The sequence below is a fragment of the Mycobacterium sp. NGS61 genome (genome assembly GCF_059812325.1).
The window spans coordinates 57,672-115,342 of sequence record NZ_JCALCL010000014.1; the positions used below are offsets into that span (position 1 = coordinate 57,672).

At 66.9% G+C, this 57,671-nt stretch carries 51 protein-coding genes (1 of these 51 only partly in view); 28 read left to right on the forward strand and 23 right to left on the reverse strand.

What is annotated here, in order from left to right:
* Positions 1–83 precede the first annotated feature (83 nt).
* Both AC5Y3Z_RS22735 and AC5Y3Z_RS22740 read left to right on the forward strand, forming a co-directional pair.
* Positions 84–803: a response regulator transcription factor gene (locus AC5Y3Z_RS22735; protein WP_463828412.1), complete on the forward strand. Its 720-nt coding sequence runs from the start codon at positions 84–86 to the stop codon at positions 801–803.
* Between the two features lie 2 nt (positions 804–805).
* The gene (locus AC5Y3Z_RS22740; protein ID WP_463828413.1) at positions 806–2,254 is read left to right on the forward strand and encodes a sensor histidine kinase; all 1,449 of its coding nucleotides are present in this window, start codon (positions 806–808) and stop codon (positions 2,252–2,254) included.
* 89 nt (positions 2,255–2,343) lie between these two features.
* Here AC5Y3Z_RS22740 and AC5Y3Z_RS22745 read toward each other — a convergent pair whose 3' ends face one another.
* Entirely contained in the window at positions 2,344–2,748 is a 405-nt protein-coding gene (locus AC5Y3Z_RS22745; protein WP_463828414.1) for an HIT family protein, read from the reverse strand.
* Between the two features lie 141 nt (positions 2,749–2,889).
* Between AC5Y3Z_RS22745 and AC5Y3Z_RS22750 the strand changes: the two genes are divergently transcribed.
* The gene (locus AC5Y3Z_RS22750) at positions 2,890–4,359 is read left to right on the forward strand and encodes a hypothetical protein (protein ID WP_463828415.1); all 1,470 of its coding nucleotides are present in this window, start codon (positions 2,890–2,892) and stop codon (positions 4,357–4,359) included.
* A 7-nt stretch (positions 4,360–4,366) separates the two neighbouring features.
* Here the strand turns inward: AC5Y3Z_RS22750 and AC5Y3Z_RS22755 are convergent, their stop codons facing one another.
* From AC5Y3Z_RS22755 to AC5Y3Z_RS22790, 8 genes are all read right to left on the reverse strand, one after another.
* Complete coding sequence (locus AC5Y3Z_RS22755) at positions 4,367–4,783, reverse strand: ketosteroid isomerase family protein (protein WP_463828416.1); 417 nt, start codon at positions 4,781–4,783, stop codon at positions 4,367–4,369.
* A gap of 7 nt (positions 4,784–4,790) precedes the next feature.
* Entirely contained in the window at positions 4,791–5,918 is a 1,128-nt protein-coding gene (locus AC5Y3Z_RS22760) for an NDMA-dependent alcohol dehydrogenase (protein WP_463828417.1), read from the reverse strand.
* Between the two features lie 161 nt (positions 5,919–6,079).
* Positions 6,080–6,625 carry a Cif family virulence factor gene (locus AC5Y3Z_RS22765; RefSeq protein ID WP_463828418.1) on the reverse strand — a complete coding sequence of 182 codons (546 nt, stop codon included), beginning with the start codon at positions 6,623–6,625 and terminating at the stop codon, positions 6,080–6,082.
* Positions 6,625–6,834, reverse strand: coding sequence for a ferredoxin Fdx (gene fdx / locus AC5Y3Z_RS22770; protein ID WP_463828419.1), 210 nt, complete (start codon positions 6,832–6,834; stop codon positions 6,625–6,627). Before fdx ends, AC5Y3Z_RS22765 begins: the two co-directional genes overlap by 1 nt.
* 5 nt (positions 6,835–6,839) lie before the next feature.
* Entirely contained in the window at positions 6,840–8,195 is a 1,356-nt protein-coding gene (gene cyp51 / locus AC5Y3Z_RS22775) for a lanosterol 14-alpha demethylase (protein WP_463828420.1), read from the reverse strand.
* A complete protein-coding gene (locus AC5Y3Z_RS22780) occupies positions 8,192–9,016 on the reverse strand; it encodes an SDR family oxidoreductase (protein WP_463828421.1) in 825 nt (274 codons plus the stop codon). The genes cyp51 and AC5Y3Z_RS22780 overlap by 4 nt, the downstream gene beginning before the upstream one ends.
* Positions 9,016–10,233 carry a cytochrome P450 gene (locus AC5Y3Z_RS22785; RefSeq protein ID WP_463828422.1) on the reverse strand — a complete coding sequence of 406 codons (1,218 nt, stop codon included), beginning with the start codon at positions 10,231–10,233 and terminating at the stop codon, positions 9,016–9,018. The genes AC5Y3Z_RS22780 and AC5Y3Z_RS22785 overlap by 1 nt, the downstream gene beginning before the upstream one ends.
* Positions 10,230–10,880, reverse strand: a complete 651-nt coding sequence (locus AC5Y3Z_RS22790) for a TetR/AcrR family transcriptional regulator (protein ID WP_463828423.1) — start codon at positions 10,878–10,880, stop codon at positions 10,230–10,232. Before AC5Y3Z_RS22790 ends, AC5Y3Z_RS22785 begins: the two co-directional genes overlap by 4 nt.
* 191 nt (positions 10,881–11,071) lie before the next feature.
* Here AC5Y3Z_RS22790 and AC5Y3Z_RS22795 point away from each other — a divergent pair, with 191 nt between their 5' ends.
* The 5 genes from AC5Y3Z_RS22795 (at position 11,072) to purD (ending at position 15,962) form a co-directional block, all read left to right on the forward strand.
* A complete protein-coding gene (locus AC5Y3Z_RS22795; protein ID WP_463828424.1) occupies positions 11,072–12,541 on the forward strand; it encodes an aldehyde dehydrogenase in 1,470 nt (489 codons plus the stop codon).
* Between the two features lie 12 nt (positions 12,542–12,553).
* Positions 12,554–13,306 (forward strand): SDR family oxidoreductase, encoded by a 753-nt coding sequence (locus tag AC5Y3Z_RS22800; RefSeq protein WP_463828425.1) that lies wholly within the window; start codon positions 12,554–12,556, stop codon positions 13,304–13,306.
* The gene (locus tag AC5Y3Z_RS22805; protein WP_463828426.1) at positions 13,303–14,169 is read left to right on the forward strand and encodes an NAD(P)-dependent oxidoreductase; all 867 of its coding nucleotides are present in this window, start codon (positions 13,303–13,305) and stop codon (positions 14,167–14,169) included. The genes AC5Y3Z_RS22800 and AC5Y3Z_RS22805 overlap by 4 nt, the downstream gene beginning before the upstream one ends.
* Positions 14,169–14,606 carry a carboxymuconolactone decarboxylase family protein gene (locus tag AC5Y3Z_RS22810; RefSeq protein ID WP_463828427.1) on the forward strand — a complete coding sequence of 146 codons (438 nt, stop codon included), beginning with the start codon at positions 14,169–14,171 and terminating at the stop codon, positions 14,604–14,606. The genes AC5Y3Z_RS22805 and AC5Y3Z_RS22810 overlap by 1 nt, the downstream gene beginning before the upstream one ends.
* 87 nt (positions 14,607–14,693) lie before the next feature.
* Entirely contained in the window at positions 14,694–15,962 is a 1,269-nt protein-coding gene (gene purD, locus AC5Y3Z_RS22815) for a phosphoribosylamine--glycine ligase (RefSeq protein ID WP_463828428.1), read from the forward strand.
* Positions 15,963–15,968: 6 nt separating this feature from the next.
* Here purD and AC5Y3Z_RS22820 read toward each other — a convergent pair whose 3' ends face one another.
* The 3 genes from AC5Y3Z_RS22820 to AC5Y3Z_RS22830 form a co-directional block, all read right to left on the reverse strand.
* Positions 15,969–17,573, reverse strand: coding sequence for a serine/threonine-protein kinase (locus AC5Y3Z_RS22820; protein ID WP_463828429.1), 1,605 nt, complete (start codon positions 17,571–17,573; stop codon positions 15,969–15,971).
* Between the two features lie 174 nt (positions 17,574–17,747).
* Positions 17,748–19,331 carry a gamma-glutamyltransferase family protein gene (locus AC5Y3Z_RS22825; RefSeq protein ID WP_463828505.1) on the reverse strand — a complete coding sequence of 528 codons (1,584 nt, stop codon included), beginning with the start codon at positions 19,329–19,331 and terminating at the stop codon, positions 17,748–17,750.
* 304 nt (positions 19,332–19,635) lie between these two features.
* Positions 19,636–20,547, reverse strand: a complete 912-nt coding sequence (locus AC5Y3Z_RS22830) for an alpha/beta hydrolase-fold protein (protein WP_463828430.1) — start codon at positions 20,545–20,547, stop codon at positions 19,636–19,638.
* A gap of 55 nt (positions 20,548–20,602) precedes the next feature.
* Here AC5Y3Z_RS22830 and AC5Y3Z_RS22835 point away from each other — a divergent pair, with 55 nt between their 5' ends.
* The gene (locus AC5Y3Z_RS22835; protein WP_463828431.1) at positions 20,603–21,268 is read left to right on the forward strand and encodes a TetR/AcrR family transcriptional regulator; all 666 of its coding nucleotides are present in this window, start codon (positions 20,603–20,605) and stop codon (positions 21,266–21,268) included.
* Here AC5Y3Z_RS22835 and AC5Y3Z_RS22840 read toward each other — a convergent pair.
* Positions 21,222–21,977, reverse strand: coding sequence for a DUF429 domain-containing protein (locus AC5Y3Z_RS22840; RefSeq protein WP_463828432.1), 756 nt, complete (start codon positions 21,975–21,977; stop codon positions 21,222–21,224). The two genes, AC5Y3Z_RS22835 and AC5Y3Z_RS22840, sit on opposite strands and share 47 nt — an antisense overlap.
* A gap of 180 nt (positions 21,978–22,157) precedes the next feature.
* Here AC5Y3Z_RS22840 and purB point away from each other — a divergent pair, with 180 nt between their 5' ends.
* From purB to AC5Y3Z_RS22870, 6 genes are all read left to right on the forward strand, one after another.
* Positions 22,158–23,576 (forward strand): adenylosuccinate lyase, encoded by a 1,419-nt coding sequence (gene purB, locus AC5Y3Z_RS22845; RefSeq protein WP_463828433.1) that lies wholly within the window; start codon positions 22,158–22,160, stop codon positions 23,574–23,576.
* A complete protein-coding gene (locus AC5Y3Z_RS22850) occupies positions 23,573–24,823 on the forward strand; it encodes a cytochrome P450 (RefSeq protein WP_463828434.1) in 1,251 nt (416 codons plus the stop codon). Before purB ends, AC5Y3Z_RS22850 begins: the two co-directional genes overlap by 4 nt.
* Before the next feature lie 195 nt (positions 24,824–25,018).
* Positions 25,019–27,268, forward strand: a complete 2,250-nt coding sequence (locus AC5Y3Z_RS22855) for a serine/threonine-protein kinase (RefSeq protein WP_463828435.1) — start codon at positions 25,019–25,021, stop codon at positions 27,266–27,268.
* 119 nt (positions 27,269–27,387) lie between these two features.
* Complete coding sequence (locus AC5Y3Z_RS22860; protein WP_463828436.1) at positions 27,388–29,157, forward strand: fatty acyl-AMP ligase; 1,770 nt, start codon at positions 27,388–27,390, stop codon at positions 29,155–29,157.
* 12 nt (positions 29,158–29,169) lie between these two features.
* On the forward strand, positions 29,170–29,445 hold the full coding sequence (locus AC5Y3Z_RS22865; protein WP_463828437.1) for an acyl carrier protein: 276 nt from the start codon (positions 29,170–29,172) through the stop codon (positions 29,443–29,445).
* Positions 29,445–33,611 (forward strand): aminotransferase class I/II-fold pyridoxal phosphate-dependent enzyme, encoded by a 4,167-nt coding sequence (locus AC5Y3Z_RS22870; protein ID WP_463828438.1) that lies wholly within the window; start codon positions 29,445–29,447, stop codon positions 33,609–33,611. The genes AC5Y3Z_RS22865 and AC5Y3Z_RS22870 overlap by 1 nt, the downstream gene beginning before the upstream one ends.
* Positions 33,612–33,615: 4 nt before the next feature.
* Here AC5Y3Z_RS22870 and AC5Y3Z_RS22875 read toward each other — a convergent pair whose 3' ends face one another.
* Complete coding sequence (locus AC5Y3Z_RS22875) at positions 33,616–34,233, reverse strand: hypothetical protein (RefSeq protein WP_463828439.1); 618 nt, start codon at positions 34,231–34,233, stop codon at positions 33,616–33,618.
* Positions 34,234–34,328: 95 nt separating this feature from the next.
* Here AC5Y3Z_RS22875 and AC5Y3Z_RS22880 point away from each other — a divergent pair, with 95 nt between their 5' ends.
* Both AC5Y3Z_RS22880 and AC5Y3Z_RS22885 read left to right on the forward strand, forming a co-directional pair.
* Complete coding sequence (locus tag AC5Y3Z_RS22880; RefSeq protein WP_463828440.1) at positions 34,329–35,222, forward strand: phosphoribosylaminoimidazolesuccinocarboxamide synthase; 894 nt, start codon at positions 34,329–34,331, stop codon at positions 35,220–35,222.
* The gene (locus AC5Y3Z_RS22885) at positions 35,219–37,342 is read left to right on the forward strand and encodes a S9 family peptidase (protein WP_463828441.1); all 2,124 of its coding nucleotides are present in this window, start codon (positions 35,219–35,221) and stop codon (positions 37,340–37,342) included. Before AC5Y3Z_RS22880 ends, AC5Y3Z_RS22885 begins: the two co-directional genes overlap by 4 nt.
* On the opposite strand, the gene AC5Y3Z_RS22890 is transcribed toward AC5Y3Z_RS22885, so the two are convergent.
* Positions 37,311–38,909 carry a DHA2 family efflux MFS transporter permease subunit gene (locus tag AC5Y3Z_RS22890; protein ID WP_463828442.1) on the reverse strand — a complete coding sequence of 533 codons (1,599 nt, stop codon included), beginning with the start codon at positions 38,907–38,909 and terminating at the stop codon, positions 37,311–37,313. The two genes, AC5Y3Z_RS22885 and AC5Y3Z_RS22890, sit on opposite strands and share 32 nt — an antisense overlap.
* A gap of 94 nt (positions 38,910–39,003) precedes the next feature.
* Here AC5Y3Z_RS22890 and AC5Y3Z_RS22895 point away from each other — a divergent pair, with 94 nt between their 5' ends.
* Positions 39,004–39,708: a DUF2334 domain-containing protein gene (locus AC5Y3Z_RS22895; RefSeq protein WP_463828443.1), complete on the forward strand. Its 705-nt coding sequence runs from the start codon at positions 39,004–39,006 to the stop codon at positions 39,706–39,708.
* A gap of 23 nt (positions 39,709–39,731) precedes the next feature.
* Positions 39,732–41,426, forward strand: a complete 1,695-nt coding sequence (locus AC5Y3Z_RS22900; protein ID WP_463828444.1) for an FAD-binding dehydrogenase — start codon at positions 39,732–39,734, stop codon at positions 41,424–41,426.
* A gap of 18 nt (positions 41,427–41,444) precedes the next feature.
* Here AC5Y3Z_RS22900 and AC5Y3Z_RS22905 read toward each other — a convergent pair whose 3' ends face one another.
* A complete protein-coding gene (locus AC5Y3Z_RS22905) occupies positions 41,445–42,083 on the reverse strand; it encodes an MBL fold metallo-hydrolase (protein WP_463828445.1) in 639 nt (212 codons plus the stop codon).
* Between AC5Y3Z_RS22905 and AC5Y3Z_RS22910 the strand changes: the two genes are divergently transcribed.
* The 4 genes from AC5Y3Z_RS22910 (at position 42,060) to purQ (ending at position 44,561) form a co-directional block, all read left to right on the forward strand.
* Entirely contained in the window at positions 42,060–42,788 is a 729-nt protein-coding gene (locus AC5Y3Z_RS22910) for an ATPase (protein ID WP_463828446.1), read from the forward strand. The genes AC5Y3Z_RS22905 and AC5Y3Z_RS22910 overlap by 24 nt on opposite strands.
* Positions 42,789–42,835: 47 nt before the next feature.
* Positions 42,836–43,588, forward strand: coding sequence for an LLM class flavin-dependent oxidoreductase (locus tag AC5Y3Z_RS22915; protein WP_473140093.1), 753 nt, complete (start codon positions 42,836–42,838; stop codon positions 43,586–43,588).
* A gap of 62 nt (positions 43,589–43,650) precedes the next feature.
* Entirely contained in the window at positions 43,651–43,890 is a 240-nt protein-coding gene (purS, locus tag AC5Y3Z_RS22920; protein WP_463828448.1) for a phosphoribosylformylglycinamidine synthase subunit PurS, read from the forward strand.
* On the forward strand, positions 43,887–44,561 hold the full coding sequence (purQ, locus tag AC5Y3Z_RS22925; protein ID WP_463828449.1) for a phosphoribosylformylglycinamidine synthase subunit PurQ: 675 nt from the start codon (positions 43,887–43,889) through the stop codon (positions 44,559–44,561). The genes purS and purQ overlap by 4 nt, the downstream gene beginning before the upstream one ends.
* 2 nt (positions 44,562–44,563) lie before the next feature.
* Here purQ and AC5Y3Z_RS22930 read toward each other — a convergent pair whose 3' ends face one another.
* Positions 44,564–45,955: a WS/DGAT/MGAT family O-acyltransferase gene (locus tag AC5Y3Z_RS22930; protein WP_463828450.1), complete on the reverse strand. Its 1,392-nt coding sequence runs from the start codon at positions 45,953–45,955 to the stop codon at positions 44,564–44,566.
* Positions 45,956–45,969: 14 nt separating this feature from the next.
* Positions 45,970–46,785 carry a lysophospholipid acyltransferase family protein gene (locus tag AC5Y3Z_RS22935; RefSeq protein ID WP_463828451.1) on the reverse strand — a complete coding sequence of 272 codons (816 nt, stop codon included), beginning with the start codon at positions 46,783–46,785 and terminating at the stop codon, positions 45,970–45,972.
* Between the two features lie 156 nt (positions 46,786–46,941).
* Between AC5Y3Z_RS22935 and AC5Y3Z_RS22940 the strand changes: the two genes are divergently transcribed.
* Positions 46,942–48,033, forward strand: coding sequence for an NAD-dependent epimerase/dehydratase family protein (locus tag AC5Y3Z_RS22940; RefSeq protein WP_463828452.1), 1,092 nt, complete (start codon positions 46,942–46,944; stop codon positions 48,031–48,033).
* A 7-nt stretch (positions 48,034–48,040) separates the two neighbouring features.
* On the opposite strand, the gene AC5Y3Z_RS22945 is transcribed toward AC5Y3Z_RS22940, so the two are convergent.
* The 4 genes from AC5Y3Z_RS22945 to AC5Y3Z_RS22960 form a co-directional block, all read right to left on the reverse strand.
* A complete protein-coding gene (locus AC5Y3Z_RS22945; RefSeq protein ID WP_463828453.1) occupies positions 48,041–48,499 on the reverse strand; it encodes a YbjN domain-containing protein in 459 nt (152 codons plus the stop codon).
* A gap of 95 nt (positions 48,500–48,594) precedes the next feature.
* Positions 48,595–50,052, reverse strand: coding sequence for a dihydrolipoyl dehydrogenase family protein (locus AC5Y3Z_RS22950; protein ID WP_463828454.1), 1,458 nt, complete (start codon positions 50,050–50,052; stop codon positions 48,595–48,597).
* 80 nt (positions 50,053–50,132) lie between these two features.
* The gene (locus AC5Y3Z_RS22955) at positions 50,133–50,936 is read right to left on the reverse strand and encodes a family 1 encapsulin nanocompartment shell protein (protein WP_463828455.1); all 804 of its coding nucleotides are present in this window, start codon (positions 50,934–50,936) and stop codon (positions 50,133–50,135) included.
* Complete coding sequence (locus AC5Y3Z_RS22960) at positions 50,933–51,949, reverse strand: Dyp-type peroxidase (RefSeq protein ID WP_463828456.1); 1,017 nt, start codon at positions 51,947–51,949, stop codon at positions 50,933–50,935. The genes AC5Y3Z_RS22955 and AC5Y3Z_RS22960 overlap by 4 nt, the downstream gene beginning before the upstream one ends.
* Before the next feature lie 61 nt (positions 51,950–52,010).
* On the opposite strand from AC5Y3Z_RS22960, the gene AC5Y3Z_RS22965 reads away from it, so the two are divergent.
* Together AC5Y3Z_RS22965 and purL are read left to right on the forward strand one after the other, a co-directional pair.
* Entirely contained in the window at positions 52,011–53,273 is a 1,263-nt protein-coding gene (locus AC5Y3Z_RS22965) for a M18 family aminopeptidase (RefSeq protein ID WP_463828506.1), read from the forward strand.
* Positions 53,274–53,350: 77 nt separating this feature from the next.
* Positions 53,351–55,615, forward strand: a complete 2,265-nt coding sequence (gene purL / locus AC5Y3Z_RS22970) for a phosphoribosylformylglycinamidine synthase subunit PurL (RefSeq protein ID WP_463828507.1) — start codon at positions 53,351–53,353, stop codon at positions 55,613–55,615.
* 3 nt (positions 55,616–55,618) lie between these two features.
* On the opposite strand, the gene AC5Y3Z_RS22975 is transcribed toward purL, so the two are convergent.
* A complete protein-coding gene (locus AC5Y3Z_RS22975) occupies positions 55,619–56,830 on the reverse strand; it encodes an MCE family protein (protein ID WP_463828457.1) in 1,212 nt (403 codons plus the stop codon).
* 19 nt (positions 56,831–56,849) lie between these two features.
* Here AC5Y3Z_RS22975 and AC5Y3Z_RS22980 point away from each other — a divergent pair, with 19 nt between their 5' ends.
* Together AC5Y3Z_RS22980 and purF are read left to right on the forward strand one after the other, a co-directional pair.
* Positions 56,850–57,248, forward strand: a complete 399-nt coding sequence (locus AC5Y3Z_RS22980; RefSeq protein ID WP_463828458.1) for a sterol carrier family protein — start codon at positions 56,850–56,852, stop codon at positions 57,246–57,248.
* A gap of 119 nt (positions 57,249–57,367) precedes the next feature.
* Positions 57,368–57,671, forward strand: partial view of an amidophosphoribosyltransferase gene (gene purF / locus AC5Y3Z_RS22985; RefSeq protein ID WP_463828459.1) — the 5' end (the start) only. The gene runs 1,232 nt beyond the window's last position; only the first 304 of its 1,536 coding nucleotides appear in the window; it begins with the start codon at positions 57,368–57,370; its stop codon lies beyond the right edge, outside the window.

Sequence of the window (57,671 nt, forward strand, 5' to 3'; positions counted from 1 at the left end):
GCAGAGTACGTACAACGACCTCACAGGAATCTTACAATGATCAACCAGCAAGTGCACAGGATCCAGTTCGGGGGCCGTTGGTCATGACGCGAAGTACGAATGGCCCCACCCCGCCGGAGGCGCGCATCCTTGTCGTCGACGACGAAGCCAACATCGTTGAACTGCTCTCGGTAAGCCTGAAATTCCAGGGTTTCGAGGTGCACACCGCATCCAACGGTGCGCAAGCGCTGGACCGGGCGCGCGAAGCCCGCCCGGATGCGGTGATCCTGGACGTGATGATGCCGGGCATGGACGGCTTCGGAGTGCTGCGCAGATTGCGCGCCGACGGCATCGAGGCTCCGGCACTGTTCCTCACCGCCCGAGATTCGTTGCAGGACAAGATCGCCGGGCTGACCCTGGGCGGCGACGACTACGTGACCAAGCCGTTCAGCCTCGAAGAGGTGGTCGCCCGGTTGCGGGTCATCTTGCGCCGCGCCGGCAAGGGCCGCGACGAACCCCGCAATGCCCGGTTGTCCTTCGCCGACATCGAACTCGACGAAGAGACGCACGAAGTGTGGAAGGCCGGTGAGCCGGTGTCGTTGTCTCCCACCGAATTCACCTTGCTGCGGTATTTCGTCATCAATGCAGGCACCGTGCTGAGCAAGCCGAAGATCTTGGATCACGTGTGGCGCTACGACTTTGGCGGTGACGTCAACGTCGTCGAGTCCTATGTGTCCTACCTGCGCCGCAAGATCGACACTGGCGAGAAGCGGCTGTTGCACACCCTGCGGGGGGTCGGCTACGTGCTGCGGGAGCCGCGCTGAGCGTGGCCGGTACCGAGACCGCCAGACGATATCGACGCGCAGTGCCGCTGCGGGTCGGTCTGGTCGCGGCCACCTTGGTGCTCGTGCTCTGCGGTCTGCTGGTGTCGGGTGTGGCGGTGACCTCGATCCTGCGCCACAGCCTGATCAGCCGGATCGACGCGACGCTGATGGATGCGACGCGGACCTGGGCACAGGCACCGTGGAAGCACACCGCGCCGATCGGCGAGGGGCCCGACCCCGCCCGGCCGCCGTCGAAGTTCTACGTGCGGGCGGTGAGCCCCGAGGGCAAGACCATGACAGCGATCAACGACCGCAATGCCGAACCGGCGCTGCCGGCCGACAACGACGTCGGCCCCAATCCGACGACACTGCCATCGGTCAGCGACTCCGGCATCGAGTGGCGGGCGGTCTCGGTGCGCGGACCGCAAGGTGGCCTGACCACGGTGGCCGCGGATCTGTCCGACGTCGACCACACGCTGCGCTCGCTGGTCCTGCTGCAGGCCGGCATCGGGGCCGCGGTGCTGGTGGTGGTCGGCATCGCCGGGTCCGCGGTGGTGCAACGCAGTCTGCGCCCGTTGGGTGAAGTCGAGCAGACCGCCGCGGCGATCGCCGCCGGTCAGTTGGATCGGCGCGTCACCGAACGTGACTCCCGCACCGAGGTGGGCCGACTTTCATTGGCGCTCAACGGAATGCTGGCTCAGATTCAGCAGGCGCTGGCCGCCTCGGAAGCCTCGGCCGAGACGGCTCGCGGTTCCGAGGAGCGGATGCGGCGGTTCATCACCGACGCCAGCCACGAATTGCGGACCCCGTTGACCACGATCCGCGGCTTCGCCGAGTTGTACCGGCAGGGCGCCGCGAGCGACGTCTCGATGCTGCTGTCCCGGATCGAAAGCGAAGCCGGCAGGATGGGCCTGCTGGTCGACGACCTGTTGTTGCTGGCCCGGATGGACGTACAACGTCCGCTGGAGGCCAACCGGGTGGATCTGCTGGCACTGGCCAGCGATGCCGTGCACGACGGGCGTGCGATGGACTCCACGCGCAACATCGCGATGGCGGTGCTCGACGGCCCGGGCACCCCCGAAGTGGTCGGTGACGAACCTCGGTTGCGTCAGGTGCTGAGCAACCTCGTCGCCAACGCCATCCAGCACACGCCCGGCAGCGCCGACATCACCGTGCGGGTCGGCACCGAGGGCGACGACGCCGTCCTGGAGGTTGCCGACAACGGTCCCGGCATGAGCCGCCAGGATGCCGAGCGGGTCTTCGAACGGTTCTATCGCACCGATTCCTCGCGCGCCCGCGCCACCGGCGGCAGCGGGCTCGGGCTGTCGATCGTCGACTCCGTGGTCAAGGCACACGGCGGCAGCGTCACCGTGACCACCGCCCCTGGCCAGGGCTGCTGTTTCCGGGTCTTGCTGCCGCGGGTGAGCGACGTGCCCGCGCCCGTCGGTTAGCGCACGCCGGTTCCGAGAGTCCAATGGCCCTGCGCTGAGGGTGACGACATCTCGTACGACTGCGCCCTGGACGCAGCGTCAGCGCGGACTCAGCCCAGCTTTTCCAGTGCCGCCTTGATCTTGGCCTGCGCCTCGTCCAGGGATTCCTCGGACGGATTGCGGTCGACGTTGGCGAACCCGAAGTCGCTCAGGTTGCGGGCGGGGAACACGTGCACGTGCAGGTGCGGCACCTCCAGCCCGGCAATGATCAACCCGGCGCGTTCCGCCGAAAACGCCTTGGTCACCGCCCTGCCGATCAGCTGGCTCACCGACATCACGTGGCCGAACGCCGCACTGTCCACGCCCTGCCACTGGTCGATTTCCGCGCGCGGCACCACCAGGGTGTGCCCTTGCGTCATCGGCTCGATCGTCAGGAACGCGACGACGTCGTCGTCCTCGTAGACGAAGCGGCCGGGGAGTTCTCGATTGATGATCTTGGTGAAGATCGATGCCATCGCCCAAGCATAGGTGCGAGCCCGCGGGTGGCTGCACCCATTGACGTTCCTGCGCCGAGCCCGCGGGATGCGCCTAACTCCTGACGCCGAATCGTTAACGCACCGTTGCGGTGTCGTTCCCGGCGATCGCCACACTGCGATGTGACCCGATCCCTGGAGGGCACCTTGGCGCGAAGTCCCAAGACGCTGCTGACGATTCCGCTGGCAGTGCTCACCGCTTGCGCTGTGTCCCTGGTCCCCCTGATCACCCCAGCCCGGGCCGCCGACCCGTTTGGTCCGCTGGGGCCGCCCAACCCCTTCATGGCGCCCAACGGCATCGCGTCCATGCACAACGACGCCGGCTCCGCGGATGCGGGACCGCTGCCCGGGCCCGGTGCCCGGCCGGTTCCGATCTTCGCCTTCCCGCTGCTGGCGGCCTGTCCGACGATCACGCAGGGCACCGACGGCCTGGTGCTGGCGTTGTGCACCACCATCACCGCCCAGTCCCCGGTGCTGCATCTGCTCAACCCTGACGGCGTGCTGCCCCAGATCATCCCACTGGCCAGCATGGATATCGCCAAAGGCGGCCTGTTGGGCGGCGTCTATGCCTACGTGGACAACAACAACCAGATGGTGCTGGTCGACGGGACCAACCATCTGCTGCGTATCGCGCACAGCAAAGACGAGCGGGGTCGCTGGCACTTGTCGGTCACCGAGTCCACCGACCTGTCCACCGCGATAGCGCCGGGCGACAGCTCCGTCGGCGTGGTGCCCGACTATCAGGGCAATGTCTGGTTTGCCACCGCCAACGGGGTGGTCGGTGTGGCGAAAGCGGGCGGTGGCGTCGCCAGCATGCAGTTGCCCGCGGGAGAGCAAGTGGCGAACAGCATTTCGGCATCACCGCAGAACCGCGTCGCGGTGGCCACCACCCATGCGCTCTACGAGATCATCCTCGGTGGCGGCGGTACCCCGCAGCAATTGTGGCGGCAGGCCTATGACCGCGGCTCGGCCCGCAAGCCTGGTCAGCTGAGCTGGGGAACAGGTTCCACCCCAACGTATTTCGGGCCCACCGGCGCCGAGTACCTGACCATCGTCGACAACGCCGAACCCCAGGTGCACGCACTGGTCTACCAAGCCGGCAGCGGTGCCCCGATCTGCCAGCAGACGGTGCTGACGCTGGGCGGTCCGGGTAGCGAGAATTCGCCTATCGGCGTGGGCAATTCGATGTTCATCGCCAGCACGTACGGCTATCCCTACCCGCAGGTGCCGGCCAACGCCGGCCCGGCAGTTCCGGCGACGGCGCCGTTCGTCGGCGGCATGACCCGGGTGGACATCGACAGCCCCGGCCCGGGCTGTCACACGGTGTGGGAGAGCAAGGTCCGCAGTGCCGCGTTGCCACACCTGTCTACCGGGGACGGCCTGATCTACACCATCACCCGCGTCGGCCTCGACCAGACCACACCGGCTGACCTGTTCGCGTACTCGGTCATCGACCCCAATACGGGCAATCTCATCTACCAGCAACTGAAGTCGGCCACCATTCTCAGCGACCCGATTCAGACGTCGTCAATGGTGTTGATGGGCAACAAGATCATGCAGGGCAACATCACCGGACTCGGCCGTATCGGCTGAGCCCGCGTCACTCCTGACCGAACGTCATCATCTCCAGGTTCCAGTACCCGCGCATGCTGTCGATCAGCCCCTCGGCGTTGACGCGATAGGTGAACACCCCGCGCACCGAACTGGTCAGGCCGCCCTCGAACTTACTGTCCAACACCAGGATGTGGGCGATCTCGTTGGGCGAACTCGACGGAAACGTCTCTTCGCAGGTGATGGTCAGGTTGTTGGCGGCGATGTTGGTGTCGTAGAACGTCGCGACACCCGCTTTGCCTTTCACCCCGGTGCCGTCGGGGTTCGTGACGGACTTGCCGATCGGGTCCTCGACGACGACGTCCTCGGCCATCAGCGCCAGCCAGCCCTCCCGATCGTGGGCCTGCACGCAACGCCACGACGACTGCGAGGCGGTCAGGGCCGGGGATTGGGCAGTCTGGGTCATCGCACGGTCACCGATCTGCGTCGGTGTACCGGATGACACCGCGAATGTTCTTGCCGTCCAACATGTCCTGGTAACCGTCGTTGATCTGCTCCAGGCGGTACTGAGTGGTGACCATGTCGTCCAGGTTCAGCTTGCCGGCCTTGTACATCGACAGCAGCTGCGGGATGTCGTACTGCGGGTTGCCACCGCCGAAGATGGTGCCCTGCAGGTTCTTCTGCATCAGGGTCAGCATTGCCAGGTTCAGGGTCACGTTGGTGTCCAGCAGGCTGCCGATCGCGGTCGCGACACAGGTGCCGCCCTTGGCGGTGATGTTGAGGTAGTTGTCGATGTCGGCGCCGTGCAGTTCGCCGACGGTGACGATCACCTTGTGTGCCATCAAGCCGTAGGTGACTTCGGCGATGCCCATCAACGCGGCGTTGATGTCGGGGTAGACGTGGGTGGCGCCGAACTTCAGTGCCTGGTCGCGCTTCCACTCCACCGGGTCGATGGCGAAGATGTAGCGGGCTCCGGCGGCCACCGCACCTTGCAGTGCGGCCATGCCGACCCCGCCGACGCCGACGATCGCGGCGTCCTGACCCGGCCGGATGTCGGCGGTGCGGACGGCCGAACCGTAGCCGGTGGTGACGCCGCAACCGACCAGCGCGGCCACCTCGAAGGGCACCGACGGGTCGATCTTCACCACCGAGCTGCGGTGCACCACCATGTACGGCGAGAAGGTGCCCAGCAGCGTCATCGGGAAGACGTTCTGGCCACGGGCCTGGATCCGGAAGGTGCCGTCGGACACCGCGGCGCCGCCCAGCAGCCCGGCGCCCAGGTCACACAGGTTGCGCAGGCCGGCCTGACAGGTCGGACACTGCCCACAGGACGGGATGAACGACAGCACCACGTGGTCGCCGGGGGCGAGGTCCTCGACGCCGGGGCCGACCTCGGTGACGATGCCCGCACCCTCGTGCCCGCCGAGCACCGGGAAGCCCGCCATGGGGATGCCGCCGGTCACCAGGTGGTGGTCGGAGTGGCACATCCCGGCCGCTTCCATCTGGATCTTGACCTCGTCCTTGACGGGGTCGCCGATCTCGATCTCCTCGATGGACCACGGCTGGTTGAATTCCCAGATCAGTGCGCCTTTTGTCTTCACGATGGACCTGACCCCATTTCGCCTTTGAATTGAGTGTGCCTGGCTCCAGGCCCGGCACTAGTGGGTGACGAGTGCCACACGGGCACCCCTGACGGTCAGCATAGCGCGTGCAACAAAACAAATGCTTGGTTGGGTGCCCGCGGCCACCCCTGGCAGGGCTTTCACCAGATCGGGGAGGGCGCCTTGCCCAGCGGGTAGTAACCCGGCAGCTTCTCCCCGGCCAGGCTGCGCTCGATCCGCTTCTGCATGCCAGGTGACAATTTGCCGGCCTTCATCAAATCCAGGTACAACGCCTGCACGTGGCCGAAGTCGAAGAAGTCGCGCTGCCATTCGATCTTGGCGTCGGCGTCGAGCCGGAACCAGCTGCCGCCGATGCCGTAGATCTCCGACGTGGTGCCGTCCGAATCGGTCGCGATCTGCTTCCAGAAACCGACGATCTCGCCCTGCTTGTCGTCGATCAGCACCTTCTGGTATGGGTACTGCCAGTTCTCCAGGCCCTCCATCTCCAGGCCCAGTGCGATGTCGCGGATCTCGTTGACGCCGACGCACATCACGTCTTCTTTGGGTCCGATGTTCCAGCCGTAGGTGGCGTCGTCGGCGTAGAAGTCGGCCAACGGTTTCCAGTCGCCTGCACGCTCGGCCACCCGGTTGGCCTCCAGCCAGCGCTCGACCCAGTCTTCCAGTACCTCGCGGGGATGTGCGGCCATCAGTCTTCCTTCTCTGTGATGAATAGTGCTTGGGTAGGGCACATTTCGACCGCGCGTTCGACTTCGTCGCGGGCGTCTTCCGGGGGTTCGTTGTCCAGGATCTCGACCTTGCCGCGTTTGGGCACCCGGAAGTAGTCCGGCGCCTCGAGTTCGCACATGGCGTGGCCCTGGCACAAGTCCAGATCGACGTCGATCCTGAATGAGCCCATCGGGGTCAGCCCCGGGCGCGCTTGCGGTAGCGGACCCTGGCCGGCCGGGCCAGCTGCACGACCATCTTGGAATGGTCGTTGTGGTAGCTGTCGGCGGGCTGGGCCATCTCGAACTCGTACTCGCGCAACAGAACCGAGAAGATCGCCTTGATCTGCATCTGCGCGAACGCGGCGCCGACGCAGCGATGCCGGCCCGCACCGAAGGGAATCCAGGTCCACCGGTTGGCCATGTCGGCCTGTTCGGGTTTGTTGTAGCGGTCCGGCTTGAAGGCGTCGGGATCGGGAAAGTCCTGCGGGATCCGGTTGGAGATCGCCGGGGACGCGGCGACGAAATCGCCGTCGTGGATCGGAAATCCCTGCACCTCGAACTCGCCCTTGGCGACCCGCATCAAAATGATCAACGGGGGATGCAGGCGCAGGGTCTCCTTGACCACGTTGTCCAGCTTCGGAATCTGGCGCAGCGCATGGAAACTCACTTCCTGGCCGTCGGCGTAGAGTTCCTCGAGCTCGGCCAGCACCTCGGCGTAGACGTCGGCGTGGCGGATCAACTCGATCAGCGTCCAGGCGGAGGTGCCGGAGCTGGTGTGGTGCCCGGCGAACATCAGCGAGATGAACATCCCGGTGACCTCGTCGGCGGAGAACCGCGGATTGCCCTCCTCGTCCTTGATCGACACCAGCACGTCGAGCATGTCGCGGTCGCTCTTGTCCTTGGGCGGGTTGGCCAACCGCTGGTTCATGATCTCCTGCACCAGCGCCACCAGGTCTTTGCGGGCCTGGTCGCGACGTTGGAAGCTCTCGATCGGCAGGTAAGGATCGACGTAGCACAGCGGGTCGGTGCCGCGTTCCAGATCGTGGTAGTACTCGGCGAACCGGTGATCGAGCTGCTCGCGGAACTTCAGGCCGATCAGACACGCCGTCGAGGTGTAGATGGTCAACTCCGCGAAGAAGTCCAGCAGTTCTATTTCACCTTCGTCGCCCCAGTCGGCGATCATCTTCTTGACTTCGCCTTCGATGGTGGCGGCGTGACCCTTCATCTGCTCGCCCCGCAGCGCGGAGTTGTGCAGCATCTCCTTACGCCGCTCGGGGCTGGCGTCGAACACCACCCCCTTGCCGAAGATCGGCGTCATGAACGGGTAGGCCTCGGCCTGGTCCAATTCCTCGTCGGCAGAACGGAAGAAGAACTCGTTGGCCTCCGCGCCGGACAGGAAGATGACGTGCTTGTCGACGAGTTGGAACCAGCCGACGTCACCGCACTCCTCGCGGATGCGCTTCATCAGCCCGATCGGGTCGGTGCGGAATTCTTCCAGGTGGCCGTGTTCCTCTTCACCGCCGGAGACCCGGGGAACCACTGCTGTCGTCATTTCGGCATCCCTTCTTCGCCGAGCGCGAGCTTCTGGCGTTCTGTGGTGGCGGCCAGCGGGGCCTCGGGCTGGAGCTCCATGTTCGCGACGAAGCCACCGCGCGGCGTCTCGGCGACGAAGGTGATCGCCCGCGCCAGATCGGCTGCCCGCAGGAAGTAGTCGTGCCGGGCCTGACCCCATTTGGCCCAGTCCTCCAGGGCGGGGCCGATCTTCTCGGCGGGCAGGCTCCAGCCCATCGACGTCTTCGTCGGGCCGGGGTGCACGATCGAGGCCCGCACCCCGGTGCCCTCGAGTTCCATCTGGAAATTGGTGACCATCGCGACCAACGCGGCCTTCGCCGCCCCGTAGGCGCCCATGTGCGGCCGTTGCCGTAGGGCCACATCAGAGCCGACGAAGATCAGGTCGCCGCGCTGGCGGTCGAGCATGCCGGGCAGCACCGCGGCGGCCAGCCGGTTGGCGCCGACGAGATGAATCTGTAGCTGCGACTCGAACTCGTCGGTAGTGATCTCGGCCAGCTTGCCGAAGTACGTGTCACCCGCACCGGCGACCAGTACCTCGATGTCGCCGAGGGCATCGACCGACTGTGCGACAAAGGTTTTCACCGAATTCGGGTCGGTGACATCCAGGTGGAAGCCGACCGCCTCACCACCCGCGGCGTTGATCTTGCCGACGATGTCGTTCAGTTTGTCTACCCTGCGCGCTCCCAGGGCGACCGGAAAGCCGTGCGCCGCAAGTTCGATCGCGGTAGCTTCTCCGATGCCGGAGGAGGCGCCGGCGACGATCGCAGGTCGACGGGTGGGTAGCGGATCGAAGCGGGGCATCAGGCGACCTCCACGGACATCGGCAGCTGCGCGAAGCCGCGGACATTGCTGGAGTGCACGCGGACGGAGTTGGCTTCGTCGACTTCGTATCCGCGGATTCGCTTGAACAGTTCGGTGAGCGCAACGCGGGCTTCCATCCGGGCCAGATGCGCGCCCAGGCAGAAGTGCGCGCCACTGCCGAAACTCAGTAGCTTGGAGCCGATCTCGCGTCCGATCAGGTAATCGTCGGGGTTGTCGAAGACCCGCTCGTCGCGGTGCCCCGAGCCGGGCAGCAGCAGCAGCACGTCGTTCTCCGGAATGGTCGTGTCGTAGAGGGTGAGCGGGCCGGATACGACGCGGGCCAGGATCTGGCTGGAGGTGTCATAGCGCAGGGTTTCCTCGACCCACAGCGGTATCCGGGACAGGTCGGCGTACACCGGGGTCAGCTGGTCGGGATTGCGGTGACCCCAGAACGCGGCGTTGGCAAGCAGTTTGGTGGTGGTCTCGTTGCCGGCGATCACCATCAGGAACATGAAACCGAGGACTTCCTCGTCGGTGAGCCGGTCGCCGTCGATCTCGGCTTGCAGCAGCGCCGAGGTGAGGTCGTCGGTGAGCTTCTTGCGACGCTCGGCGATCATCTCCTGGTAGTAGACGATGAGGTTGATCGAGGCCTCGATCGCCGATGCCGGAACGTCGTTCACGCCGTCCTCGCGGTGCATCACACCGTCGGCCATGGCGCGGATGCGGTCGCGGTCGGGCTCGGGCACACCCATCAGCTCCGAGATCACGTCCATCGGCAGTTTGCCGGCGAATTCGGCGACGTAGTCGACGGTGCCGCGATCGGCCTTGTCCAGCATCACGTCGAGATGCTGCCCGGCCAGCTCGGTGACCCGTGGTTCGAGTTCGCGAATCCGGCGCGGCGTGAAGCCTTTCGAGACCAGCGTGCGCAACCGCAGGTGCGCGGGATCGTCCATCGCGAGGAACGACATCGTCTTGGACGCATGTGGGCCGCGGGAAATCGGGTCGAGTGCCACGCCGTCGCGATTGGACAGGGTGGTGCTGTTGCGGAATCCCTGATGCACGTCGCTGTGCCGCGATAAGGCCCAGAAGCCGAGTTCCTCATTGTGGTAGAGCGGCGCCTCGTCACGCAGTCGCCGGTAGTAGGGGTACGGATCTTCGTGGAAGTCGTAGTCGTAGGGATCCAGGATCAGTTCGGGGTCGTTGACACCAACAGTCATGCCTTACCGCTTTCGGGAGTACCTGGGCTGGTTGATCGTTCGGCGCCGGTGAGGATCAGGTTCACCACGCCGCCCAACCGGTCGGCGATCTCGTGATAGGTGAACTCCCCGCTGCCGGCCTGCACCAGAGCGCCGAAGAATGCCATCTGCAGCGCGGCCACGGTGTCGGCCTCGGCGCCCGGCCCGATCGCCGAGGCGATCCGCCGGTGGATCTCCGCACCGATTCGGTCGCGGGCGGCGCGCACCGCGCCATCCGCATTTCCGCCGAGTAGGGCCGCCGTGCACGCAGCCCCGACTTCGGGCTCGTCGGCGACCACCAACGCTAGATGGCGCAGTGCCTTATCGACGCGGGTGCGCATGGGTTCGTTGACATCGGTGAAGTAGGGGACCTGGCGCACCAGATCGAGATAGACCTCGGCGATCAGGTGGTTCTTCGACGAGAAGTAGGTGTAGGCCGTGGCCGGGGCCACCTTGGCCCGGGCCGCCACCATGCGCACGGTCAGGTCGGCGTAGGAGTTCTCCCGCATGGTCGCCATCCCGGCGGCCAGCACCTTGCGGAACGTCTCTTCCTGGCGCCGGTTCCGCGGCATTCTCCCGGCCGTTTGCTGGGCCGGGCCGGGTGCCGACACCAGTGCATCGCTGGACACATGTCCAAACTAGTGGATGGGCGTGGCCGGAAGCAAGCCCCGACAATAAACCGGCACGTCAGCGCCGGTTGTCCGGGGCTATCCGGCTGACCTGCGGGATCGGCTCTTGCACCGGTAGGGAGTCGGGAGTTATGGTTCCTGGCAGAGTTATCGGACAGCTGTCCATTCAACTGAGTTTCGGGAGACTATCGATGGCCCTGTTGGCCGACGGCGCAAGCGCACTATTCATCGACGGCAAGGCGTGTGACGGCGGCGCAGGCACTTTTCCGACCGTCAACCCGGCCACCGAGGAGGTGTTGGGCGTCGCGGCCGATGCCGATGCGCAGGACATGGGCCGCGCGATCGAAGCCGCGCGCCGGGCGTTCGATGACACCGACTGGTCGCGCAACACCGAACTGCGCGTGCGCTGCATCCGGCAGCTGCGCGAAGCGATGCAGCAGCACGTCGAAGAACTGCGGGAGTTGACGATTTCCGAGGTCGGCGCACCGCGCATGCTCACCTCCATGGCGCAACTCGAGGGACCGGTCAACGACCTGGCGTTCGCCGCAGACACCGCCGAATCCTATGAGTGGAACCAGGATCTCGGCCAGGCCGCCCCGATGGGCATTCCCACCCGGCGCACGATCGCTCGTGAGGCGGTCGGCGTCGTCGGCGCCATCACGCCCTGGAACTTCCCGCACCAGATCAACCTCGCCAAGCTGGGTCCCGCCCTGGCCGCGGGCAACACCGTCATCCTCAAGCCCGCACCCGATACGCCGTGGTGCGCGGCCGTGCTGGGCGAACTCATCGCCGAGCACACCGATTTTCCGCCCGGCGTGGTCAACATCGTCACCTCCAGCGACCACAGCGTCGGGGCCATGCTCGCCAAAGACTCACGGGTGGACATGATTTCGTTCACCGGGTCCACCGCCACCGGCCGCAGTGTGATGAGCGACGGCGCGGCGACCATCAAGAAGGTGTTCCTGGAGCTGGGTGGTAAATCCGCGTTCGTGGTACTCGACGATGCCGACCTGGGCACAGCCGCCGGGGTGGCGGGTTTCTCGGTGTGCATGCACGCCGGGCAGGGTTGTGCCATCACCACCCGGTTGGTGGTGCCCCGGGCCCGGTATGACGAGGCGGTCGCCATCGCCGCCGCCACCATGAGCGGTATCCGGGCCGGCGACCCGGCGAACCCGAAAACGATTTGCGGACCGTTGATTTCGGCGCGCCAGCGGGACCGGGTGCAGGGTTACCTCGACTCCGCGGTCGCCGAAGGGGGTACGTTCGCCTGCGGGGGCGGCCGTCCGGAGGGACGGGATGTCGGATTCTTCATCGCACCGACCGTCATCGCCGGCCTGGACAACAATGCCCGCGTCTCACGGGAGGAGATCTTCGGGCCGGTGCTCACCGTGATCGCGCACGACGGGGACGACGACGCCGTCCGCATCGCCAACGATTCCCCATATGGCCTGTCCGGCACCGTGTATGGAGCCGACCCGGACCGAGCCGCGGGCGTGGCGTCGCGGATCAGGGCCGGCACCATCAACGTCAACGGCGGCGTCTGGTACTCCGCCGATGCGCCGTTCGGCGGGTACAAGCAGTCCGGGAACGGCCGCGAGATGGGCCTGGCCGGATTCGAGGAATACCTCGAAACCAAACTCATTGCAACAGCCGCGAATTGACAGGAGACCCGGGTGGGACAGTTCGAGAACAAGGTTGCGATCGTCACCGGGTCCGGTGGCGGCATCGGGCAGGCATACGCCGAGGCGCTGGCTCGGGAGGGCGCGGCCGTGGTGGTGGCCGATATCAACGCCGAGGCCGCCGCGGGGGTGGCCAAGCAGATCACCGCCGACGGCGGCACGGCCATCAGCATTCCGGTCGACGTGTCGGATCCCGCTTCCGCCAAGGCGATGGCCGACCGCACACTGGCCGAGTTGGGTGGCATCGACTATCTGGTCAACAATGCGGCGATCTTCGGCGGCATGAAGCTCGACTTCCTGCTCACGGTCGACCCCGAGTACTACAAGAGGTTCATGAGCGTGAACCTCGATGGCGCGCTGTGGTGCACGCGCGCGGTGTACAAGAAGATGGCGAAGCGCGGCGGTGGGGCGATCGTGAACCAGTCGTCCACCGCGGCGTACCTGTATGCGAACTTCTACGGTCTGGCCAAGGTCGGTATCAACGGTCTGACGCAACAACTTTCGCGGGAACTGGGCGGACAGAACATCCGGATCAACGCGATCGCACCCGGCCCCATCGACACCGAGGCGAACCGCACCACCACGCCCAAGGAGATCGTCGACGACATCGTCAAGGGACTTCCGTTGTCGCGCATGGGTACGCCGGACGACCTGGTCGGCATGTGTCTGTTCCTGCTCAGCGACCAGGCTTCCTGGATCACCGGCCAGATCTTCAATGTCGACGGCGGACAGATCTTCCGGCCATGAGCGAGCACGTGAAACTCGGCTACATCGGGCTGGGCAATCAGGGTGCGCCGATGGCCCAGCGGTATCTCGAATGGCCCGGCGGACTCACGGTTTTCGACGTACGCGACGAGGCGATGGTCCCGTTCGTCGAAGGCGGCGCCACCGCGGCCACCAGTGTCGCCGAAGTTGCCGACGCCGACATCATCAGCGTCACCGTGCTCAACGACGAGCAGGTCCGTGACGTCATCACCGGCGACGGCGGATTGGCTTCGCGGGCAAAGCCCGGCACCATCATCGCGATTCATTCCACCATCGGTCACACCACGGCCGCCGAACTGGCACGCGAGCTCGAACCGCGGGGAATTCACATCGTCGACGCCCCGGTCAGCGGGGGCGCGGCAGCGGCAGCCAAGGGCGAGCTGGCCGTCATGGTGGGTGCTGAGGACGAGACGTTCCAGCGCGTCAAGGAACCGTTCTCCCGGTGGGCTTCGGTGGTGGTGCACGCCGGGAAGCCGGGTGCGGGTACGGCCATGAAGTTGGCACGCAACATGCTGACCTTCGTCGGCTACGCCGCGGTCGGCGAGGCGCAGCGGCTGGCCGACGAGGCCGGCATCGACCTGATGGCGCTCGGCAACGTGGTGCGGCACAGCGACGCCCTCACCGGCGGCGCCGGCGCCATCATGTATCGCAGCGATGCCAAAGACCTTGCGCCCGACCATTTCCTCTACCAGCCGTTCCAGCACACCGTGGGGTTGGGCGAGAAGGACCTGGGTTTGGTGCTGGAACTGGGCAACGCTCTCTCGGTCGACATGCCTATCGCACGGTTGGCGCGCGAGTTGCTGGCGGCCAACTTGGGGGTTCCGCACATAGAGAAAGAGTCGTGATGGACGAACAGCGCCGTAAGGGCCTGGAGAAGATGAACGAGGTCTACGGCTGGGAGATGCCCGACATCGAGGGCGACCCCTATTTCGACCTGACCGTCGACCACCTGTTCGGCTCGATCTGGACCAGGCCGGGTCTGTCGATGCGCGACAAGCGCATCATGACGCTCACGGCGGTCACCGCGGTGGGCAGCCGCGACCTGGCCGAGATCCAGATCAACGCCGCGCTGCTCAACGAGGAACTCACCGAGACCGAACTCAAAGAGATGGCAGTCTTTCTCACCCACTACCTGGGCTTTCCGCTGGGTTCGGCGCTCAATGGGGCAGTCGACACGGTGGTGCGGCGACGCAAGAAGGCAGCGGCCAAGGGCGCCGGGGAGGACAAGAAGGCCAACGTCGAGGGAGCGCTGAAGATGCACTCCGGCGGCGAGCGCGACTGACCCCGCCGAGCAGACACACAATCGCACCGGACACGGCCACTTTGTGCGATTCTCCGTCTGCTCGCGGGCAGGCTAGTGTGACGTGTCGTGCGCATCCTGGTGATCGGTTCCGGTGCCCGTGAACACGCCCTACTGCTGGCGCTCAGCAGAGACCCGCAAGTCACCGGCTTGTTCGTCGCGCCCGGCAACGCCGGCACCGCCCGGCTGGCCGAGCAGCACGACGTCGACATCACCTCCGGTGACGACGTCATCGCGCTGGCCCGCAAGGTGGCGGCCGACCTGGTGGTCATCGGTCCCGAGGTGCCGCTGGTGCTCGGCGTGGCCGATGCTGTACGCGCCGCCGGCATCACCTGCTTCGGGCCCAGCAAGGGCGCAGCCCTGATCGAGGGCTCCAAAGCGTTTGCCAAGGACGTGATGGCAGCGGCCGGAGTGCGCACCGCCGCCAGCGAAATCGTCGACAACCCGGCACATTTGGACGCAGCGCTGGACCGGTTCGGCCCTCCGGCGGGCGACCCCGCCTGGGTGGTCAAGGACGATTCCCTGGCAGCCGGCAAGGGGGTGGTGGTGACGCCGGACCGCACCGCCGCCCGCGCGCACGCCGCCGGTCTGCTGGAGGCCGGGCACCCGGTGTTGCTCGAGTCCTTCCTGGACGGTCCCGAGGTGTCGTTGTTCTGCGTGGTCGACGGCGCGACCGTGGTGCCGCTGTTGCCGGCGCAGGATTTCAAGCGGGTCGGTGACGGGGACACCGGCCCCAATACCGGCGGCATGGGCGCTTATTCGCCGCTGGCCTGGCTGCCCGACGGCATCTACCGCGAGATCGTCCATCAGATCGTCGAACCCGTTGCGGCCGAAATGGTTCGGCGTGGCAGCCCGTTCACCGGGCTGCTCTATGCCGGCCTGGCGATCACCTCCAACGGCCCGGCGGTCGTCGAATTCAACTGCCGCTTCGGCGATCCGGAGACCCAGGCGGTGCTGGCATTGCTGGAATCCCCGCTCGGACAGCTGCTGTACGCCGCGGGCAGTGGCAAGCTGGCCGATTTCGGCGAGTTGCGGTGGCGCGACGGTGCGGCCGTGACGGTGGTGCTGGCCGCCGAGAACTATCCGGGGCGCCCGCGGGTCGGTGACGTCGTCGTCGGCTCGGAAGCCGACGGTGTGCTGCACGCCGGAACCGCGCGACGCGCCGACGGGACGATCGTCTCCTCCGGCGGCCGGGTGCTCTCGGTGGTGGGGACCGGCGCCGATCTCGCCGAAGCCCGTACCCACGCGTACCGGATCCTCGGCTCAGTCAAGTTGCCCGGCAGTCATTTTCGGACCGACATCGGCCAGCGAGCGGCCGAGGGAAAGATCAACGTCTGAGCCGTCCTAGCGCTGGTACTGCGGGCAGTACACGGTGATCGCGGCGTTGACGCCGGCAGCGGCTTGCGAAGGGGTGATTCCCTCGTTGCTGTTCACTGTCGCGTTGGCGGCCTCACCGGGGCTGACGCCGTTCTGCAGCACCGTGCACAGGTTGCGGCCACTGGCGACCGCGACTGACGGGTCGGTGACGGTGACGCCCGGGATCCCCGATACGAGATCGAGGTAGGTCTGGTCGGGGCCGGGGGGCGGTTGCTGCGGGGCGGGTGCCGCAACTGGTTGCGGGGCCGGCGCCGGTGCTTTGGACGCAGGCGCAGGTGCGGGCGAAGCCGGCGGCCGTGGCGCGGCCGCGGGTACCTGCGCAACCGGCGGTCGCGGCGGCGCGGCGGGTGTGCTCGGCGCTGCGGCGGGGGCGGGCGACGGCGGTGCCGCAGGCGACGGGAGTGCCGCAGGCGCAGCCCCATTCGGTACCGGAGCCGCTGATGGTGGTGCAGCCGGAGCTGCTTGCGGCAGTCCCTGCACCGGTGCGGCCGGTGGCGCATCCTTCGCCGCGGTGGTGGGAGCGGTGCCCGGGTAGCCGCTGGCACCCACGGCGGTCAGCCCGATCACCGCGAATGCCGCCGCCACCGCCGCCCATCGGCGTCGCGACTGGTCGGTCGGTGCGGCGGCAGACGACGCCGCAGTGCTCTTGGCCGGCCGGATCGCCAGCGGTCGGGGCATGGTCGACGCCGCGGTGCCCGGGTGCCTTCTGGTGCGCGCGGCCCGCGCGAACGCCTCGGCGAACTCCGAGCACCGGGCGAATCGATCGGCCGGGTCCTTCGCGAGAGCCACCGCGAGCACCGGGTCGAACACCCTGAGCATCGGGTGGGTCTCCGCCAGTTTCGGAGGTGGCGAGCTCAGGTGGCGGCTGATCACCACGGCGGGATTGGTGTGCGGGAACAGCGGCGACCCGGTCAGCAAATGGTAGACGGTGGCCGCCAGAGCGTACTGGTCGGCGCGTCCGTCGATGGGTTCGTCCGTCAACTGCTCGGGTGCGGCATAGGGGAAGGTGCCGATGGTCATGTTGGTCGCGGTCAGGCCGCTGGTATCGCCGACGGTACGGGCAATTCCGAAGTCGCTCAACAGGGTTCGCTGATCGCCGCTGTCGGGTTTGGCCAACAGGATGTTGGCCGGGCTGACATCACGGTGCATCACGTCGTGGTGTTCATGGGCGTAGTCGAGGGCGCGGGCGATGGCTTCCAGGATCGGCAACACCTGATCTGCCGGCATGCCGACCGGGTAGTGGTCCCGTACCAGGGTCGCGGCGTCGGTGCCGTCGACGAAATCCATGGCGAGCCACAGTTGGCCCTCGCATTCGCCGCGGTCGTTGACGCGCACGATGTTCGGATGCCACAGGCCGGCCGCCAGGTCGGCTTCCCTGATGAACCGCTGTCGGTAGTCGTCGTCCGCGGAAACAGCACTACCCAAGATCTTGAGCGCCTCGAGTCGCGGCAACCGAGGATGCTGGGCGAGGTAAACCTCTCCCATTCCACCGGCGCCCAGGAACCGGACAATCGTATAGCCAGCAAACTCGGTGCCGTCGGCCAATCCGCTGCCGGGGACCATGTCAGCCATCCCAACCATGGAACAGTCTCCTGCGATAGACATGGGCCAGCCTCGTTGCTGGCCTGCGAGTAGTGTATGGCCTTCATTTTAGATTTACTACCGAGCCACTCCCAGTTCACCTTTTGTTCACCTATGAATTCAACCAGAGGCCAGCTGCCGCCGCAGTATGCGGCAAAGGTACCGTCAGAACGCCGCGGCCTGCCCGTCCCGCCGCGGATCGCTGACCGCGAGATAACCGTCGTCCAGCCGCCAGATCGCCTGACAACTGCCGAACGAGTTGTAGTCGTCCACCGCGAGCAGGTCGTGTCCGCGCCGGCGCAGCTCGTCGAGCGTCGAGGACGCGAACCCCCGCTCGCAGCTGACCTGTAGTCCCTGCACCCAACGGAACCGGGGGCCGTCACAGGCCGCCTGCGGGTTCTGTCCATAGTCGGCGATACGGACCAACACCTGCACGTGACCCTGCGGTTGCATCGGTCCGCCCATCACCCCGAAACTCAGCACCGGTGCGCCGTCCTTGGTGACGAAGCCCGGGATGATCGTGTGGTAGGGACGCTTGCGGGGGCCGACACAGTTCGGATGTCCTTGCATTGCAACGAAATCGAACCCGCGGTTCTGCAACGCTATCCCGGTGCCCGGTACCACCACTCCGGAGCCGAAGCCCATGTAGTTGGACTGGATCATCGAGACCATCATTCCGGATGCGTCCGCGGCAGTCAGATACACCGTGCCGCCGCGGGGCGTCCCGGCGCCGGCCGGCTGGGCGCGGTTCGGATCGATCAAGGCCGCGCGCGCCTGCAGGTAGTTGCGGTCCAGGAGTTGGTCCGGGCGCACCCCCATGTGGTCGACGTCGGCGATGTACGCCAGCGCATCCGCGAACGCGAGTTTGAGCGCTTCGATCTGCAGGTGCACGCTATCCGCGGAATCGACTGGCAGGCTGGACATGTCGAAGTGCTCGAGGATGCCCAGTGCGATGAGCGCGACGATGCCCTGGCCGTTAGGGGGTATCTCGTGGACGGTGTAGCCGCGGTAGTGGCCGCTGATGGTGCCGACCCAGTCGGCTTGGTGCGCGGCCAGGTCGCCGGCCAGCATCGCTCCGCCATGGGCCCTGGAGTGCGCCTCCAATTGCTCCGCCAGTTCGCCGCGGTAGAAAGCCTCGCCGTGGGTCGCGGCGATATGCTCCAGCGTGGCCGCGTGATCGGGGAAGCTGAACAATTCCCCGGGCCGTGGTGCGCGTCCGTCGGGCATGAAGGCGTCGGCGAAGCCGGGTTGCAGTGCGAACAGTGGCACCTGGGCAGCCCACTGCGCCGCGACAGTTGGCGAGACCGGAAAACCGTTGCGGCCGTATCCGATAGCTGGTGCGAAGAGCCGCTCGAAGGGCAGCTTGCCGAACCTGGCGTGCAGTTCGGCCCAGGCGGACACTGCCCCGGGTACCGTCACCGCGTTCCAGCCCAGCGCTGGAACTGGTTGTCCGGCAAAGTATTCCGGTGTCCAGGCGGCTGGGGAGCGACCCGACGCGTTGAGTCCGTGCAGTTCTTTGCCGTCCCACACGATGGCGAACGCGTCGGATCCGATGCCGTTGGACACCGGTTCGACGATCGTGAGCGTGACGGCGGCGGCGATCGCCGCGTCGACGGCATTGCCGCCGTCGGCAAGCATTCGCAGCCCGGCCTGAGCGGCCAGCGGTTGCGACGTGCACACCGCGTTGGCGGCCAGGATCGGCATGCGTGGCCAGGCATACGGGAAATCCCACCCGAACGGCGCGTTCACGATCGCGAGCGTAGCGCCGCCGAGCGTAGCGCCGCCGAGCGTAGCGCCGCCGAGCGTCACGCTGGCGTGGCATTCACCGCCGAGTGTCACGCTGGCGTGACGGCTGGGCGATCGGCGAGGGTGGCGGCGCCGAGTGTCACGCTGGCGTGGCATTCACCGCCGAGTGTCACGCTGGCGTGACGGCTGGGCGATCGGCGAGGGTGGCGGCGCCGAGTGTCACGCTGGCGTGGCATTCACCGCCGAGTGCCACGCTGGCGTGACAGACAAAAGAGTCAGTCAGGTAGCCCGCGGCGTACCCAACCCATTACGCCGTCAGCAGCGGCGCCATCCACGTCAATTCGGCCGGCAACTGCGAGCTCCAGAATCCGCCGTTGTGCCCGCCCGGCGAGAAACCGCCTGCCGGCGGGTTGGGCAACTGGGCGATGAACTGCTTGGTCGCCGCATAGAACTGGTCGCTGTCGCCGCAGTCGATCCGGATCGGGATCGACGCCAGCGCCGGCATGCCCCACACCGAATTGGCCGCGTAATCCTCGGGTCCGTCGAACGCGCCCGGCGCGGCCGCCCCCGGCGAGGTCCATAAGGCCGGGCTCACCGCACAAATCGCCGCGGTGCGCCCCGCTCCCAATCGCCCGCCGAGCAACAGCGCGCCGTAGCCGCCCATGGACCACCCCAGGAATCCCACCCGCGAGGTGTCCAGTCCCTGCGCGTCCAGAATCGGCATCAGCTCGTTGAGGACCATCGCCCCGGCATCCTCGCCGGAGGCCCGCTTGTGCCAGTAGCCACCGCCGCCGTCGACCGCGACCACCGCAAACGGCGGCAGGCCGGCGTTGACCGCCTGCGCCACGCCCTGCTCGACGCCTCCGGCCATCACCGTGGCGGCGTCGTTGCCCTTGCCGTGCAAAGCGATGATCGGCCGCAGCGGCTTGGTCTGGCCCGGCGGCCGGGCGATCGCCCAATTCGTGGACACCCCACCGCGCGCGGCCGACACGAACGACCCGGTCGTCATCGTCGGAGCCACCTGTCCGGACGGCGCCGGATCCAGCGGCCGTGCCGGGGCCAATGGAACGTTTGTCCCAGTCTGGGCCATCGGTGCAGCCGCGGACTCACGGGCCTGAAACAGCATGTCGAACGCATATGCGCCGACTGCGCCGCCTACCGCGCTGACGCCGAGGCCCAACACGGTCCGACGGCTGATGTCAGGCATGCGGGCCATCATGCCATGTCCGTTTCGCGAAAATGGCAATGCAGTACCACTTTGACTGGCAGCATGGGTGGACGTGACAGCAGCAGTTACTCCAAAAGGAGAACGTCGGCGGTACGCGCTGGTGAGCGCTGCCGCCGAGCTGCTCGGCGAGGGCGGGTTCGAAGCGGTACGTCACCGGGCTGTCGCCCGGCGGGCGGGCCTGCCGTTGGCGTCCACCACTTACTACTTCTCCTCGCTGGATGATTTGATCGCCCGCGCGGTCGAACACATCGGGATGATCGAGGTGGCGCAACTGCGCGCCAGGGTCAACGCCCTGTCGCGGCGCCGCCGGGGGCCCGAGACCACCGCCGAAGTGCTGGTTGACCTGTTGGTGGGTGATGTGTCCGGCCCGGGACTCGCGGAGCAGCTGATTTCCCGGTACGAGCGTCATATCGCCTGCACCCGCCTGCCCGCGCTGCGGGAAAGCATGCGCCGCAGCCTGCGGCAGCGCGCTGAGGCGGTCGCCGAAGCAATCGAGCGGTCCGGCCGGTCGGTGCAGATCGAGCTGGTGTGCACGTTGATCTGTGCGGTCGACGGGTCGGTGGTCTCCGCGCTGGTCGAGGGTCGCGACCCGCGAGCGGCGGCATCGGCGACGGTGATCGACCTGATCGACGTGCTCGCACCGGTCGACCAGCCGCCGGTGCGGATCAGCCTCGCGGCCCCGGAGCCAAATCCGCCGGTAGCGACGGCGTAACGATGTGCCCGGTGGCCGCGTCCCCGTAGATGGTGATGTCGGCCGGGCGCCGGCTGGCATACAACGCCACATAGGCACAGACGACGGCGTCCACCGGATCCTCGGCCCGCCGTAGTTCGCTTTTGCGTTCGGCCGCAATGACTCCGCGTCGCAATGAGGTCCACTCGACGTTGCCGGTGACGTGCAGCGGCACCGGCGCGGTCGCCAGCGACTCGACGGCGTCCATCAGCCGCAGCAGTTCGGACTTCAGACCCTCGACGTCGCGCCCGGGCTTTGCCTTGTACTTCAGCGTCCGCGTCAGCCGAAACAACGCCACTGTCGCCGCGTGCGGGTAGACCTCGATCGCACGCCGGGCAGCTGTTGAGTACGGATCCAGGTCCAGCTGCAGCGCCCCGGCCAGGCGCGCCGCGCGCGGACCGTTGGAGAACTCCGGCTTTCCGGTGTTAGCCGGATGCGCACCCGCCTCGAACCTGCGGAAATCCCGGTTGAGTGCGGTCTCGGCGGGGCGCTGGCCCGTCGGGTTGGTCACCACCAGGGGCGCGTCGAAACCGACCAGGCAGTCGGCCTGAACACAGCGCCCCAGCGCCGCCAGCACCTGCGCGTCGTCGCGGACAGCACCGACGCTCAGCAGGACACCATCGTCATCCAGCACCGCCACACCGGTCGGGTTGCGGCCCGCCCAGGCCAGGTCCACGCCGGCGAAGAACATGGTTAGAGGTAACTAGCACGCGTTGGCGCTGCGTTCAGGGTGGCGCTTACTCGAACTTTTGCGCCACCAGCGCAGAGTCAGCCACGAGGCCGAGCGGCCGGCGCCATCAGCGCAGGGTCAACCCCGCACGCGCCACCAGCGCAGCGTCAACCGGGCAAGCGAACCGTAAGCTGTGTGCCTGTGAGCATTCCGAATGTGCTGGCCAGCCGCTATGCCAGCGCCGATATGGTGGCGATCTGGTCGCCGGAAGCCAAGGTGGTCGCGGAGCGGCGCCTGTGGTTGGCCGTGCTGCAGGCCCAGGCCGAGCTGGGGGTGGAGGTTCCCGCCGAAGCGATCGCCGATTACCAGCGGGTGCTCGAGGTCGTAGATCTCGTCTCCATCGCGGAGCGCGAACGGGTGCTGCGCCACGACGTCAAGGCCCGCATCGAGGAATTCAACGCGCTGGCCGGTCATCAGCAGGTGCACAAGGGGATGACCAGCCGCGACCTGACCGAGAACGTGGAGCAGATGCAGATCCGGCAATCGCTGGAACTGGTGTTCGCCCACGGGGTGGCGGTGGCGGCCCGGCTCGCGGAGAAGGCGGTGTCCTACCGCGACCTGGTCATGGCAGGGCGCAGCCACAACGTCGCCGCCCAGGCCACCACGCTGGGCAAGCGGTTCGCCTCGGCCGCGCAGGAGACGCTGATCGCGCTGACCAGACTGCGGGAGCTGATCGACCGCTACCCGTTGCGGGGCATCAAAGGGCCGATGGGCACCGCGCAGGACATGCTCGACCTGCTCGACGGCGACGCGGCCAAGCTCGCCGAACTGGAACGGTCCGTCGCCGCATTTCTCGGCTTCTCGACCGTGCTGACCAGCGTCGGGCAGGTCTATCCGCGTTCGCTGGACCACGACGTGGTCTCCGCGCTGGTGCAACTGGGTGCCGGACCGTCGTCGTTCGCGCACACCATCCGGTTGATGGCCGGCCACGAGCTGGTCACCGAAGGCTTCGCCGAGGGCCAGGTCGGCTCCTCGGCAATGCCGCACAAGATGAACACCCGCAGTTGCGAGCGGGTCAACGGACTGCAGGTGGTGCTGCGCGGTTATGCGTCCATGGCCGCCGAGCTGGCCGGCGCACAGTGGAACGAAGGGGACGTGTTCTGCTCGGTGGTGCGCCGAGTCACCCTGCCGGACAGCTTTTTTGCTGTCGACGGCCAGATCGAGACGTTCCTGACGGTGTTGGACGAGTTCGGTGCCTACCCCGCGGTGATCCAGCGTGAGCTGGACCGGTATCTGCCGTTCCTGGCCACCACGAAAGTGTTGATCGCGGCGGTACGCGCCGGGATGGGCCGCGAGTCGGCCCACCACGTGATCCGCGAACATGCGGTGGCCACAGCGCTGGCCATGCGCGAACGCGGCGCCGAACCCGACCTGCTCGACCGCTTGGCGGCGGACCCCCGACTACCGCTGGACCGGCCCGCGCTCGACGCGGCGCTGGCCGACCGGAACGCATTCACCGGTGCCGCCGCTGACCAGGTCGACGAGGTCGCCGGACTGGTGGACCAACTGGTCGGGCGTTATCCGGAGGCGGCCAAGTACACGCCGGGGGCAATTCTGTGACTGCTACTCGTGCCGACGCGCTGTCCGCGATCGATTTCACCGATCTGGACAACTTCGCCCACGGGTTCCCGCACGAATTGTTCGTCGTACACCGCCGCGAGGCGCCGGTGTACTGGCACGAGCCGACCGATAACACCCCGGACGGCGAAGGCTTCTGGTCGGTGGCCACCTACCCGGAAACCCTTGAGGTGCTGCGAGATCCAGCCACCTACTCGTCAGTGACGGGTGGTGACCGGCCATTCGGCGGCACGTTGTTGCAAGACCTGGCCATCGCCGGCCAGGTGCTCAACATGATGGACGATCCGCGGCATGGGCAAATCCGCCGGCTCGTCAGTTCCGGACTGACGCCGCGGATGATCAGGCGCGTCGAGGACGACCTGCGCGCCCGGACCCGGCGACTGCTCGACGCGGTAGTGCCGGGTGAGCCGCTCGACTTCGTCGTCGAAATCGCCGCCGAACTGCCGATGCAGATGATCTGCATATTGCTGGGAGTGCCGGAGTCCGAACGTCATTGGCTGTTCGAGGCGATCGAGCCGCAGTTCGACTTCGGTGCGTCGCGCAAGGCGTCGCTGGCGCAGCTCTCGCTCGAGGAAGCCGGGACGCGGATGTTCACCTACGGACAGGAGTTGATCGCCGCCAAACGCGCTGAGCCCACCGACGACATGTTGTCGGTGGTCGCCAACGCGACGGCAGCCGACGCCGATACCCCGGTCATGACCGATCTGGAGTTGTACCTGTTCTTCAGCCTGTTGTTCAGTGCCGGCGCTGAGACAACCCGCAACGCGATCGCGGGCGGGCTGTTGGCGCTGGCCGAGCATCCTGACCAATTCCATTCGCTGCGTTCAGATTTCGACCAGTTGCCGACGGCGATCGAAGAGATGGTCAGGTGGACCTCGCCGTCGCCGTCCAAGCGGCGCACCGCCACGCACGACGTCACCCTGGGCGGGCAGGTCGTCTCGGCGGGACAGAAGGTGCAGATCTGGGAAGGCTCGGCCAATCGCGACGACAACGTCTTCGACGCCGCCGACGTGTTCGATATCGGCCGAAAGCCTAATCCGCACTTGGGTTTCGGGCAGGGCGTGCACTACTGCCTGGGGGCGAATCTGGCCCGTTTGGAATTGCGGGTGCTGTACGAGGAACTGTTGTCGCGGTTCGCCGCCGTGCGGATCGTCGAACCCGTGGAATGGACCCGCAGCAACCGGCACACCGGCATCCGGCACCTGGTCGTGGAACTGCACGGGGCCTGATCCGGCTCGCGGTATCGAGTCCGGCACCGGAGCATGACCGGGACCGGCAACCAGATTTTCAGCCCGTGACCCGGCTAATAACGCCTTTGCCGGTTTAGGATGCCACTGCGGCGTGGGCACGGTGGTGGTGCGTGCGCCGTCGAGAAGTCGCCGGGGCTGGTGGCCGGCGAGCGGTGCCCGGTAGCAGGAGCAGCGATGGACGAGACACGGTTAGAAGCCGGTACGCAATTCGGCCCGTATCTGCTCAAGCGGGTGATCGGCAGCGGCGGTATGGGGACTGTGTACGAAGCACAGGACACCACCATGGACCGAGTTGTTGCGCTGAAACTCATTTCGGGTCCCTACGCCCAGGATTCGGCTTACCGGCAGCGGCTACAGCGGGAGGCCCGCATCGCCGGACGGCTGCAGGACCCGCATGTGGTGCCGATCCACTCGACCGGCGAGATCGACGGGCAACTCTATGTCGACATGCGGCTGATCAACGGCACCGACCTGGACACCCTGTTGCAGCGTTCCGGTCCGTTGCCGCCGCACAAAGCGGTGTCAATCGTGCGCCAGATCGCCTCGGCACTGGATGCCGCCCACGCCGCCGGAGTGCTGCACCGCGACGTGAAACCGGGAAACATTCTGATCACCGCCGACGATTTCGCGTATCTGGTGGACTTCGGTATCGCCAACGCGGCCACCGAAACCAAGCTGACCCAGATGGGTGACGTGCTGGGCACGTGGACATACATGGCGCCGGAAAGGTTCCGCGGCGACGGGAGCGCAGTCACCCCGCGATCCGATACCTACGCGCTGGCGTGCGTTCTGGTCGAGGCGCTCACCGGGAACCCGCCGTTCTCCGGCGATACCGCGACGCTGGTCGGGGCGCACTTGACCGAACCGCCACCCCGGGTGAGTTCCCGCATGGGACTGCCCCCGGCGCTGGACGAGGTGATTTCGCGCGCCCTGGCCAAGAACCCCGACGACCGATACGCCACCAGCGGCGAGTTCGCCCGCGCGGCGGAGGAGGCTCTCGCCAGCCTGGGCAGCGCGACGGCGACCTTCACCATTCCGGGTAGTTCCGCACCCACGGTGCAGACCACACCCGGACAGCAAACATCATCCACGCAACCGCCGGTTCAGCAACCCTGGGCACAGCCGACTCCCCAGTATTATCCGCCCGGCCCCGCCGGGCCCGGCGGCCCATCGACCTTCGGGCCACAGGCGCTGTCGGGCAAGCGTAATCGATGGCTGCCGATCGCAGCTGCCGTCGTGCTCGTCGTCGCGATCGTGGCGGGCCTGGCTATCTGGCAGCTGACCAAAGGTGATTCCACTGCGGATTCCACCGATATCAGCAAACTCGATGTGGGGCGCTACGGCACGAAGCCGCGGTCCCTGCCCGGTCCGGCCACTGCAGATGAAGGCCGCTTTTTGGAGGCCTACCGCCTTGCCGAGGGTGTCACCGACCCTTATGCCGTCGACCCCCTGCTGGACCATGTCTACGGACAGGCGGTCCCAGACCCGGAACTGGCTGCCACCGCAATTTCGGGTACCGGAACGCCACTGACGCAACCGGTTCTGCAGAAGTACGGGATGATCTCCGGATATTTCATCGAAGGGATCTCCAAGCGCTTCCAAGAGTTCGTCCGCGACCGCACCGGGGATCTGGCGGTGATCATGTTGACGAGCTTCCCCAACGACGACGCCGCCGCCCGGGCCGCCGTGGAGATGGACTCAGTGGACTTCGCCGTCAACCCCGAAAACCAGGCCACTCCCATACCTGGCTATCCGCAGGCCAAGGCTCATTATCGGCCCGGGTCCCCGTCGGTCGGCGCCACCATGGCCTCGGGCAGGCTGGTGATGTCCATTGCGGTTCGCAGCGACAACAACCCCGACCTGTCTTATCTGACCAATCGCGTGCAGCGGATCTTGGACCTGCAGTTGCCGCTGGTGGGCAGACTCATTCCGGGTGCCGGTGTCGACCTCACTTCGATGCCGATCGATCCCGATCGGATGCTCAGCCGACTTTTCTTCGCCGGAGACCAGCCCAGAGTGTCACTCAATTTCGGCAGTATGGGCCCGCATGCTGCCGGTTTCTGTGCAGACAGCCAAGCCCGCAAAGACGGTTTGTACGCTGAAGCCGGAATCGACCGGTGCGCGTTCAGCTCTGACAGCGTCTTGCTGCGGACCAAGGATGAAGAGGCCGCCAAGACGTTGCTGCCCAAGCTGGTCGAGGCCGAGCGGGGGGAGTACATGGACCACGAGGTGCCGCCGCCCAACGACATTCCCGGCGCCCGCTGTTACGAACAGAAACAGGAAATCGTGGCCGACAACGCCAACAGTCGGTTCGAGTGTGCGGTGAATTTCGGACGTTACATCGGGTGGGTGCACAGCAACGAGGACAAGGACGCGCGCCAGCGTGCGGCGGCGCAGTACGCCATCCTCGTCAACAGCGCCTGAGCCTGCGGGCATACGCCTGCGTGCCGAAACCGCAGGACGCCAAGAAATTGTTGAGAATGCTTTGAGGCCCGCCCACCAGATTGCTGTTCAACAGTGCAGCGAATCTGGGGAGTGCGGAGATGGTGGGTCCGGAAGCAACCGGGATAGCACAGGCCGTTCGGCCGCCGTTGCCGGCAACCGCGCACCTTGATCTGGTCTGCTGCCTGCGGTCGCAATTCGAAACCTACGGCGCTAGCCGGCATTTCGTCTTTCTGCGCGAGTCCGGACGAAGGATGATCGAAGAACGCGTCACCTTCGCTGACCTCGACCGCGGTGCCCGTGCGGTGGCGGTCTGGCTGAAGTCCCGCCCGGAGACCAGCCGGCCGGTACTGCTGTTGTTCGAGCCAGGCATCGAGTTTTGGATGACGTTCCTGGGCTGCGTCTACGCCGGTGTCGTGGCGGTCCCCGCGCCGTTGCCGCACGACGAACGCAGCTTGCAACGCGTCGCAGCTATCCTCCGCGACTCCGACAGCAGTCTGGTGCTGACTTCCGCCGAGCTGCGGGCCGTGATCGCCACGGGCATCGGCGCCCTCGGTCTCGATCGCCCGATCACCTGCAGCGCCGACGACGACCGACCACCCGTGAATGCCGATGCGTGGACGATGCCTGAAATCACGCCCGACACAGTCGTCCTGCTCCAGTACACGTCCGGGTCGACCGGTGACCCCAAGGGCGTCGCCGTCACCCATGACAATGTGTTGCACAACGAGGCGGTTATCGCGCACGCGCTGGACGTGACTGACCAAGCCGTAGTGGTCGGTTGGGTCCCGCACTTCCACGACATGGGTCTGTTCAGTGTGCTGCTTTCCTTCGTCACCGGCGCAAACGCTGTCACCATGTCGCCGCTGGCATTCCTCAAACAACCGCTGCGAATGCTGTGGGCCATCAGTGACTACCGCGGAACACATTCCGCTGCGCCCAATTTCGCCTATGACCTGATCGCGCGCCGGGTGACGCCGGAGCAACTCGCCGGGCTGGACCTCGCGTCGTGGCGAGTCGCGTTGAACGGTGCCGAGCCCATCCGGTGGCACACCATTGAACGGATCACCGGATTGCTTGCCCGGAACGGCTTTTCGCCATCGGCACTACGTCCGGCCTACGGAATGGCCGAAGTGACCCTACTGGCCACCGTCAGTCGCGGCGCACCGCGCCATCTCGACGCCGACACCGATGCCCTCGAACGCAATCGCTATGAAGCCGGCACGGACCACAGTGTGCGTCTGGTCAGTTCCGGTGAGCCGGGGCCGGGAATCGAGGTGCTCGTCGTCGACCCCGACACCCGCACGGTACTGCCCGATGGTCGGGTCGGCGAAATATGGTTGCGCAGTCGAAGTGTCGCCGCCGGCTACCACGGCAAGCCGGTCGAGACCGCAGACAGGTTTGCGGCATTGACCGACTACGGCACCGGCCCGTACCTGCGGACCGGCGACCTCGGATTCCTGCATGACGCGCAGCTCTACGTGACCGGCCGCCGCAAAGATCTGCTGATCGTCAACGGACGCAACCTCTACCCCCAGGACATCGAGGACTACGTCCAGACACTGCACCCGGCGTTGACGGGTGCACGGGGGGTCGCGTTCTCGGTCGACGTGGACGGCGGCGAACGACCGGTGGTGATTCACACCGTCAAGAGCAGCTTGCTCGGCGAGGTCACCTACGCCGAGCTGGCCGCCACAGTGAAGCGGTCCGTGGCAGGGGCTTTCGAGGTTCCCGCGCCCGTCGTGGTGTTCGTCGAACGCGGCGGCATCCACCTCACCACCAGTGGGAAGGTGCAACGAGCTTCGATGCGTACGGCGTTCCTACGTTCCCACCTGTCCCACGTACTGCACCACAGCCACAACGCCATCTGATGAGGAGCTTCGATGACTGCCCAACACCGTAACACTCTGCGCTGGTTGACTATTCGACTGGCTGCCGCCCTCGAAGTCGCACCGGCACTGGACCCCTTCGTACCCCTGGCGGACATGGGTGTCGACTCGGTGCGCGCGGTGAGCCTGGCCGGCGAGATCGAGACGCACTTCGACATCGATGTCGAGCCGACGCTGATCTTCGACTATCCCACCTTGTCGCACATCGCCGAATTCATCGGCACGGCCGTTGCAGAGCGAGTCGGCCGCGTCGACGAAGCAGTCGCATGATGACCGACATCGCCGTTGTCGGCCTCGACTGCCGTTTTCCCAGAGCAACTGACCCGGCCGCACTGTGGCAGCTGCTGCTCGAAGGCGGCGACGGGGTGGACGAGATCACCGCGTCCGAGCGCTGGGATGGCGCCGCACTGCAGAACTCCGGAATCCTCAACCACCGCAATGCCGGACTGATCGCCGAGGCCGACGCCTTCGACAACGACTTCTTCGGCATCACGCCGCGGGACGCCGCGGCAATGGACCCGCAGCAACGCCTGCTGCTGCACACCGCTTGGCGGGCAATCGAAAACGCCACGCTGGACCCGCGCGGACAGGCTGGTTCCCACACCGGCGTGTTCGTCGGTGTGATGGCGGCCGAATGGGCACATCTGCAGATGCGCGACTACACCCGGATCACCGCTCAAACCGGTTCCGGCAACGGCCACTTCATGACCGCCAATCGGCTGTCCTACCAGTTGGACCTCAAAGGTCCCAGTCTCGCGGTGGACACCGCGTGCTCATCCTCACTTGTCGCGGTGCACCTGGCGGCTCAGGCGCTGCGGCACCACGAATGTGACCAGGCCTTGGCCGCGGGGGTCAACCTCACCCTCACCCCGGCCATCAACGCGTTCTATACGCAGGCCGGGCTGGCCGCCCCGGACGGTCGCTGCAAACCGTTCAGCGCGGCGGCCGACGGGATCGGGCGCGGTGAGGGCGTAGCCGTCATCGTATTGCGCCGACTGGCCGACGCGGTGGCCGAAAACTTGCCCGTCTATGCCGTGATCAAAGGCAGCGCGGTCAACAGCGACGGCCGCAGCAACGGCGTCACCGCGCCGAATCGGTGGGCGCAGCAACAGGTTGTCGAAGCGGCCTGTCGTGCCGCCGGCATCGTCCCCGCCCAGATCAGCTTCCTCGAGGCGCACGGCACCGGGACGTTGCTTGGCGACATGATCGAGGTGAAGGCGCTGGCCCACGCCCATCGGCGGGGACGCGAAGAGCCCTGTGTGATCGGGTCCATCAAGGGCAACCTCGGTCACACCGAAGGCGCCGCCGGGATCGCCGGCCTGATCAAGGTGGTGCTCAGCCTGCATCACCGGATGGTGCCGCCCACGCGCTTCGCCGACGACGAGAACGCTGCGCTACGGCTGGGCGACGGTGGACTGCGATTGCTGTCCGAGCCCATGGCACTGCCGGCGGACGTGGTCTACGCCGGGGTGTCCAGTTTCGGTATCGGCGGCACGAACAGCCACGTGGTGCTCGCCAGCGCCGCTTCCGCGGCGCCCGTCCCGGCCACTACCGGTGGCGGGATCGTGACGCTGTCCGCTGACTCACCGGAAGGACTGCACCGCAACGCAGTTCGGCTTGCCGAGGACCTGGAGAACAGCACCGCACCGCTCGCGCAGTTGTGCTGGTCGACGAACAAGATCAAGGCGACCGGCAAGGTGCGCCTGGCATTGGCCGCCCGCGACCGCGCCGCAACCGTCGCGGCACTGCGCGCAGGAGACTTCGACACCGGTGCCGCCGGCGGGATTTCGGCGGGCTGGCTGTTCAGCGGACAGGGCACGCAGTATCCGGGCATGCACCGGGCGCTGTACGAGGACAGTGCCACATTCCGCGACGCGTTCGACCGGGTCGAAAGCACGATGCTGCCGTATCTCGGCGCACGCATCGGCCGGCTGATGGATGACGACCGCGTGCATCGCACCGAATTCGCACAGCCGGCGATCTTCGCCGCGCAGTATGCGCAGACGCAGGCGCTCGCCGCGGTCGGTGCCGAACCGGCTTGGCTGCTCGGCCATAGCATCGGCGAGTACGCCGCCGCGGTTGTCGCCGAGGTGTTCAGTCTCGAGGATGCCTGCCGACTGGTCGTGGCACGCGGACGTTTGATGCAGCGGCTGCCCGCCGGCGGCGGCATGTTGGCGATACACGCATCGGTCAACGAACTTCCGTTCCGCACAATGGATGTCGCGGCCGTGAACGGCGACGGCGAAATAGTGCTGTCCGGTGCGTTGGACGCCATCGAGCGCACGGCGGCATGGTGTGCCGAGGCAGGTATCCGCGCACGAAGGCTGGACGTGTCGCACGCCTTCCATTCGGAGTTGATGGAGCCGATGGTCGCGGAGTTCGCGGCCGTAGCCACGCAGTGCCGCTACCAGCTGCCGTTGATTCCGATGTTTTCCACTCTGCGCGGTGGCATTCCCGATCGCGACGAACCGATGGACGCGCAGTATTGGACGGCGCACGTCCGGGCCACCGTCCGGTTCGGTGCCGCGGTCACCGAAGCGCTACAGACGCACCCGACCCACCTGGTGGAGTTCGGTTCCCGGCCTACGTTGGCGCCGATGATCATCCGATCCCATCCGGATGCGCCACCCGTCCTGTCGGTGGCTCGCGGTGTGGCCGAAACCGCCGCGGCGCTGTACCGCGACGGACTGAACCCCGACTGGGACACCCTGTATCCCGCCGATGCCAGGGTGGCGCACCGACTCGGCGGATATGAATTCAGCACCGCGAACCGCTACCGGATCACCGAACAAGCCGGTCCAACGTCCCGGCACGACACCGGCACCGACACCGATAAGGAGCCCACGATGGAAAGTCTGGTGGCACTGTTCCGCGAGCAGGCGGCCGTGCTCGCCGCATATCGCGGTATCGACCTGCCGGCCGAGCTGACTACGCATCTCGAATCACCGTCGCAGGTGGACATCAGCGCCGTGGTGCGGGCCGAGATCGCCCGCGTCAGCGGGTTTCCCGCGGCGCGGCTACATCTGTCGTCGACCATCGTCGGCGACCTTGGATTCGACTCCATCATGGTGACCGATCTGATCAGCGGCTTGAAACGCAAGCTGCCCGGTCGCCAGGTTGATCTGGCGGCCTTCGGACCGGACACGATGATCGCCGATGTGGTTGCCATGGCCGGCGGCAGCGTAGGCGAGCCGGCCGAGGAAGCGACGCAGCCGCCCGCGGTCACCCCGCAATTCCGGATCAGCGATTTCGAGGAGGTCAAAGCGCTGGCAGAGCGGATCTCACTGGTCGACACCGCCGGCGTCGACAATCCGTACTTTGTGGTGAACGACGGCATCACCACCGACACCTCGATCATCAACGGTGTCGAGGTGATCAACTTCGCCAGTTTCAACTACCTGGGCCTGTCGGGTCACCCGGCAGTGGCTGAGGCCATGGCCGACGCAGTGCGCCGATATGGCAGCTCCTGCTCGGCGTCCCGCATGCTGTCCGGCGAGAAGCCGATCCACCGTGCGCTCGAACGCGAACTGGCCGATCTGCTCGGAACCCAGGATGCGCTGGCTCTGGTCAATGGGCACGCCACCAATGTGACGGTGATCGGACACCTGCTCGGCGACCGCGACCTCGTCATCCACGACAGTCTCGCGCATGACAGTATCGTGCAGGGCTGCAAGCTATCTGGGGCCACTCGCCGACCCTTCCCGCACAACAATGCCGCCGCGCTCGACGAGCTGCTGACCGAAATCCGGCACCAGTACCGCCGCGTGCTGATCGTGATCGAGGGCGTCTACAGCCAAGACGGGGACGTCGCCGACCTGCCCGCCTTCATCGAGGTCAAGAAAAAACACCAGGCGTTGTTGATGATCGACGAGGCGCACAGCATCGGTGTGCTCGGAGCCGCTGGCGGTGGCGTCGGGCAACACTTCGGCGTCGACCGCGCCGACGTCGAATTATGGTGCGGCACAATGTCGAAAGCGTTGGCCGGCTGCGGTGGTTACGTGGCGGGAAGCCGGGAGCTGATCGAATATCTCAAATACACCACGCCGGGGTTCATCTTCAGCGGTGGCCTACCGCCGGCCATCGCGGCCGCGGCACTTGCTGCAATCACGGTGATGCGCAGCGAATCAGGCCACCTGCAGCGTCTGCACGAGTCGTCGGCGCTGTTCTTGAGGCTGGCCCGGGAAGCCGGCCTGAACACCGGAGACAGTCAGGGCACCCCGATCATTCCGTGCATCGTGGGCAGCTCGATGACGGCGCTGCGGTTGTCGCACGCACTGCTCAGGCACGGCGTCAACGCCAACCCGATCCTCTACCCGGCCGTGCCCGAGGATCAAGCGAGGCTGCGGTTCTTCATCACCAGTCAACACACTGAAGAGCAGATCCGTTACGCGGTGCGGGTTCTCGCCGGGGAGCTCGCGCTCGTGCCGGCGGCGTGAGGACCTATTCCATCCGGAGCCTGACCCCCGCCGCGCGCAGTTCCAGCACGGCCAGCCCCCGGATCACGACGGGATCCTCGTAGCGCCACCCCCCGACCGGATCCGCGCTGACGGCGGCGAGCTTGGCCGGTGAGCGGTTGGCCAGTGCGCGCAGCGCCAACAGCTGCTGGCCGGCTGCGGTGGCGGCCAGCGCGGTCACGACCCACTTGCGCCGGAAGAACCGGATCCGCAGGTACAGCCACGGCATCGTCACCGCCAGGATCGGTGGCAACGCGACCGCCAGCGCCAGCACCCACGCCAGCCAACTGGCGGTGGTGTCCAGTTCGTGCCCGGCTCCGGCGATGTCCATCGCCGCCTGGCTGGCCGCGTTCAGGGGCTGGCCGAGCGCGTCGCCCAGCAGGGGAATGTTGTGCGCGCTGTGCCCGGCCGACGCCAGGTTGCCCGCCACTCCCTTCGAGCCGACTTCGACCTGCCGCCCGGCTTCGGCGATCGTGGCAATCGCCTCGTGGACGGCGAAACCGACGAAGACCCAGATCACCGTCCACAACGAGATGGTGATGTCGCTCATCAGTTGGCCGAAAAGACGGAAGGGCCGGGTCGAGTAAGGCAAGTACCGCGTCATGACACCGATACCAGCACAGCTCGCAGCAGAATGACATCGTCTTGCCGGGTCTCCTGCGGGTCTGCCCGGCCCGGCCTGCCCGATAGGCTGACCCGATGCGACCCGCATTGTCCGATTATCAGCATCTGGCCAGCGGCAAAGTCCGGGAGATCTACCGTGTCGACGACGACCATCTGCTCCTGGTCGCCAGCGACCGGATCTCGGCGTACGACTTCATCCTGGACAGCACCATCCCGGACAAAGGCCGCATCCTGACCGCGATGAGCGTGTTCTTCTTCGGCCTGGTGAGCGCCCCCAACCACCTCGCCGGGCCACCAGACGATCCGCGCATCCCCGACGAGGTGCTCGGCCGTGCCTTGGTGGTGCGACGGCTGGAGATGCTTCCGGTGGAATGCGTGGCCCGCGGTTACCTGACCGGGTCGGGGCTTGTCGACTATCAGGCCACCGGAAAGGTGTGCGGCATCCCGTTGCCGCCCGGGCTGGTGGAGGCCAGCAAGTTCAGCACGCCGCTGTTCACCCCGGCGACCAAGGCCGCACTGGGCGATCACGACGAGAACATCGCATTCGACCGGGTCATCGAATTGGTCGGCGGGGTACGCGCCAACCAACTGCGCGATCGCACCCTGCAGATCTACGTGCAGGCCGCCGATCACGCCCTGAACAGAGGAATCATCATCGCGGACACCAAGTTCGAGTTCGGCACCGACGCGCACGGAAACCTGTTGCTGGCCGACGAGATCTTCACCCCGGATTCGTCACGGTACTGGCCGGCCGCGGACTACCGGCCCGGGGTGGTGCAGACCGCGTTCGACAAGCAGTTCGTCCGCAACTGGCTCACCAGCGCCGAGTCCGGATGGGACCGGCACGGCACTGAGCCGCCGCCACCCCTGCCGGACGACATCATTGTCGCCACCCGAAACCGGTACATCGAGGCATACGAACGGATTTCGGGTAAGAGCTTCGACGACTGGATCGGTCCCGGCGCATGACCGAACGGCTGGCACCACCCGTGGCCAAACGGGTGGAGACCCGACGCGAGCACCATGGCGACGTCTTCCTCGATCCCTACGAGTGGTTGCGGGACAAGGACAGTCCCGAGGTCATCGCCTATCTGGAGGCGGAGAACGCGTACGTCGACCAACAGACGTCTGACTTGGACACATTGCGGCACCAGATATTCGACGAAATCAAGGCGCGGACCAAGGAAACCGACCTGTCGGTGCCCACCCGCCGCGGCGCCTGGTGGTATTACGCCCGCACCTTCGAGGGCAAGCAGTACGGTGTCCACTGCCGTTGCCCGGCAAGCGATCCCGATGACTGGAACCCGCCCCGGTTCGACGAACACACCGAGATCCCCGGTGAGCAGGTGCTGCTCGACGAGAACGAGGCGGCCGACGGTCACGACTTCTTCGCGCTCGGCGCTGCCAGTGTCAGCCTCGACGCGAACCTGCTGGCTTACTCCGTCGACACCGTCGGTGACGAACGTTATACGTTGCGGTTCAAGAACTTGAATACCGGCGAGCTGTATCCCGATGAGATCGCCGGGATCGGCGCCGGCGCGAGCTGGGCCGCCGACAACCGCACCGTCTACTACATCACCGTGGACGACGCCTGGCGGCCGGATACCGTGTGGCGCTACCGACTCGGCGCGGGGCAGCCCGCCGAGCAGGTCTATCACGAACCCGACGAACGGTTCTGGCTGGGGGTCGGACGCACCCGCAGTGACGCCTACATGATGATCGCGGCAGGTTCGTCGGTCACGTCCGAGTACCGCTACGCCGACGCGGCCGACCCCGAAGCGCAGTTCACTGTCGTGTTGTCCCGCCGCGAAGGGGTCGAATACTCGGTGGAGCACGCCGTGGTCGGTGACGAGCAGCGGTTCCTGATCCTGCACAACGACGGCGCGGTCAATTTCACGCTGGTGGAAGCCCCGGTCGACGATCCGTCCCGGCAACACACTCTGATCCCGCACCGTGACGACGTCCGCCTGGACGGTGTGGACGCCTTCGCCGGTCACCTGGTGGTCAGCTACCGACGGGCAGCATTGCCCCGAATTCAATTGTGGCCGTTCGCCACTGACGGCGGCTATGGTGATCCCGAAGAAATCACCTTTGACTCCGAACTGATGGCGTCGGGGTTGGGCGCCAACCCGAACTGGGCTTCACCCAAGCTGCGGGTGGGCGCCGGGTCGTTCGTGACACCGGTGCGGATCTACGACATGGACCTGCGCACCGGCGAGCGGACCCTGCTCCGAGAACAACCGGTGCTGGGCGGCTACCGTCGGGCCGACTACGTGGAGCGACGCGACTGGGCCATCGCCGAGGACGGGACCCGGGTCCCGGTCTCCATCGTGCACCGAGCCGACATCGAATTCCCCGCTCCGGCACTGATCTACGGCTACGGGGCCTACGAGATGTGTGAGGACCCGCGGTTCTCCATCGCCCGGTTGTCGCTGCTGGACCGCGGGATGGTCTTCGTCGTCGCCCACGTGCGCGGCGGTGGCGAGATGGGCCGGCTGTGGTACGAACACGGCAAGTTGCTGGAGAAGAAGAACACCTTCACCGACTTCATCGCGGCGGCACAGCATCTGGTGGAATCCGGTCTGACCCGCCCGCAGCAGTTGGTGGCACTCGGCGGCAGTGCGGGTGGTCTGCTGATGGGGGCGGTGGCCAATATGGCGCCGGAACTGTTCGCCGGAATCCTTGCCCAGGTGCCGTTCGTCGACCCACTGACCACCATTCTGGATCCTTCACTGCCGCTGACCGTCACGGAGTGGGACGAGTGGGGAAACCCCCTGCAGGACAGCGATGTCTACGCGTACATGAAGTCGTACTCGCCGTACGAGAACGTCGCCGGCCGGCCTTACCCGGCGATCCTGGCGATGACCTCGCTGAACGACACCCGGGTGTACTACGTGGAACCGGCCAAGTGGGTGGCGGCGCTGCGACACAGCAATCCAGACGGAAACCCCATCCTGTTGAAAACCCAGATGAAGGCCGGCCACGGCGGTATCAGCGGCCGCTACGAGCGGTGGAAGGAAACCGCGTTCCAGTATGCGTGGCTGCTGACGACCGCCGCTAACCAGCGGGCGTCTTGGGCAGAAACTTAGCCGGGATGAGCGTGATCAGCACCAACGCGGTCGCGATCACCCATACCACTGTGTAACAGTGCGAAAGGTCGTGCACGAGGTTCGTGCCGAAATTCGGGTCGAGGGTCCGCGGCGGTACCGCTGCCGGGTCCAACGCAGCGTGGCGTCGCACCGCCTCCTCCTGTAGCCGACCGAGTTCGTTTGCCGCGGCGATGTTTTCACTGCGGTTGAACTGGCTGGTGAGCACCATCGACATCAGTGCCGTCCCGATCGAGCCGCCCACCTGCAGATTGACGCTGATCAACGTGGAACCGCGGGCGATCTGATGCGGGGCCAGGGCCTGCACTGACGCCCCCGACAGCGGCATCATCGTGCAGCCGGTGCCCATGCCCATGATAGTCAAACCCACCGCCAGCAGCGGCAGGTAGCCGGCCTGGCGGGCGACACCGAAGGTGAAGATGCCCAGCCCCACCGCAATCAGCGTGATGCCGACTAGCACCATCTTGCCGGGACCCTTGCGGTCCATGAACACCCCGGCCCACGGCATGGTGAGCATCGCCCCGATGCCCTGGGGGATCAGGTGCAATCCGGATTGCATCGGCGTCTGGTGCAGCACCTGCTGCAGATAGCTCGGGAGCAGCAACACCGAACCGAAGAACGCGATGGCGAACAGGAATGCCGTCACATTGGCATTGGTCACCACGGGGTTCTTGAACAGCCGCAGGTCCACCAGCGGATGCTCGGCGCGGAACCAGGCGTGCAGCAGGAACGCCCCGATCAGCACCAGGCCGGCCACTGCCGGTATCAACACCTGGCGATCAACCACGGTGCCGTGGCCGGGAATGGCGGACACCCCGAAGAGAAAGCTCGCCAATCCCGGGGACAGCAGCAGGGCGCCGACCGTGTCGAATGTCTCAGACGGTGCCGGCTGATCCCGCGGAAACACCAGCGCCGCAAGGACGAACGCGCACAACCCGATCGGCAGGTTGATCAGGAAGATCCACGGCCAGCTGAAGTCACCGATCAGCCAGCCGCCCAAGATGGGGCCGCCGATCGGACCGAGCAGCATCGGGATCCCGAGCACCGACATCAACCGGCCCAGCCGCTTCGGACCGGCCACCCGGGTGAGGATCATGAATCCCAGCGGCATGAGCATGCCACCGCACATGCCCTGTACCGCACGAAAGACATTGAGCAACAGGATGTTGGGGGCGATCGCGCACAGCATCGAGCCCGCCATGAACGCCAGCACCGACCCCATCCACAGCCGTTTGGTGCCGAACCGGTCGGCCGCCCAGCCCGCCAGCGGGATCACCGTGGCCAGCGCGAGGGTGTAGCCGGTCATGGTCCAGCCGACGACGGCCTGGGTCGACTCGAACTCGACGATGAACGTGCGTTGCGCGACGCTGACGACGGTGCTGTCCAGCCCCATCATCAGCGAGGCCAGGATGCACACCCCGGCGGTTCGCAGGGTCGGCGCATCCAATTTGTCGGGGTAACCCCCGACCTGGGCCGGCCCCGCGGCGGCGGTTCGCAACGCGGGGTCGACTGGTGGGGAAAATGCCTCATCCATGGCGTTGCTGAGCATATCTAACGGCCTGCCTCCGGCGACGGGGCCGATAGACGTCTGCCGTCAGTGTGTCCTTCACCGTCTCGACATCTGGCATCGGCAAACTACCTGCGTGTCTGGAAAACTGATCGTCTCGGTCTCAGGGATTGGCGAGCACACCCTGGCCGACGTGGCCGACTTCTGTGCGCAGATGGATTCCCGCGCTGTTCCGGTGTCCTTCCTGGTGGCGCCGCGTCTCGGTGACCGCTACCGACTGGACCGCGACCCCCGCACCGTGGACTGGCTGACCGACCGGCGCGCCCACGGCGACGCCCTGGTGCTGCACGGCTACGACGAGTCGGCGACCAAGAAGCGGCGCGGCGAGTTCGCGACCCTGCACGCCCACGAGGCCAGCCTGCGACTCAAGGGGGCCGACCGGGTGCTCGAGCACCTGGGGCTGCGCACCCGACTGTTTGCCGCACCCGGCTGGCTGGTCTCGCCCGGAGTCGTCAAAGCGTTGCCGCGCAACGGATTTCGACTGCTCGCCGACGCCTACGGAGTGACCGATCTGGTTCGGGACACCACGGTGCGGGCCCGGGTGCTCGGTATCGGCGAAGGATATCTGGCCGAGCCGTGGTGGTGCCGGATGGTGGTGATGTCAGCCGACCGGGTCGCCCGGCGCGGCGGGGTGGTCCGAATCGCCGTCGCCGCTCGCCACCTGCGCAAGTCCGGTCCGCGGCAGGCCATGTTGGACGCCGTCGACCTGGCTCTGCTGCAGCAGTGCACCCCGATGGTGTACCGCTGGCAGGCCGACAAGGCGGTCCTGGACGCCGCTTAGCTCGATGCGGGCCGCCCGCACCGGTGGCACTAACGTGTATCGACATGAGCGATGCGAGTCCTGGTTCCGACGGGTTCAACGCCGACGCGATCATCGTCGGAGCCGGGCTGGCCGGACTGGTCGCAGCGTGCGAACTGGTGGACCGCGGGTTGCGGGTATTGATCGTCGACCAGGAGAACAGCGCCAACCTCGGCGGGCAGGCCTTCTGGTCGTTCGGCGGCCTGTTCTTCGTCAACAGCCCCGAACAGCGCCGACTGGGCATCCGCGACAGTCCTGAACTGGCCCTGCAGGACTGGCTGGGGACGGCTGCGTTCGATCGTCCCGAGGACTACTGGCCAGAACAGTGGGCACATGCCTATGTCGACTTCGCGGCGGGGGAGAAGCGCAGTTGGCTGCGCACCCGGGGCCTGAAGATCTTCCCGCTGGTGGGCTGGGCCGAACGCGGCGGTTATGACGCGCAGGGGCACGGTAATTCGGTTCCGCGCTTTCACATCACCTGGGGGACGGGGCCGGCGCTGGTCGAGATCTTCGCGCGACAACTGCGTAACCGGCCGAATGTGCGGTTCGCGCACCGGCACCAGGTCGACCGGCTGATCGTGGAAAGTGACGCGGTGACCGGGGTCCGGGGCACCGTGCTGGAACCGTCGGACGAAGCCCGTGGCTTCCCGTCATCGCGAAAAGCAGTGGGAAAATTCGAATTTCGTGCCTCAGCGGTGATTGTGACCAGTGGCGGTATCGGCGGCAATCACGATCTGGTGCGCAAGAACTGGCCGCGACGCATGGGCCGGGCGCCCAAGCAGTTGCTCAGCGGGGTTCCGGCACACGTCGACGGCAGGATGATCGGCATCGCGCAGAAGGCCGGCGCGCGGGTGATCAACCCCGATCGGATGTGGCATTACACCGAGGGCATCACCAACTATGACCCGATCTGGCCGCGGCATGGCATCCGCATCATCCCGGGGCCGTCGTCGTTATGGCTGGACGGGGCGGGAAATCGGTTGCCGGTCCCGCTCTATCCCGGCTTCGACACGCTGGGCACCTTGGAGCACATCGCCCAGACCGGCTACGACTACACGTGGTTTGTGTTGAACGCCAAGATCATCGAGAAAGAGTTCGCCCTTTCGGGTCAGGAGCAGAACCCCGACCTGACCGGTCAGAGTGTCCGCCAACTGTTGCGGTCGCGGACCCGATCCGGGCCGCCCGGTCCGGTGCAGGCATTCGTCGACCAAGGAGTGGATTTCGTCACCGCTGACTCGTTGGCGGAGCTGGTGGACGCCATGAACGCGTTGCCCGACGTGCAACCGCTGGACTACGAGACGGTCCACGCCGCGGTCACCTCGCGGGATCGCGAGGTGGCCAACAAGTTCACCAAGGACGGGCAGATCACCGCGATCCGCGCGGCCCGTACCTACCTGGGCGACCGGCTGGGCCGGGTGGTGGCGCCGCACCGGCTGGTCGATCCCAAGGCCGGACCGCTGATCGCGGTCAAGCTGCACATCCTCACCCGAAAGACGTTGGGGGGCATTGAAACCGACCTGGACTCGCGGGTGCTGAGGTCCGATGGCAGCGCAGTGGCCGGGTTGTACGCCGCTGGTGAGGTCGCCGGCTTCGGTGGAGGCGGTGTGCACGGCTACCGGTCCCTGGAGGGCACCTTCCTGGGTGGCTGCATCTTCTCCGGACGGGCCGCCGGCCGCGGCGCCGCCGCGGACATCAGTTAGCCGGAACCCCCGCGCAACTCAGAAGGTGACGCCGTCCTCTTCGCGGAGCACCTGAAAGTCGGTGCTGGTCATCTCGGTGAGCCGGCCGTAGTAGATGCCGCGGGCGTCGGGAGCCACGATGCCCTGATGGATGGGCACTGCCCGCGCGGGGTTCACGGCCCGCAAATAGTCCACGGCCTCCGAGATCTTCATCCAGGGCGCCGCGGCGGGCGTGGCCAGCACGTCCACCGGCTCGTCGGGTACGAACAACGCGTCACCCGGATGCATCAACCTCGCGGGATGGTCACCGTCGCCCACCAGATACGAAATGTTGTCTATCACAGGGATTTCCGGATGGATGACGGCGTGCCGGCCACCGACCGCTCTGATGGTCAGCTGCTCGACAGACAGTTCGTCCCCCACGTGCACGGCGTGGCACGGCTCGCCCAGCTGCGCCGTGGTCTGGGGGTCGGCATACAGCGTGGCGGCCGGGTTGCCCTGCAGCAGTGCCGGCAACCGGGTGACGTCGACGTGGTCGGGATGCTGGTGGGTGATCACGATGGCGGCCAGGCCGGTGATCCCCTCGAAACCGTGGGCGAAAGTGCCGGGATCGAAAAGCACCTTGGTGTCCCCGAACTCGGCGAGCAGGCAGGAATGCCCGAAATGCGTCAGTTGCATGCTTACGATTGTGCCCTGATGGGGGCCGTGCAGTTGAGGATGTTGGTGGCGACGATGATGGTCGCCGGTTGCCTGGTGATCGCACTGGTCGCGGTGCCGGCGGCGAACGCCGAACCGGAAACCTGTCCGCCGATCTGCGATCAGATCCCGGGGACCGCGTGGATCCAACGCGAATCGGTGCCGCTGCACGGCGTGTACCGGTGGCCGTCGTTGGCAGCGGTGGCGGTGCCCCTGACCGGCGGGCCTGCCACGCCCCAGTTCCGGTTCGAGCAGGTCTGTGGCACCGCGGCCCTGCCGCAGGACCCCCGCAATTCCGCCGTGGCGGCCCGCGCGCTGGTCACCCGGGACCACTGGCAGCTGCAGGCGCTGATCCTGCACTGGCGCGGCGACACCGCACGCGGGGGCGCGAATGCCGCAGCGGTGTTCAGCACTGCGCTCGCAGCACTGCGCGCCTGTCAGCTCGGTGCGCCCGCGCAGTCGCCGTCGGTCACCGACGAGGAACCGACCCGGATGGCCGCCGTCATCAGCGGACCGGTCATCGTGCACACCTACCTGGTCGCACATGTCGCGAGCAGCACGGTCAGTGAACTGACGCTGTGGTCGTCGGGGTCTGACCAGGTGCCCTGGCCGGTGATCTCCGACGCCGGGGTCCTGGACGCCCTCACCGCTCCGCTGTGCGATGCGTACCTCGGCTCCTGCCCGTGACGGACGAAATTCGCTCTGGCACTGCGTATTTGCGGTAGGTTCGGCGGATGGTCACCCTCGATGTCCTCTACAGCGCGGCTCTGCATCCGTGGCCGGAGCTACGGGAGAAGGTGCTGCGCGCAGAGGCGGAGGGCTTCGGTACCGCGTACGTGTTCGACCACCTCTCCGGTGCGATGTTGTCCGGCAGCCGAATGCTGGAGTGCTTCACCCTGGTCGGGGCGCTGGCCGCAGCCACCTCCACGATCCGGATCGGCACCCTGGTGGTGAACGCGGCCAATCGGCCCGCCGGGGTGACGGTTGCCGCCGCCGCCTCGGCGCAGGAGATCAGCGGCGGGCGGTTCGTGTTCGGTCTCGGCGCCGGCGGCGCACCGGACAGTCCGTGGTCGCGCGAGCAGCGGCTGGTCGATATCACCCTGGCCGACTCCCTGCGGGCGCGGCACCGGCACCTGGTCGACGTGCTCGACCTGTGCGACAGCCAGTGGGACCCCGCCAGGGCGGCCGCGTGGGCCGGCTTTCCGTTGCCGGTGCCCAGGCCACCGGTGTTGCTCGGCGTCAACAGCGTCGCCCTGGCCGAGATCGGCGGTGACCGCTGCGACGCCGTCAATGTGCGTCTGGACCATCCCCGCATCGGTGAGTTCTTCCAGGCGGCCCGGGCCGCCCGCGCCCGATCCGCCCGGGCCGGGACCCCGCTGGTGCTCAACGCCTGGACGGCGCTGTCCGATGCCGCGCTCGACCCGCACGGTGCGGTGCAGCACCGGATCAGCGACCTGGGCGGCCACGGGCTGATTTTGGTCGGGTGATCACACCTGGTCCATCGCCGGTAGAGTCGCGGGCGGAGCGATCTGAGCTGAGGAGGAGCGCGGTGGCCCGGGTGGTCGTGCATGTGATGCCCAAAGCGGAGATTCTCGACCCGCAGGGCCAGGCCATTGTCGGTGCCCTGGGCAGGCTGGGTCATCCGGGGATCTCAGATGTGCGTCAGGGCAAGCGGTTCGAGTTGGAGGTCGACGACACTGTCGACGACTCGGTGCTCGCCGACATCGCGGAGTCACTGCTGGCCAACACCGTGATCGAGGAGTGGACGATAAGTCGGGACCCGCAGTGACGGCCCGGATCGGAGTGATCACCTTTCCCGGCACCCTCGACGACGTGGATGCCGCGCGGGCGGCACGGAAGGTCGGCGCGGAGGCGATCAGCCTCTGGCACGCCGACGTCGACCTCAAGGCGGTCGATGCCGTGGTGGTGCCCGGCGGCTTCTCCTACGGCGACTACCTGCGGGCGGGTGCGATCGCCAGGTTCGCCCCGGTGATGGGCGAAGTGGTGGCGGCGGCCGGTCGCGGCATGCCGGTGCTGGGCATCTGCAACGGCTTCCAGGTGCTCTGCGAGGCTGGTCTGTTGCCGGGTGCGTTGACCCGAAACGCCGGCCTGCACTTCATCTGTCGCGACGTGTGGTTGCGGGTGGCGTCGACGTCGACGGCCTGGACGTCGCGTTTCGAGAGCGACGCGGACCTGCTGATTCCGCTGAAGTCCGGCGAGGGCCGATACGTGGCACCGCGGGAAACCATCGAAGAACTCGAGGGCGACGGGCGGGTGGTGTTCCGCTACCGCGACAACCTCAACGGCTCGCTCAACGACATCGCCGGCATCAGTTCAGCCAACGGCCGCGTGGTCGGGTTGATGCCGCATCCCGAACATGCCATCGAAGCGCTCACCGGCCCCTCCGACGATGGCCTCGGATTGTTCTATTCAGCGCTGGATTCGGTGCTGGCCGCCTGATATCAGGCCGACAAGACCGCGTAAGGTGCTGCGGCACGACGCAATTCGTCGAATTCAGCGGTGATCGCAGCAGTCGCGTCATGCACGTCGGCGAAGGTCTGGTCGTCGGTCAGCACCGCGATTCCCAGTTGGTCCGCGTAGCTCCACACGGTGATGTTGACCGGTGCGCCCGGCGACAGCACGCCCGTGGAGTAGATCTCGCTGACCGGCGCACCGCCGAAGTGACCCCGCTGTCGCGGTCCCATGACGCTGGAGACAGCAACATTCATGATCTTGTTGTGGCCCTCGCGTCGACCCAGCCAGCGGAACATCGCCGGGGCGATCGCGGCCGGCAGGTAGTTCATCAGCCGGCCGTAGAGCCGGGAGCCGAGTATCTCGTGGTCCTCCTTGGCGTACCTGGACGCCCGTGCTACCAGCCGCACCCGCTCGAGTGGATCGGCGACGTGCACCGGCAGCGACACCGACAGGCCGCTGATCTCGTTGCCACTGATCCGGTCGGACTTGTCGGTGGCAGTGGGGACCGACGCGATGATCGGGCGGTCCGCGCTGCCGTCGTAGTCGAGCAGCAGGGTCCGCAGACCTCCGGCGGCCATGGCCAGGATCAGGTCGTTCATCTTGACGCCCAGTTCGGCGGCGGTCGCTTTCACGTCAGCCAAAGGCAGTGCGGCGCTGGCGAAGCGGCGCTGTGGTGACACCACGTGGTTGAGGAAGGTCGGTGGAGCGTCGAACGTGTCGGCCAGATCGGGGTGGCTGCCGCGTTCCCGTGCGCGACGACGCATCCGGACCGTGCCCGAGACGGCGTCCCGGATCAATCCGGGCAGCGCGGCCAGTTGCCGCACGTGGTCACGTGCGGCCGCACGCAGCAGGTCCGCGGAAGTCGCTGTGGCGCTGTCGTTCTGAATCGGCGCGACGGTCATGTCGACGAGATCCATGGCCCGGGCCAACAGGTTCGCCGATGCGACACCGTCGGCCAGCGAGTGGTGCACTTTGCCGATCACCGCGAAACGGCCCCCGGCCAGGCCCTCGGCGAAATGGAACTCCCACAGCGGGCGACTGCGGTCCAGCGGTGTGGAGGCGATCTCGCCGATCAGCTGATCCAGTTCGCGGCGCCCGCCCGGCGCCGGAACCTGCACGCGTCGTAGGTGGTAGTCCAGGTCGACCGCGCAATTCTGCTGCCACACCGGGTGATTCAAACGCCAGGGAATCTCGACCAAGCGGTATCGCAACGGCTCCAGCAGGTGCAATCTGGCTTGCAGGTGCTTGCGGAATACCTCGAAGCCGAACTCGCCATCGAATGTCGATGCGTCGACGACGGTGACCTTCAGGGTGTGGGTGTGCAGGTTGGGCGTCTCGCTGTAGAGCAGCATCGCGTCCATCCCGTTGAGTCGTTTCATCTGACACCCCGTTCTCAGCCGACGATGGGCAGTCGGCGCTCGCCGGCCAGGCGGTCGAGCGCGGTCTGCATCACCGCGCGGACATGGGCGTCGACCTCGGCCACGTCGGGATCCGCACCGAACTGGGCGACGACGTCGATGGGTTCGAGCACCTCGGTGACGACCTTGGCCGGCATCGGGAGGTTGGGCGGGAAGAAGACGCTGAAGCCGAAGGGAAAGCCGAAGCTGACCGGCAAAATATCCGACCGCAGCTTATTGAGGCCGAGTCGGCGGGCCAGCCAATTGCCGCGGGTGAGGAACAACTGTGTTTCCTGCGCGCCGATCGACACCGTCGGCACGATCGGAACCCCGGCTTCGACGGCGGTCCGGACGTAGCCGGTGCGCCCGTTGAAGTCCACAGAGTTGGCCTCGAAGGTGGGCCGGTAGGAGTCGTAGTCACCGCCGGGGAAGACCAACACCACCGCGCCGGAGTGCAGGGCGGCCGCGGCGTTCTCCCGGCTCGCCTCGATGACGCCGAGGCGCCGCAACCAGCCGTCCATCGGCCCCATGAACAGCGCGTTGTGCCCCAGGGTGTAGACCGGCCGGTCGTAACCGAAGGTGTCGTAATACTGCGGCGAGAAGATGAACACATCCGGGGTGAACATGCCCCCCGAGTGGTTGGACACCACCAGCGCGCCGCCGACCGCGGGCACGTTGTCCATGTGGCGCACTTCGGCGCGATGCCACCGCTTGATGACGGGTGCGACGGTGTCGATGACCTGTTTGGTGAACGCGGGGTCCCACTTGGCGATCTCGCGGTCGTCGCTGCTGTTACTGACATCACCCGTCATGGCTTCTCCGATTGCGTTTAGGACCCCGCCTGCGCTGGGGATTCCTGAAGTGAGCGCTCTCTACATCCGTAGAGGATATGCTACTCTCATTTTAAGAGAATGTCATTATCGTGCGGTTGTGGCATACCGCACACATCGCAAGTGCAGGGAGCGAGAATGTCCGAAAAAGTTCTGGTTACAGGTGGATTCGGGTTGGTCGGTGCGCAGACCGTGCGGCGGCTGGCCGCCGACGGGCATCAGGTAGTCGCCACCGACCTCGGCACGAAGCCGCACCGCAGGGCGGCCGCACAACTGCCGGCCGGCGTGGCAGCGCGCTGGGCAGACCTGACCGATCCGGACGCCGTCGCCATGCTGGTCGCACAGGTCGAACCGACCGTGATCATCCACCTGGCCGCGGTGATCCCGCCGGTGATCTACGGCATCCCGGACCTGGCGCGCCGGGTCAACGTCGACGCCACGGTGGCATTATTGCGGGCCGCCGAAGCGTGCGCCCGACCACCGCGGTTCGTGCAGGCATCGAGCAACGCCGTGCACGGTGCCCGCAACCCGCACCGGCATACCGAGTTGCTCAGTGCCGACAGCCCGGTCGCGCCGTCGGATCTGTACGGAGCCCACAAAGCCGAGGCGGAGCAGCACGTTCGGCTGTCCAGCCTGGACTGGGTGATCCTGCGCCTCGGCGGCGTCATGAGCGCAGACCCGGGTGCGATGCCTTTCACCTTCGATGCGCTGTTCTTCGAGAGCGCGCTGCCGACCGACGGGCGGATGCACAGCGTGGATGTCCGTGACGTAGCGGCTGCGTTCGCCGCGGCGACCATCGCTGCGCGGGAGGACGTGGTCGGTCAGATTCTGCCGGTCGCCGGCGACGAAACGCACCGGTTGCGCCAAGGCGAGGTCGGCGCTGCGCTGGCGGCCACCCGCGGTCTGAAGGATGTGCTGCCCGGCGGCCGGCCCGGTGATCCCGCGAGCGACGAGGACTGGTTCGTCACGGACTGGATGGACACCACGCATGCCCAGCAGGTGCTGGCTTTTCAGCAGCACAGTTGGCCGGACATCCTGGCCGAGATGCGTGCTGCCGCAGGGTGGCGGCGGTACCCGATGCAGTTGGTGGCTCCGCTGGCGCGACTGGTGCTCAAGCGCCGCGCAGCCTACCGGGACGCGCCCGGCCGCTACGCGGATCCGTGGGGTGCTTTCCGTAGGAAGCTGGGCGAGCCACGGCCGGACCGGGTGCTTGCCGGCCGGATCGGGTAGCCGCTACTCAGCCCGCCGCGCGCAGCAACGGTGCCGAGGGCAGCTCGGCGACGGGGTTCAACCTGCTGAAGAGATCGACCGCCGCGGTCAGCGCGCGGTCGACGTACGCGGCGAAGTCGTCGAAACCGACCCGTTCGCCGATCCATCGTGACTGTTCTGCGGTGACGCCGACGCGCCGCGGATCTGACGATCCGTGCACCGTCGCGGTGACGTCGCGGTTCTGCTCGTTCCACGTGTCGGCGACGTGCACCAGGCGCTCGTGTTCGGTGCTGGGATAGAAACACGCAGGCGTGATGCGCACGGTGACGACATCCGGGTGCAGCGTCGGGATTTCGAGGTGCACATGCAGGCGGCGCTCGGCGTTCAGGACGAAGAAGAATTCGGCATCGTGGCGGCCGCGGAAATACCGCCGTCCGCGGGTGCGCAGGTAGCGCTCGATCAGGTCGGCGGTCAGCGGCTCAGTCATAGTTCTCCATGCTCCGGCAGGTGACTATGCGGGTCCTGGTTCCAGAGACAGGAAAACTGAAGAAACAGTTGAGAATCGGCTGAGCGACGGTGCCGTCAGACAACGACGAAAAACGAATCCCGGTACGCCTCGAGTAGTCGCAGCCACAGCTCGCTGATGGTCGGGAAACAGGGCACCGCGTGCCACAGCCGATCGATCGATACCTCGCCGGCCACGGCGATGGTCGCCGCGTGCAGCAGTTCGGTCACGCCCGGGCCGACGAGAGTCACCCCGAGCACATGACGGCTGTCGACGTCGACCACCATGCGTGCCCGCCCGGCGTACCCGTCGGCGAAAAGCTTGGCGCCGGTGACGACGTCGCCGATCTCGATATCGATGACTTTGGTGCGGTGACCGGCCTGCGCGGCCTGCTCGGCGGTCAGGCCCACCGCGGCGACTTCGGGGTCGGTGAAGAACGCCTGCGGCACCGCGTGATGATCCGCGGTGGTGGCGTGTGCGCCCCACGGCTCGGTGTCCAGCGCTCGACCGGCGGCGCGGGCACCGATGGCGGCGCCGGCGATTCGCGCCTGGTACTTGCCCTGATGGGTCAGCAGTGCGCGGTGGTTGACGTCGCCGGCGGCGTAGAGCCAGCCGTCCTCGACCGCCTTGACCCGGCACGTGTCGTCGACCTCCAGCCAACTGCCGGGGGTGAGCCCCACAGTTTCCAAACCGATGTGGTCAGTGAGGGGTTTGCGGCCGGTGGCGAACAGGATCTCGTCGACCTCGAGGCCGGTGCCGTCGCTCAATGCCAGCGATACCGGGCAGTACGGGTAAGCCCGGCTCAGTTCCTGCACCGAGACGCCCAGGCGCACGTCGACTCCCGCGTCGGTGAGTCCGCGGCCGACGAGTTCCCCCACGAAGGACTCCATCCGCGGCAGCAATTGCGATCCGCGGGCCAACAGGGTCACCTTTGAGCCCAATCCCTGCCAGGCCGTTGCCATTTCAACGCCGACACCGCCGCCTCCGACGACGGCCAGCCGATTGGGCACGTCGCTGCTGTCGGTGGCTTCGCGGTTGGTCCAGGGCCGGGCGTCGTAGAGGCCGGGCAGGTCGGGCAGGGCGGGGCGGGTGCCGGTGCACACGACGACGGCATGCCGCACGGTCAGCACCATCTCGGCACCGCCCGGGGTGGTGACCACGACCCGCCGGGGCCCGTCCAACCGTCCGTGTCCGCGGATCAGGGTGGCGCCGATGCCGTTCACCCAGTCGACCTGGCCGCTGTCGTCCCAGTCGCTGACGTACCGATCGCGGCGGGCGAAGACGCCACCCGGGTGGATCGGACCGATGATCGCCTGACGGGCACCGTCGACGCGGCGGGCCTCGGCGACGGCGATGACCGGACGCAACAGTGCCTTGCTCGGCACGCAAGCCCAGTAGGAGCACTCGCCGCCGACGAGTTCGCGCTCGACGACGATGACGCTCAGGCCCGCAGCGCGCGCCCGGTCTGCGACGTTCTGCCCGACCGGACCCGCGCCGAGCACCACGACGTCGCATTCCTGCTGCTCTTCCGGCATGGTTCAAACAATCCTTTCGGCTCGGTTCTGCCAACGAAGCTACTCGGGCCGCAGCAGCCCGCTGACCATCGCGCGCCGCGCTACGCCGGCGGACTCAACGCCACCGACGCCTCAGCGGTGTAGCACAGGAAGGTGAGTGTCTCCTGCAGGTAGAGCTGCACGGTGTCGGCGTCGTGGCGCAGGTAGCCGATCGACACGTCGGTTCCCAGTTGCAGGTCGAAGTCGCCGCCCCGGGTGGTCAGCACGAACGCGCCGTCGATGGCCGGCGCCCAGATGATGTCGCCGTCGACCAGGCGGTTCAGGTGTTCGAGGATCGGATAGCCACCGGCGGTGGTCTCGCTGACCTGGGTGTAGGTGTCGGCCGACAGCAGCACCGAGTACGGTCCGTCCACGCCGGCCAGCCGCAACGACGTCAGAGCCTGCGTGATCACATCGGGAATGTCGCGGGGGTCGTCGGGCAGGGTCAGGGGCGGATTGGAGCTGGACTTGCGGATGCCGTCGATCGAGGCCGGCGCGTAGCCCTCGAAGATGCCACGGTCCTCCACGAAGGCGAGCTTCTTGGCGGCCGCCTTGACCGGCTCCCAGTCGGGGTCGTTGGATCCGCGCTCGACATCGTCGATCTCGTTGCGGGACAAGGTGAATGGCACGCGCAGCCGTACCAGCGGTCTGCTGTCGCGAAGATGGGCGATCACCCCGTCGGCGGGCGACGCCAGGTCGATCAGCCGGCCGGTGCTGACCGAGGCGGTCACCGGGCCGCCGGGCTCGCTGACGTCGACCACCCTGCGGCCGGCGATATGCCGCTTGAAGGTGCGGGTGGCCTCCAATTCGATGTCCGCCCAGGCGACTTCGGTGACGGGTGCCAGATCGCGGTAGAGATTGTTCATCCGGAGTGTCCTTTCAGGCTGCCGATCGAAAGTGAACCGTCCTGGCGCGCCGGGGCCGGCGGCGCGTCGGCGCCGGGTTCGGGCAAGGGCGGCGGGTCGTCGAGGAAATCGACCGTGGGGGAGAAGAACAATCCCCCGGTGACCGCGGTGGAGAAGTCCAGAATGCGATCGGTATTGCCCGGCGGGTCGCCGAGAAACATGTTGCGCAACAGCCTTTCGGTCACCGCGGGGGCGCGGGAGTAACCGATGAAGTAGGTGCCGTATTCGCCCTTGCCGACCTCCCCGAACGGCATGTTGTGCCGGACGATCTTGAGTTCGGTTCCGCTGTCGTCGGTGATCACGTTGAGCGCGATGTGCGAGTTTCTCGGTTTGACCTCGTCGGCCAGTTCGATGTCTTCCAGCTTGGTGCGCCCGATCACCAGCTCCTGCTCGGTGACCGACAATGACTCCCACGACGTCATGTCGTGCACGTACTTCTGCACGTGCACGTAACACGAGCCCGCGAAGACGGGATCCTCGTCGCCAATCGCCGTGGCGCTGCGGGCAATCGGTCCGTCGGGATTCTCGGTGCCGTCCACGAAGCCGAGCAGGTCGCGGTTGTCGAAGAATCGGAAGCCGTGCACCTCGTCAACGACGGTCACCGCACCTGCCATCGCCTTGAGGATGCGCCCGGCGAGCTCGAAGCACACGTCGAGGCTTTCGGCGCGGATGTGGAACAGCAGGTCGCCCGGTGTCGAGGGGGCGTGGTGGCGCGGTCCGTCCAGCGCCACGAACGGATGCAGCTGCGCCGGCCGTGGCCCGGCGAACAACCGGTCCCAGGCCTGGGAGCCGATCGAGGTGATCACCGACAGGTGCTTGGCCGGGTCGCGGAATCCGATCGCGCGGACCAGCCCGGAGATGTCGGGCAGCGCGTCGTGCACCGTCGCTTCGCCGCCATCGTCGATGGTCGCGACGAGGAAGATCGCGGCGGGCGTCAGCGGTGCTAGAACGGGTTGGGGCTGTACCGGCGGCACTCTGCTGACCCTATCGTCATCAGTGGCGTTCCGAACAGCGAAGATGGTGGACATGTCCGGCATGTCGGCAACCGCAGCAGGTCTCGGCCAGTTCATCGACGCTTCTCCCTCGCCCTTTCACGTCTGCGCCACGACGGCTGCGCGGTTGCTCGCAGCCGGCTACACCGAACTCGACGAAACCGATCGCTGGCCGGCGCAACCCGGCCGGTACTTCACCGTGCGCGCCGGATCGCTGGTGGCCTGGCGTGCTGGGGAGTCCGTGACCGCGTTCCGCATCGTCGGCGCGCACACCGACAGCCCCAACCTGAGGGTCAAGCAACACCCCGACCGGGTGGTCGCCGGCTGGCAGGTGGTGGCACTGCAGCCCTACGGCGGCGCGTGGCTGAACTCCTGGCTGGACCGGGATCTGGGCGTCAGCGGACGCCTGTCGGTGCGGGACGGCACCGGAGTCGGGCACCGGCTGGTGCGGATCGACGAACCGGTGCTGCGGGTGCCGCAGCTGGCCATCCATCTGGCCGACGACCGCAAGTCGCTGACGCTGGATCCGCAGCGACACCTCAACGCGGTGTGGGGGGTAGCCGACGAGGTACCGCCGGGCGGGTTCGTTGAATTCGTTGCGCAACAAGCCGGGATCGCCGCCGTCGATGTGCTGGCCGCCGACCTGATGACGCACGATCTGACCCCGTCGGCGGTGATCGGGGCGGATTCGAGCCTGCTGAGCGCGCCGCGGCTGGACAATCAGGCCAGCTGCTATGCGGGTCTGGAGGCGTTGCTGGCCGCCGAGCCCAGCGATGTGGTGCCGGTGCTGGTGTTGTTCGATCACGAGGAGGTCGGCTCGACGTCGGATCACGGCGCCCAGTCCAACCTGCTGATCACCGTGCTGGAACGCATCGTGCTGGCAGCCGGGGGAAGTCGGGAAGACTATCTGCGGACGCTGCCCGCCTCGCTGCTGGCGTCGGCGGATATGGCGCACGCGACGCACCCCAACTATCCGGAGCGACACGAGCCGGGCCACCTGATCGGGGTCAACGCGGGACCGGTACTCAAGGTGCACCCCAATCTGCGTTACGCCACCGACGGACGCACCGCCGCCGCCTTCGCGATGGCCTGCCGGCAGGCCGGAGTTCCGTTGCAGCGCTACGAGCATCGGGCGGACCTGCCGTGCGGCTCGACGATCGGGCCGATGACGGCAGCCCGCACCGGTATCCCGACCGTCGACGTCGGGGCCCCGCAGCTCGCCATGCACTCGGCGCGCGAACTGATGGGCGCGCACGACGTCGAGACGTACGCGGCTGCCCTGCACGCGTTTCTCTCGCCGCGCTGAGCACGCTGAGCTGACGCTTCGCCATCAAGTCAGCCCCGTTTCCGGGGTGAACCTAGAATGTGTCCGTGACGAGCCCTGTGACTGACACCGTCGAGCACGCCGCAACCACCCCCGACCAGCCGCAACCGTTTCACGAGTTGGGCCTCAAGGATGACGAGTACCAGCGCATCCGGGAGATCCTGGGCCGCCGGCCCACCGATGCCGAGCTGGCGATGTACTCAGTGATGTGGAGTGAGCACTGCTCCTACAAGTCCTCCAAGGTGCACCTGCGTTACTTCGGTGAGACGACCACCGATGAGATGCGCACCGGCATGTTGGCTGGAATCGGCGAGAACGCCGGCGTGGTCGACATCGGCGACGGGTGGGCGGTCACCTTCAAAGTGGAGTCGCACAACCACCCGTCCTACGTCGAGCCGTACCAGGGTGCGGCCACGGGTGTCGGCGGCATCGTCCGCGACATCATGGCGATGGGCGCGCGGCCGGTCGCTGTGATGGACCAGCTCCGGTTCGGGGCCGCCGAGGCGCCCGACACGCGCCGCGTGGTCGACGGAGTGGTTCGCGGTATCGGTGGTTACGGCAACTCACTGGGCTTGCCCAATATCGGCGGCGAGACCGTCTTCGACGCCTGCTACGCCGGCAACCCGTTGGTCAATGCGTTGTGCGTCGGCGTATTACGCCAAGAAGACCTGCACCTCGCCTTCGCGTCCGGGACCGGCAACAAGATCATCCTGTTCGGTGCGCGCACCGGCCTGGACGGGATCGGCGGGGTGTCGGTATTGGCCTCGGACACATTCGACGCGGAGAACTCCCGCAAGAAGCTGCCGTCGGTGCAGGTCGGCGACCCGTTCATGGAGAAGGTGCTCATCGAGTGCTGTCTCGAGCTCTACGCCGGCGGGCTGGTGATCGGCATCCAGGACCTGGGTGGTGCGGGATTAGCCTGCGCCACATCGGAATTGGCGTCCGCTGGAGACGGAGGCATGGCGATCGACCTGGACGCCGTCCCGCTGCGAGCCAAATACATGACGCCCGCCGAGGTGCTGTGCAGCGAATCCCAGGAGCGGATGTGCGCGGTGGTGGCACCGGAGAACGTGGATGCGTTCATGGCGGTGTGCCGCAAGTGGGAAGTGCTGGCCACGGTGATCGGCGAAGTCACCGACGGTGACCGGTTGCGCATCACCTGGCACGGCGAGACCGTCGTCGACGTGCCGCCGCGCACGGTGGCCCACGAAGGTCCGGTCTATCAACGTCCGGTCGCCCGGCCCGACACACAGGACGCCCTGGTCGCCGACACCTCCGCCGGGCTGCCCCGGCCCCGGACGGGCACCGAGCTGCGCGCGACTTTGCTTGCGCTGCTTGGCAGCCCGCATCTGTGCAGCCGCGCGTTCATCACCGAGCAGTACGACCGCTACGTGCGCGGCAACACCGTGCTCGCCGAACATGCCGATGGTGGCGTGCTGCGCATCGACGAGGCGACCGGGCGTGGTATCGCGCTGTCCACCGACGCGTCGGGGCGCTACACCCAATTGGATCCCTACACCGGCGCGCAACTCGCACTGGCCGAGGCCTACCGCAATGTCGCCGTCACCGGCGCCACCCCGGTTGCGGTGACCAACTGCCTCAACTTCGGCTCGCCGGAGGATCCCGGGGTGATGTGGCAGTTTTCCGAAGCAGTGCGCGGACTGGCCGATGGTTGTGCGGCACTGCGGATTCCGGTCACCGGCGGCAACGTCAGCTTCTACAATCAAACCGGGTCGTCGCCGATCCTACCGACACCGGTGGTCGGCGTGCTCGGCGTGATCGACGACGTGACCCGGCGCATCCCCACGGCGCTGGGCACCGACCCCGGCGAATCCCTGATCCTGCTGGGCGACACCCGCGACGAATTCGACGGCTCGGTCTGGGCGCAGGTCACCGGCGATCATCTCGGCGGGCGACCGCCCGCTGTCGACCTGGCACGCGAGCAACTGCTGGCCGAGATCCTGAGCGCGGCATCGCGGGACGGGCTGGTGACCGCCGCCCACGACCTGTCCGAGGGTGGCCTGGCCCAGGCCGTCGTCGAAGCGGCGTTGGCCGGTGAAATCGGTTGCCGTCTGGTGCTTCCCGAGGACGCCGACCCCTTCGTGACGCTGTTCTCCGAGTCATCGGGCCGGGTCCTGGTCGCGGTGCCGCGCACCGAGGAGAGCCGGTTCCGGTCCATGTGCGAAGCGCGCGGGCTGCCCGCCGCCCGCGTCGGGGTCGTCGACCCGGCCTCGGACGCGATCGAGGTGCAGGGGCTGTTCACCGTGTCGCTGGCCGAACTGCGGGAGACGTCGGAGGCGGTGCTGCCCCGATTCTTCGGGTGAGCCTCAGGGATTGATGGTGTAGTCGCCGAGCTGACGTCCCCACACGTAGTCCAGCACCAGCGGCGACGGCAGCTCGAAGTGATTGTAGGGCGCCAGGCTGGCACCGACGTCCATCACCAATAATGGTGCAGGCCACAGGGTTCGGGTGATCGTCTGCCAGCAGCCCGGTTTGCCGCCCGGCCCGCCGCGGGCGTTGACCCTCGGCAGGTTCTCCGGATAGAAGTACGGGGGCGGGGCCCCGGTGATGGCGCCCGCGGACGTCGCGCCGAGCGAATATCCGTTGGAGCCCAGGGCGGCCTTGATCCGCGGCGCCACCTGGTTGTAGTTGCGCAGCGTGCAGAAGACCTCCGGGCTGTACTCGTCGAGCAGCTCCGCGGTGGGTCTCAGATCGACGGCGCCGCGGGCCAGATACGGTCCCGCGCGCTCGAACACCGGGGCGCCGATCTGGCCCAGCCCGGCGGACGCCAGCAGCGCCGCGTCCAGTTCGCTGCGCTGCCGGTCCACGGTGCGTGCGGTGGTGGCGGCCCGGTTGAGCGCATCGAGCAGATCGGGCGCGGCGTCGGCGTAGACATCGCCCAGCGCCGCCAACCGCTGAACGTCCAAGCGCGCCTGCGGCAGTTGCGGATTGAGGTCCGCGAGGATGGCATCGCCGGTGGACAGCGAGGCGCCGAACTTGCCACCCAAGCCGGTCAACCCCTGGGCGGCCGCACTCAGCGTCAGGTTGAGCTTGACCGGATCGACCTTGTCGGCGAGGGCGCTCAGCGTCTCGAACAGGCTGTTGAACTCGGTGGTGACATGCGTGGCGTTGATCACCGTCGCAGACGTGATGTGTTGTGGCGATGGGGTTTTCGGTGAACTCAGCGCGATGTACTTGTTGCCGAAGACGGTGGTCGCCTTGATCTCGGCGGCCACATTGGCCGGGATCTGCGGGACATAGCGCGGGTAGATGTCCAGCGTCACCTGCGCCGCCGGTCTCCCGTCGCGGGTGATCTCGGAGATCGCCGCCACCCGGCCGATCTGCACACCGTTGTAGGTGACCTTCGCGCCGGGGTCCATCACCAGGCCGGCCCGCGGGGCGATCATGGTCAGCTTGGTCTTCGCGGTGAAGTTGCCGCGGAACTGCCAGTACAGCGCCCCGAAGACGAGCATCAGCACCACCAGCGTCAGCAGGCCGATGGTCTTGAACGGCGGTCGCGCGCCCGAACGACGACCCATGACTCTGAGACCCTAAGGTATGACCGCCCGGAATAGCGCCGATCCGGTGAAGACCCGACAGGCCGTGTTGGCCGTTGCCGACTGGCTCCGCGACCCCACCCGCCCCGCCCCGGACCGCGCCACCCTCGGATCGGCGGTGCGTCTCACCGCCCGCACTCTGGCTGCTGTCGCGCCGGGCGCGAGTGTGGAGGTCCGGGTCCCGCCCTTCGTCGCGGTGCAGTGCGTGGCGGGGCCCCGGCACACTCGCGGCACACCACCCAATGTCGTCGAAACCGACCCCCGGACGTGGCTGTTGGTGGCAACGGGACTGATGGGGTGTCAGGATGTGTCGGCGACGGGCGAATTGGCGCTGTCCGGCTCGCGGGCCAGTGAAATATGTCACTGGTTGCCGCTCGTGGATTTAGGCCCTGAGCACTGAGTTTGCCGCGACACGAAGATTCGGTGAACAGCAACACGCGGGTTTGATTCGGCACGGGGGCGTCGCGGCCCGTAGACTCCGTAAGCGTCACTAACCGCGCCCTAGGGAGCCGCCACATCGTGACCGCGCAGCAGCCTGAAGAAGACTTCAATTCGCCTCGTGAAGAGTGTGGCGTATTCGGGGTCTGGGCCCCCGGCGAGGACGTCGCCAAACTCACCTACTACGGCCTCTACGCATTGCAGCATCGCGGCCAGGAGGCGGCGGGCATCGCGGTTGCCGACGGATCCCAGGTGCTGGTCTTCAAGGACCTCGGTCTGGTCAGCCAGGTGTTCGACGAGCAGACGCTGGCGGCCATGGAGGGCCACGTCGCCATCGGCCACTGCCGCTACTCCACCACCGGCGACACGACCTGGGAAAACGCGC

Bases quoted from the DNA above. Each gene is read 5' to 3' on its own strand.
- AC5Y3Z_RS22735 (WP_463828412.1), top strand. From the start codon at position 84: ATGACGCGAAGTACGAATGGCCCCACCCCGCCGGAGGCGCGCATCCTT.
- AC5Y3Z_RS22745 (WP_463828414.1), bottom strand. From the start codon at position 2,748: ATGGCATCGATCTTCACCAAGATCATCAATCGAGAACTCCCCGGCCGC.
- AC5Y3Z_RS22755 (WP_463828416.1), bottom strand. From the start codon at position 4,783: ATGACCCAGACTGCCCAATCCCCGGCCCTGACCGCCTCGCAGTCGTCG.
- AC5Y3Z_RS22765 (WP_463828418.1), bottom strand. From the start codon at position 6,625: ATGGCCGCACATCCCCGCGAGGTACTGGAAGACTGGGTCGAGCGCTGG.
- fdx (WP_463828419.1), bottom strand. From the start codon at position 6,834: ATGGGCTCATTCAGGATCGACGTCGATCTGGACTTGTGCCAGGGCCAC.
- cyp51 (WP_463828420.1), bottom strand. From the start codon at position 8,195: ATGACGACAGCAGTGGTTCCCCGGGTCTCCGGCGGTGAAGAGGAACAC.
- AC5Y3Z_RS22780 (WP_463828421.1), bottom strand. From the start codon at position 9,016: ATGCCCCGCTTCGATCCGCTACCCACCCGTCGACCTGCGATCGTCGCC.
- AC5Y3Z_RS22785 (WP_463828422.1), bottom strand. From the start codon at position 10,233: ATGACTGTTGGTGTCAACGACCCCGAACTGATCCTGGATCCCTACGAC.
- AC5Y3Z_RS22795 (WP_463828424.1), top strand. From the start codon at position 11,072: ATGGCCCTGTTGGCCGACGGCGCAAGCGCACTATTCATCGACGGCAAG.
- AC5Y3Z_RS22805 (WP_463828426.1), top strand. From the start codon at position 13,303: ATGAGCGAGCACGTGAAACTCGGCTACATCGGGCTGGGCAATCAGGGT.
- AC5Y3Z_RS22810 (WP_463828427.1), top strand. From the start codon at position 14,169: ATGGACGAACAGCGCCGTAAGGGCCTGGAGAAGATGAACGAGGTCTAC.
- AC5Y3Z_RS22820 (WP_463828429.1), bottom strand. From the start codon at position 17,573: ATGGCTGACATGGTCCCCGGCAGCGGATTGGCCGACGGCACCGAGTTT.
- AC5Y3Z_RS22830 (WP_463828430.1), bottom strand. From the start codon at position 20,547: ATGATGGCCCGCATGCCTGACATCAGCCGTCGGACCGTGTTGGGCCTC.
- AC5Y3Z_RS22840 (WP_463828432.1), bottom strand. From the start codon at position 21,977: ATGTTCTTCGCCGGCGTGGACCTGGCCTGGGCGGGCCGCAACCCGACC.
- AC5Y3Z_RS22855 (WP_463828435.1), top strand. From the start codon at position 25,019: ATGGACGAGACACGGTTAGAAGCCGGTACGCAATTCGGCCCGTATCTG.
- AC5Y3Z_RS22860 (WP_463828436.1), top strand. From the start codon at position 27,388: ATGGTGGGTCCGGAAGCAACCGGGATAGCACAGGCCGTTCGGCCGCCG.
- AC5Y3Z_RS22865 (WP_463828437.1), top strand. From the start codon at position 29,170: ATGACTGCCCAACACCGTAACACTCTGCGCTGGTTGACTATTCGACTG.
- AC5Y3Z_RS22870 (WP_463828438.1), top strand. From the start codon at position 29,445: ATGACCGACATCGCCGTTGTCGGCCTCGACTGCCGTTTTCCCAGAGCA.
- AC5Y3Z_RS22875 (WP_463828439.1), bottom strand. From the start codon at position 34,233: ATGACGCGGTACTTGCCTTACTCGACCCGGCCCTTCCGTCTTTTCGGC.
- AC5Y3Z_RS22880 (WP_463828440.1), top strand. From the start codon at position 34,329: ATGCGACCCGCATTGTCCGATTATCAGCATCTGGCCAGCGGCAAAGTC.
- AC5Y3Z_RS22885 (WP_463828441.1), top strand. From the start codon at position 35,219: ATGACCGAACGGCTGGCACCACCCGTGGCCAAACGGGTGGAGACCCGA.
- AC5Y3Z_RS22890 (WP_463828442.1), bottom strand. From the start codon at position 38,909: ATGCTCAGCAACGCCATGGATGAGGCATTTTCCCCACCAGTCGACCCC.
- AC5Y3Z_RS22910 (WP_463828446.1), top strand. From the start codon at position 42,060: ATGCCCGAAATGCGTCAGTTGCATGCTTACGATTGTGCCCTGATGGGG.
- AC5Y3Z_RS22905 (WP_463828445.1), bottom strand. From the start codon at position 42,083: ATGCAACTGACGCATTTCGGGCATTCCTGCCTGCTCGCCGAGTTCGGG.
- AC5Y3Z_RS22915 (WP_473140093.1), top strand. From the start codon at position 42,836: ATGGTCACCCTCGATGTCCTCTACAGCGCGGCTCTGCATCCGTGGCCG.
- AC5Y3Z_RS22930 (WP_463828450.1), bottom strand. From the start codon at position 45,955: ATGAAACGACTCAACGGGATGGACGCGATGCTGCTCTACAGCGAGACG.
- AC5Y3Z_RS22935 (WP_463828451.1), bottom strand. From the start codon at position 46,785: ATGACGGGTGATGTCAGTAACAGCAGCGACGACCGCGAGATCGCCAAG.
- AC5Y3Z_RS22940 (WP_463828452.1), top strand. From the start codon at position 46,942: ATGTCCGAAAAAGTTCTGGTTACAGGTGGATTCGGGTTGGTCGGTGCG.
- AC5Y3Z_RS22945 (WP_463828453.1), bottom strand. From the start codon at position 48,499: ATGACTGAGCCGCTGACCGCCGACCTGATCGAGCGCTACCTGCGCACC.
- AC5Y3Z_RS22950 (WP_463828454.1), bottom strand. From the start codon at position 50,052: ATGCCGGAAGAGCAGCAGGAATGCGACGTCGTGGTGCTCGGCGCGGGT.
- AC5Y3Z_RS22955 (WP_463828455.1), bottom strand. From the start codon at position 50,936: ATGAACAATCTCTACCGCGATCTGGCACCCGTCACCGAAGTCGCCTGG.
- AC5Y3Z_RS22965 (WP_463828506.1), top strand. From the start codon at position 52,011: ATGTCGGCAACCGCAGCAGGTCTCGGCCAGTTCATCGACGCTTCTCCC.
- AC5Y3Z_RS22975 (WP_463828457.1), bottom strand. From the start codon at position 56,830: ATGGGTCGTCGTTCGGGCGCGCGACCGCCGTTCAAGACCATCGGCCTG.
- AC5Y3Z_RS22980 (WP_463828458.1), top strand. From the start codon at position 56,850: ATGACCGCCCGGAATAGCGCCGATCCGGTGAAGACCCGACAGGCCGTG.